General features: G+C 39.3%; 46 protein-coding genes, 2 tRNA genes and 3 rRNA genes (1 of these 51 cut by a window edge). 47 read left to right on the forward strand and 4 right to left on the reverse strand.

The window, feature by feature from the left end:
* From ACNTMY_RS01305 to ACNTMY_RS01330, 6 genes are all read left to right on the forward strand, one after another.
* Positions 1-446, forward strand: the 3' portion of a protein-coding gene (locus tag ACNTMY_RS01305; RefSeq protein ID WP_423216380.1) for an aldose 1-epimerase family protein. The gene continues 451 nt to the left of window position 1, outside the view; only the last 446 of its 897 coding nucleotides appear in the window; its start codon lies off the left edge, out of view; its stop codon occupies positions 444-446.
* Between the two features lie 205 nt (positions 447-651).
* Positions 652-1488: a PRD domain-containing protein gene (locus ACNTMY_RS01310; protein ID WP_423216381.1), complete on the forward strand. Its 837-nt coding sequence runs from the start codon at positions 652-654 to the stop codon at positions 1486-1488.
* A gap of 10 nt (positions 1489-1498) precedes the next feature.
* Positions 1499-2899, forward strand: a complete 1401-nt coding sequence (lacG, locus tag ACNTMY_RS01315) for a 6-phospho-beta-galactosidase (RefSeq protein WP_423216382.1) — start codon at positions 1499-1501, stop codon at positions 2897-2899.
* Between the two features lie 12 nt (positions 2900-2911).
* Complete coding sequence (locus tag ACNTMY_RS01320; protein ID WP_021141568.1) at positions 2912-3223, forward strand: PTS lactose/cellobiose transporter subunit IIA; 312 nt, start codon at positions 2912-2914, stop codon at positions 3221-3223.
* 90 nt (positions 3224-3313) lie between these two features.
* Positions 3314-4987: a lactose/cellobiose PTS transporter subunit IIB gene (locus ACNTMY_RS01325; RefSeq protein WP_423216383.1), complete on the forward strand. Its 1674-nt coding sequence runs from the start codon at positions 3314-3316 to the stop codon at positions 4985-4987.
* Positions 4988-5015: 28 nt separating this feature from the next.
* On the forward strand, positions 5016-6626 hold the full coding sequence (locus ACNTMY_RS01330; protein WP_423216384.1) for a glycoside hydrolase family 53 protein: 1611 nt from the start codon (positions 5016-5018) through the stop codon (positions 6624-6626).
* A gap of 39 nt (positions 6627-6665) precedes the next feature.
* Here the strand turns inward: ACNTMY_RS01330 and ACNTMY_RS01335 are convergent, their stop codons facing one another.
* Positions 6666-7496, reverse strand: coding sequence for an AraC family transcriptional regulator (locus tag ACNTMY_RS01335; protein WP_423216385.1), 831 nt, complete (start codon positions 7494-7496; stop codon positions 6666-6668).
* Positions 7497-7605: 109 nt separating this feature from the next.
* Here ACNTMY_RS01335 and ACNTMY_RS01340 point away from each other — a divergent pair, with 109 nt between their 5' ends.
* The 6 genes from ACNTMY_RS01340 (at position 7606) to dexB (ending at position 16032) form a co-directional block, all read left to right on the forward strand.
* Positions 7606-9768 carry an alpha-galactosidase gene (locus ACNTMY_RS01340; RefSeq protein ID WP_423216386.1) on the forward strand — a complete coding sequence of 721 codons (2163 nt, stop codon included), beginning with the start codon at positions 7606-7608 and terminating at the stop codon, positions 9766-9768.
* Positions 9769-9779: 11 nt separating this feature from the next.
* A complete protein-coding gene (locus ACNTMY_RS01345; RefSeq protein WP_423216387.1) occupies positions 9780-11051 on the forward strand; it encodes an extracellular solute-binding protein in 1272 nt (423 codons plus the stop codon).
* Positions 11052-11063: 12 nt separating this feature from the next.
* A complete protein-coding gene (locus ACNTMY_RS01350) occupies positions 11064-11930 on the forward strand; it encodes a carbohydrate ABC transporter permease (RefSeq protein ID WP_423216388.1) in 867 nt (288 codons plus the stop codon).
* Positions 11931-11943: 13 nt separating this feature from the next.
* On the forward strand, positions 11944-12777 hold the full coding sequence (locus ACNTMY_RS01355; RefSeq protein ID WP_423216389.1) for a carbohydrate ABC transporter permease: 834 nt from the start codon (positions 11944-11946) through the stop codon (positions 12775-12777).
* A 71-nt stretch (positions 12778-12848) separates the two neighbouring features.
* Positions 12849-14291, forward strand: a complete 1443-nt coding sequence (gtfA, locus tag ACNTMY_RS01360) for a sucrose phosphorylase (protein ID WP_423216390.1) — start codon at positions 12849-12851, stop codon at positions 14289-14291.
* 130 nt (positions 14292-14421) lie between these two features.
* On the forward strand, positions 14422-16032 hold the full coding sequence (gene dexB, locus ACNTMY_RS01365; protein ID WP_423216391.1) for a glucan 1,6-alpha-glucosidase DexB: 1611 nt from the start codon (positions 14422-14424) through the stop codon (positions 16030-16032).
* A 37-nt stretch (positions 16033-16069) separates the two neighbouring features.
* On the opposite strand, the gene ACNTMY_RS01370 is transcribed toward dexB, so the two are convergent.
* Positions 16070-17068 carry a LacI family DNA-binding transcriptional regulator gene (locus tag ACNTMY_RS01370; RefSeq protein WP_423216392.1) on the reverse strand — a complete coding sequence of 333 codons (999 nt, stop codon included), beginning with the start codon at positions 17066-17068 and terminating at the stop codon, positions 16070-16072.
* Positions 17069-17219: 151 nt separating this feature from the next.
* On the opposite strand from ACNTMY_RS01370, the gene ACNTMY_RS01375 reads away from it, so the two are divergent.
* The 13 genes from ACNTMY_RS01375 (at position 17220) to ACNTMY_RS01435 (ending at position 33590) form a co-directional block, all read left to right on the forward strand.
* The gene (locus tag ACNTMY_RS01375) at positions 17220-18392 is read left to right on the forward strand and encodes a galactokinase (protein ID WP_423216393.1); all 1173 of its coding nucleotides are present in this window, start codon (positions 17220-17222) and stop codon (positions 18390-18392) included.
* Positions 18393-18411: 19 nt separating this feature from the next.
* Positions 18412-19881 (forward strand): UDP-glucose--hexose-1-phosphate uridylyltransferase, encoded by a 1470-nt coding sequence (gene galT / locus ACNTMY_RS01380; protein ID WP_423216394.1) that lies wholly within the window; start codon positions 18412-18414, stop codon positions 19879-19881.
* A 9-nt stretch (positions 19882-19890) separates the two neighbouring features.
* Entirely contained in the window at positions 19891-20889 is a 999-nt protein-coding gene (galE, locus tag ACNTMY_RS01385) for a UDP-glucose 4-epimerase GalE (protein ID WP_027968094.1), read from the forward strand.
* A gap of 79 nt (positions 20890-20968) precedes the next feature.
* Positions 20969-21820 carry a GNAT family N-acetyltransferase gene (locus tag ACNTMY_RS01390; RefSeq protein ID WP_423216395.1) on the forward strand — a complete coding sequence of 284 codons (852 nt, stop codon included), beginning with the start codon at positions 20969-20971 and terminating at the stop codon, positions 21818-21820.
* Between the two features lie 100 nt (positions 21821-21920).
* Positions 21921-22265, forward strand: a complete 345-nt coding sequence (yajC, locus tag ACNTMY_RS01395; protein ID WP_024344794.1) for a preprotein translocase subunit YajC — start codon at positions 21921-21923, stop codon at positions 22263-22265.
* Positions 22266-22399: 134 nt separating this feature from the next.
* The gene (locus ACNTMY_RS01400) at positions 22400-23155 is read left to right on the forward strand and encodes an isoprenyl transferase (RefSeq protein WP_003067715.1); all 756 of its coding nucleotides are present in this window, start codon (positions 22400-22402) and stop codon (positions 23153-23155) included.
* Between the two features lie 12 nt (positions 23156-23167).
* Positions 23168-23962: a phosphatidate cytidylyltransferase gene (locus ACNTMY_RS01405; protein ID WP_274641498.1), complete on the forward strand. Its 795-nt coding sequence runs from the start codon at positions 23168-23170 to the stop codon at positions 23960-23962.
* 83 nt (positions 23963-24045) lie between these two features.
* Positions 24046-25308 (forward strand): RIP metalloprotease RseP, encoded by a 1263-nt coding sequence (gene rseP, locus ACNTMY_RS01410; RefSeq protein ID WP_423216396.1) that lies wholly within the window; start codon positions 24046-24048, stop codon positions 25306-25308.
* A 152-nt stretch (positions 25309-25460) separates the two neighbouring features.
* Positions 25461-27317, forward strand: a complete 1857-nt coding sequence (locus ACNTMY_RS01415; RefSeq protein WP_423216397.1) for a proline--tRNA ligase — start codon at positions 25461-25463, stop codon at positions 27315-27317.
* 153 nt (positions 27318-27470) lie between these two features.
* The gene (locus ACNTMY_RS01420; protein ID WP_039697728.1) at positions 27471-31865 is read left to right on the forward strand and encodes a PolC-type DNA polymerase III; all 4395 of its coding nucleotides are present in this window, start codon (positions 27471-27473) and stop codon (positions 31863-31865) included.
* A gap of 178 nt (positions 31866-32043) precedes the next feature.
* Complete coding sequence (locus tag ACNTMY_RS01425; RefSeq protein ID WP_423216398.1) at positions 32044-32388, forward strand: hypothetical protein; 345 nt, start codon at positions 32044-32046, stop codon at positions 32386-32388.
* A gap of 103 nt (positions 32389-32491) precedes the next feature.
* On the forward strand, positions 32492-32944 hold the full coding sequence (locus ACNTMY_RS01430; protein ID WP_423216399.1) for a MarR family winged helix-turn-helix transcriptional regulator: 453 nt from the start codon (positions 32492-32494) through the stop codon (positions 32942-32944).
* Positions 32945-33044: 100 nt separating this feature from the next.
* Positions 33045-33590 (forward strand): NADPH-dependent FMN reductase, encoded by a 546-nt coding sequence (locus ACNTMY_RS01435; protein WP_423216400.1) that lies wholly within the window; start codon positions 33045-33047, stop codon positions 33588-33590.
* Between the two features lie 104 nt (positions 33591-33694).
* Here ACNTMY_RS01435 and def read toward each other — a convergent pair whose 3' ends face one another.
* Positions 33695-34309: a peptide deformylase gene (gene def / locus ACNTMY_RS01440; RefSeq protein ID WP_134775880.1), complete on the reverse strand. Its 615-nt coding sequence runs from the start codon at positions 34307-34309 to the stop codon at positions 33695-33697.
* Between the two features lie 66 nt (positions 34310-34375).
* Positions 34376-35020 carry a cyclic nucleotide-binding domain-containing protein gene (locus tag ACNTMY_RS01445; RefSeq protein ID WP_021141612.1) on the reverse strand — a complete coding sequence of 215 codons (645 nt, stop codon included), beginning with the start codon at positions 35018-35020 and terminating at the stop codon, positions 34376-34378.
* A 91-nt stretch (positions 35021-35111) separates the two neighbouring features.
* On the opposite strand from ACNTMY_RS01445, the gene ACNTMY_RS01450 reads away from it, so the two are divergent.
* The 22 genes from ACNTMY_RS01450 to ACNTMY_RS01555 all read left to right on the forward strand — a co-directional run bounded on the left by ACNTMY_RS01450 (position 35112) and on the right by ACNTMY_RS01555 (position 57565).
* The gene (locus ACNTMY_RS01450; protein ID WP_423216401.1) at positions 35112-36275 is read left to right on the forward strand and encodes an MFS transporter; all 1164 of its coding nucleotides are present in this window, start codon (positions 35112-35114) and stop codon (positions 36273-36275) included.
* A gap of 157 nt (positions 36276-36432) precedes the next feature.
* Complete coding sequence (rpsO, locus tag ACNTMY_RS01455; protein WP_003063161.1) at positions 36433-36702, forward strand: 30S ribosomal protein S15; 270 nt, start codon at positions 36433-36435, stop codon at positions 36700-36702.
* Between the two features lie 448 nt (positions 36703-37150).
* Positions 37151-39832 (forward strand): bifunctional acetaldehyde-CoA/alcohol dehydrogenase, encoded by a 2682-nt coding sequence (gene adhE / locus ACNTMY_RS01460; RefSeq protein ID WP_423216402.1) that lies wholly within the window; start codon positions 37151-37153, stop codon positions 39830-39832.
* A 293-nt stretch (positions 39833-40125) separates the two neighbouring features.
* Positions 40126-40356, forward strand: a complete 231-nt coding sequence (locus tag ACNTMY_RS01465) for a GlsB/YeaQ/YmgE family stress response membrane protein (RefSeq protein ID WP_020916090.1) — start codon at positions 40126-40128, stop codon at positions 40354-40356.
* 216 nt (positions 40357-40572) lie between these two features.
* Positions 40573-42744 carry a polyribonucleotide nucleotidyltransferase gene (gene pnp / locus ACNTMY_RS01470; RefSeq protein ID WP_423216403.1) on the forward strand — a complete coding sequence of 724 codons (2172 nt, stop codon included), beginning with the start codon at positions 40573-40575 and terminating at the stop codon, positions 42742-42744.
* A 36-nt stretch (positions 42745-42780) separates the two neighbouring features.
* The gene (locus tag ACNTMY_RS01475) at positions 42781-43530 is read left to right on the forward strand and encodes an SseB family protein (RefSeq protein ID WP_423216849.1); all 750 of its coding nucleotides are present in this window, start codon (positions 42781-42783) and stop codon (positions 43528-43530) included.
* A 14-nt stretch (positions 43531-43544) separates the two neighbouring features.
* Positions 43545-44162 carry a serine O-acetyltransferase gene (gene cysE / locus ACNTMY_RS01480; RefSeq protein WP_033151773.1) on the forward strand — a complete coding sequence of 206 codons (618 nt, stop codon included), beginning with the start codon at positions 43545-43547 and terminating at the stop codon, positions 44160-44162.
* A gap of 29 nt (positions 44163-44191) precedes the next feature.
* Positions 44192-45538 (forward strand): cysteine--tRNA ligase, encoded by a 1347-nt coding sequence (gene cysS / locus ACNTMY_RS01485; RefSeq protein ID WP_423216404.1) that lies wholly within the window; start codon positions 44192-44194, stop codon positions 45536-45538.
* Positions 45531-45932, forward strand: a complete 402-nt coding sequence (locus ACNTMY_RS01490; protein ID WP_003067681.1) for a Mini-ribonuclease 3 — start codon at positions 45531-45533, stop codon at positions 45930-45932. The genes cysS and ACNTMY_RS01490 overlap by 8 nt, the downstream gene beginning before the upstream one ends.
* Before the next feature lie 61 nt (positions 45933-45993).
* Positions 45994-46743: a 23S rRNA (guanosine(2251)-2'-O)-methyltransferase RlmB gene (gene rlmB, locus ACNTMY_RS01495; protein WP_024344805.1), complete on the forward strand. Its 750-nt coding sequence runs from the start codon at positions 45994-45996 to the stop codon at positions 46741-46743.
* A 46-nt stretch (positions 46744-46789) separates the two neighbouring features.
* A complete protein-coding gene (locus tag ACNTMY_RS01500) occupies positions 46790-47302 on the forward strand; it encodes an NYN domain-containing protein (protein WP_021141627.1) in 513 nt (170 codons plus the stop codon).
* A gap of 159 nt (positions 47303-47461) precedes the next feature.
* A complete protein-coding gene (locus tag ACNTMY_RS01505; RefSeq protein ID WP_423216405.1) occupies positions 47462-48322 on the forward strand; it encodes a DegV family protein in 861 nt (286 codons plus the stop codon).
* A gap of 369 nt (positions 48323-48691) precedes the next feature.
* Positions 48692-49138 carry a 50S ribosomal protein L13 gene (gene rplM, locus ACNTMY_RS01510; protein WP_133018136.1) on the forward strand — a complete coding sequence of 149 codons (447 nt, stop codon included), beginning with the start codon at positions 48692-48694 and terminating at the stop codon, positions 49136-49138.
* Positions 49139-49160: 22 nt separating this feature from the next.
* Complete coding sequence (gene rpsI / locus ACNTMY_RS01515) at positions 49161-49553, forward strand: 30S ribosomal protein S9 (protein WP_003067667.1); 393 nt, start codon at positions 49161-49163, stop codon at positions 49551-49553.
* A gap of 559 nt (positions 49554-50112) precedes the next feature.
* Positions 50113-51660 (forward strand): 16S ribosomal RNA (locus ACNTMY_RS01520).
* 54 nt (positions 51661-51714) lie between these two features.
* Positions 51715-51787 (forward strand) — tRNA-Ala (locus tag ACNTMY_RS01525).
* 146 nt (positions 51788-51933) lie between these two features.
* Positions 51934-54833: ribosomal RNA gene (locus ACNTMY_RS01530) — 23S ribosomal RNA — on the forward strand.
* Positions 54834-54918: 85 nt separating this feature from the next.
* Positions 54919-55034: ribosomal RNA gene (gene rrf / locus ACNTMY_RS01535) — 5S ribosomal RNA — on the forward strand.
* Together the 16S, 23S and 5S rRNA genes with 2 tRNA genes alongside form the textbook arrangement of a ribosomal RNA operon.
* A gap of 5 nt (positions 55035-55039) precedes the next feature.
* Positions 55040-55113, forward strand: a tRNA-Asn gene (locus ACNTMY_RS01540).
* A 147-nt stretch (positions 55114-55260) separates the two neighbouring features.
* Positions 55261-55737 (forward strand): sigma-70 family RNA polymerase sigma factor, encoded by a 477-nt coding sequence (locus ACNTMY_RS01545; protein ID WP_423216406.1) that lies wholly within the window; start codon positions 55261-55263, stop codon positions 55735-55737.
* A gap of 212 nt (positions 55738-55949) precedes the next feature.
* Entirely contained in the window at positions 55950-56216 is a 267-nt protein-coding gene (locus ACNTMY_RS01550) for an ACT domain-containing protein (RefSeq protein WP_021141631.1), read from the forward strand.
* An 11-nt stretch (positions 56217-56227) separates the two neighbouring features.
* On the forward strand, positions 56228-57565 hold the full coding sequence (locus tag ACNTMY_RS01555) for a PFL family protein (RefSeq protein WP_423216407.1): 1338 nt from the start codon (positions 56228-56230) through the stop codon (positions 57563-57565).
* Positions 57566-57671 lie beyond the last annotated feature (106 nt).

Here is a 57671-nt window from a genome sequence, read left to right on the forward strand (position 1 = left end):
TTAATTGTCCTTTACTTTTTGATGAGCGTTATGAAGATTATTATCTCGAGTTCGAAAAAGAGGAGACTTGTACTGTACCAGAAACCTTTCCTGAAACAGGGCTTCTTGATGTTAATAAGCGCACGCCATTTTTGCAAAATCAAAAAATTCTAGAATTGGATTATGCTTTATTTGCTAAAGATGCGATTACTTTAGATCAATTGGCTTCGCGTAGCATCTCTCTCAAATCTCATAAACACGATAAAGGATTGCGCTTGGATTTTGCAGATTTTCCAAATCTGATTTTATGGTCAACAACGACTAAAGGTCCCTTTATTGCCTTGGAACCATGGAGTGGTTTGTCAACATCGCTTGATGAGAGTGATGTTTTAGAAGATAAACGTCAGGTTGCTTTTGTGCCTTCTGAAGGAACTGATGAGAAATCTTTTTCTATCACTATTTTTTGAAAATGTTTAAAAATAAACAAAAAAACTCAAAAAATAAACAAGAAAGGGTTTACAAAATAAAATTTGTGTGCTATATTATAACCATAGAAATTAAATAGAGTGGATTGTAACTAAGACATTAGGCAAGACCGCAAATGATCTAGACGGGGGAGGGCTAGCTTGTTTGTGGTTTTTTATTGTCTAAAAACCACTGGGGAGGGGTCAAATGTTTCGGATTGTACAAGCGCTCAACAATAATGTTGCCTTAGTTAAGGATGAACAAGGGCAACAAGCTGTCGTTATGGGATTAGGGATTGTTTTTCACAAGAAAAAAGGTGACTTAATCGTACCGAGTAAAGTTGAAAAGATTTTTTCTTTAAGAACAGAAGAATCAAAAGAAAACTTTTTAACGCTTTTGAAAAATATTCCACTTGATATCTTAACAGTCACTTACAATATGATTGATCAATTGGTTGATAAATATCATTTTCCTGTTCAAGAGTATTTATACGTGACGCTGACAGACCATGTTTATTCGGTTTATCAAAAGCTGTTAAAAGGAAATTATCAGGAAAGTCATTTGCCAGATATTTCTGATGCTTATGAGACAGAATTTGCAATGGCAAAAGAAGCAGTTGAGATTTTAAGTCAAAAACTATCAGTTGTTTTTCCTAGCGACGAAGTTGGACGCATGGCTTTGCATTTTATCAATGCAAAAGGTGATTACGAGGTTTCAGAAAATAAGCAAGAAAACGCAAGAAAGCGTGTCTTGGAATTGGTTGAAGAAGAATTATCAAGTAGCGGCATTAAACGTAGCGCAGAAAATGGCAATTTATATGACCGCTTAATGATTCATCTTACCTATTTGATTAATCGATTGCAGACAAATCAACAAGATGAAACGTCGTTAATCAATATGGAGGAATTTGTTAAATCAGATTATCCACAAGCTTACCAAATTGGACAAGCTATTTACGATGTGATTGAAAAAGAATTAGACATAGATTTATCACGCAGTGAACGTGTTTATCTAGTTATACATATTCAACGTTTATTGAAATAAGGAGAGAAAAATGTACAAATTACCAGAAGATTTTATTTTTGGTGGCGCAACAGCAGCCTACCAAGTTGAAGGTTCAACAAAAGAAGGTGGTAAAGGAGCAGTTGCTTGGGATGATTTTCTAGCTGAACAAGGTCGTTTTAGTCCAGATCCTGCCAGTGATTTTTATCACCAATACCCACAAGATATCGAGCTTTGTGAAAAATTTGGTGTCAATGGACTTCGCTTATCAATTGCTTGGAGTCGCATTTTCCCAAATGGAACTGGTGAAGTCAATCAAGAAGGTGTGGATTTCTATCACAAGGTTTTTGCTGAGTGTGAAAAACGTGGCATCACAGCATTTGTAACTCTTCATCACTTTGATACGCCAAAAGTGTTGTTTGATAACGGCGATTTCTTAAACCGTGACACGATTGAAGCTTTTGTTGATTATGCAAAATTCTGTTTTGAAGAATTTACAGAAGTTCGTCACTGGAGTACTTTCAATGAAATCTATCCAGTCGCAACTAACCAATATCTACTTGGAATTTTCCCACCAGGTATCAAATATGACCTTTCAAAAGTTATCCAATGTCTTCATAATATGATGTACGCACATGCGCGCGTGGTTAATTTGTTTAAAGATGGTGGCTACAAAGGTGAAATTGGTGTGGTTCACTCTCTTGAAACAAAATACCCTGCAACTGATAGTAAAGAAGATAAACACGCCGCTTTCTTAGATGATGCTCTTTCAATTCGTTTCTTACTTGATGCAACTTATCTAGGTTATTATTCAAACGAAACAATGGAAGCGCTTAACGAAATCTGTGCAGCTAATAATGCTAGCTATGAATTCCTCGACAGCGACTTTGAAGAAATGAAAAAAGCTAGTCACCGCAACGATTATCTTGGTATTAACCATTATCAATGTCACTTTGTCAAAGCCTACAATGGTGAAAATGCTATTCATCACAACGGTACAGGTGACAAAGGAACATCTGTTTACAAAGTTAAAGGTATCGGCGAACGCATTTACAAAGAAGGCATTCCACGAACTGATTGGGATTGGCTCATTTACCCAGAAGGTTTGTATGATTTGCTTCTTCGCATCAAAGCAGATTACCCGCACTATAACAAGATTTACATCACAGAAAATGGTATGGGCTATAAAGATGAATTTGATGATGGCATCGTTATGGACACAGCTCGTATTGATTATTTGAAAGTTTACCTTCAATCTCTTGCTAAGGCAATTGAGGCTGGGGTTAATGTTAAAGGATACTTCCTATGGTCATTGATGGATTGTTTCTCATGGTCAAATGGATATAATAAGCGTTATGGTTTGTTCTATGTGGATTTTGAAACACAAAAACGTTATCCAAAAGCATCAGCTTACTGGTACAAACACATCAGCGATACAAAAATTGTAGAATAGGAGATTTTGAATATGGATAAAAAAGAATTACAAATGTTGGGATTTGAAATTGTAGCTTACTCAGGTGATGCTAGAAGTACACTGTTACAATTGCTCAAGGAAGTTCGTTCTGGCAACTTTGATAATGTTGACAAAGCCATTAAAGATGCTGATGAAAACTTAGCAAAAGCGCATAATGCTCAAACAGCCTTGCTAGCACAAGAAGCAGGTGGTGAAGATTTGGAACTTGGTTTTATCTTCGTTCACGGTCAAGACCACTTGATGACAACTTTGTTGCTACGTGACCTTATTACGGATTTTATTGAATTATATAAAAATCGCTAATTTTTGAAAAAAGAAAGGAAGTGAACCAAGGCTTGGCAAATGCCTAATCTCCTCTCGTTTGCTAAGCTCAGGTTCTTGGGGAGTTTTATCATGAACAAACTCATTCAACAAATTGAAAAGGGTAAACCTTTTTTTGAAAAAGTTTCTCGTAACATTTATCTAGGTGCCATTCGTGATGGTTTCCTAGCAGCAATGCCAGCTATTCTCTTTTCTAGTATTTTCATCTTGATTGCATCCATTCCGGATGTCCTTGGTATTAAATTACCAGAAGACTTCTCAAGTTGGCTTTGGAAAATTTACAATTATTCAATGGGTGTAGTTGCCCTTCTTGTTTCAGCGACAACAGCACGTTGTTTGGCAGAATCTGTTAACCGTAAAATGCCAGGTAACAAAAAAATCAATGCGGTTTCTGTCATGCTTGCCTCAATTGTCAGCTTCTTGATGTTGAGTGCTGATGAAATCAAAGATGGACTTGCTATTGGTTACATGGGTACAAAAGGTATCCTAGCAGCTTTCGTCGCAGCATTTATTACTGTTAATGTTTACAAATTCTGTGTACTTCGTGACATTACAATCAAGATGCCAAAAGAAGTACCTGGTACTATTTCTCAAACATTCCGCGATATTTTCCCATTCTCATTTGCAGTTTTTGCAGCAGTTATTATTGATACAATTATTCGTCATTTCTTTGGAACATCATTTGCTGAAGCAGTTATCACTTTGTTACAACCATTGTTTACAGCAGCAGACGGCTACCTTGGAATTGCAATTATCTGGGGTGCAATGGCACTCTTCTGGTTCGTTGGTGTGCATGGTCCATCAATCGTAGAACCAGCTATCGCAGCGATTATCTATGCGAATGTCGAAACTAACCTTCAATTGTTTAAAGCTGGTGAACATGCTTCAAACGTATTGACTGTCGGTCTTGGTAACTTCGTTGGTACTATGGGTGGTACTGGTGCCACACTTGTTGTTCCATATCTTTTCTTGCTATTTGCTAAATCAAAACAATTGAAAGCCGTTGGTAAAGCTTCATTTATCCCAGTTAGCTTTGCCGTTAACGAACCTTTGCTTTTTGCAACACCAATCATTCTAAACCCTTACTTCTTTATTCCATTCCTTTTGGCGCCAATTGCCAACGTTTGGATTTTCAAATTCTTTGTTGATGTGCTTCAAATGAACAGCTTTATGTATGTTCTTCCTTGGGCAACACCAGCTCCAATCGGACTTATTCTTGGTACAGGCGTCAGCCTTCTAGCCGTTGTTCTTGTCTTTGTTCTTATTGCTGTTGATGCTATTATCTACTTCCCATTCATCAAAGCTTATGACGCTTCACTTCTTGAAGAAGAAGCTGAAAATGCTGCAATAGAAGAACTTGAAAGTATTACTCCAGTAAAAGCTGCTGAAAAAGTTGTTGAAGCAAAACCTGCTGTTAAAGTGACAACTGATAAACCAATCAACGTCTTAGTTCTTTGTGCCGGTGCTGGTACAAGTGCTATGCTTGCTAATGCTCTTGCTGAAGGAGCTGCTGCAACAGGTGCTAATATTACAGCATCAGCTGGCGCTTACGGTTCACATTATGAAATCATGAAAAACTTTGATATGATTGTCCTTGCTCCACAAGTGAATTCATTCTACGAAGATATCAAGAAAGATACAGATGCTCTTGGTATCAAGTTAGCAGCTACAAAAGGTGCTGAATACATTAAATTAACCCGTGATCCAGAAGGTGCAGTAGCCTTTGTAATGTCATACTTTGACTAACTGATGTATTAAAAGCTAGGAAAAAATTATGAAAAAGCTAAAGAAGATTGTCATGGCAAGTGCAGCAGTATTTAGTCTAGCTTTTGCTGGAACTACCATGACTAAAGCCGATAACTTCATCAATGGAGCTGATATTTCAATTCTTGATGAGATGGAACAAAGCGGAGCTATTTACAAAATCAATGGTAAACAACAAGATCCGCTGACAATTTTAAAAGATAATGGTGTTAACTATGTTCGCTTGCGACTTTGGGTCAATCCTTATGATGCAAATGGTAATGCCTACGGCGCAGGAACTAATGATTTAAACAGAACGTTAAAATTAGCCAGACGTGCTAAAAATAAAGGGTTGAAAGTCTTACTCGATTTCCATTACAGTGATTTCTGGGTTGACCCTGGAAAACAAAATCTTCCCAAAGCTTGGCAGAATCAATCCTTTGAACAATTAAATTCAAGTGTCTATTCTTACACAGCTGATGTCCTTAATCAGATGAAGTCACAAGGCATTTACCCTGATATGGTGCAAATCGGAAACGAACTTAATAGTGGTATGCTTTGGCCTTACGGAAAAAGCTGGGGCGGTGATGGTCAAGAATTCACTCGCCTGGCGACTTTCCTAAAATCTGGTGTTCAAGCCGTGAAAGACACACAGCAAAGCAACACCCCAATCATGCTTCATTTGGCAGACGGTGGTGACAAGTCAGCTTTTCAATGGTGGTTAGACGAAATCACTAATCAATCCGTTGATTTTGATATTGTCGGTATTTCTTATTACCCATATTGGCACGGTACATTAGCAGAACTCTCTGAAAATATGGATAATATCAGCGAACGCTACAATAAAAAAGTTGTTGTGGTTGAAACAGCTTATGCTAATACTCTTGACAATCTTGACCAAAAGACAAATGCTGTCACAGCAACAGAAGAAGCAGCAGCTGGTTACAAAGCTAGCCAAGATGGTCAGTATGAATTTTTGACAGACTTGGTTGATAAGATTAAAGATGTCAAAAATAACAATGGACTTGGTTTCTTCTATTGGGAACCACTCTGGTATAACGGTAACGTCTCATGGGCTACGCAAGCAGGTATGTCATATCTTGGCGTTTCAGATATGACAGGTAACGAATGGGAAAATCAAGCTGTCTTTGATTTTCAAGGAAATGCTTTGCGTGGTATCAAAGCCTTTAATTACTCTAATCTAACGAATCTCCTTCAAAACAATAGCTTTGAATGGGACGGTTATACCGAAAGTCCATCATCTTGGAATGTTTGGAAAAATGGCCAAATTTCTGGAATCAAGACAGAAATTTACGATAATACGCGTTATAAACTCAGCTTCTGGTCAGACAAAGCATACGAAAGTTCTATCTATCAAACAGTAGGAAATCTCAGCTCAGGTACTTACAAATTAAGCATCGATGCTATGGGTGATACAAGTCTTGAAAATGCAGAACTTTATATTAAAAATTATGGTGGCAGTGAACAAAAAATCTCTCTCAAAGACTCAAATACTTGGAAAACTTACACCATTGATAATATTAAAATCACAAACGGACAATGTGAAGTTGGCGTTTACGTCAAATCATCTGCCAACAAATGGTTAAACATTGATAACGTCCGACTTGTTAAAGTTGATTAAGAAAAACTCCCTCAAGAACTTAGTTCTGGGGGAGTTTTTTTATCTTTGTGTCTTACGGTAATTGCTTGGGCTTTGTCCGAAATGTTTTTTGAAAGCCTTGCTGAAGGCGAGAGCGTCTGGAAAGCCTACAGCATTTGCGATTTCTGAGATGTGAAAAGTCGTGCTGGTAAGCAAATCAGCACTTTTTTCCATGCGGATTTGGATGAGATAATCCTTGAGAGAATAACCTGTTTCTTCTTTGAAAATCTTGTACAAGTAGGAGCGATTTAGATTGAGCTTTTTGGCAATCTCACTGATTTTTAATGGATTTCCATATTGTGTGTGAATGATTTTTTTAGCTTGCTTGATGTAATTTTGAATCAAAATACTGCTATCAGACATTGCTTTGCTTGGAAATTCTTCCATTAAAAATGCTAGTAGTTTGTAAAGCTCAGCAATCAGCTGAAGTTCTGTAATGTCATCGAGTTTTTGGTTACGAAATTTAGTTAATTTGACTAGCTGATCGAGGATTTTAGAGTTGAGTGTTGAATGACAAAAGTAGTGTTCAAGGAGCTGCGTCTTATTTAAGATGCTTTCAGCTTTTGAACCACTAAATCCCACCCAAAGATAAGTCCAAGGGTGCTTGCTATCTGCTTGGTAGAAGGTCACTTTTCCTTTCGGCAAAATGAATATATCACCTGTTTTGAGTTCGGTCGTTGTGCCATCAATTTTGAAAGTTCCCTTGCCATCAACAATGAAATGAAGGACGTAGTTATCCCTAACAGTAGGTCCAAAAGAGTAGTTTTTATCACAAATCTCAGCACCATAATGGTCGACGTTCAGGTCAAAATTATTCGTGTCAAATTCGTTGTAGGTATTTAGAACATTCAAAGTATCAACTCCTTTATAAACAACATTTTACCATATTTGCCCAACATGATACCATTCAAGAGGTAAATAAATGATGGTAAAATTTTAGTAAACAAAGGGAGGAATTATCATGGGAATTCGCATCGAAGGGAATCTTTTTTACATTCAAAGTAAAGAGATGTCAATGATTATCGAAAATAAAGAAGGGGATTTGCTTCTTCGTCATATTGGAGGCAAAATTGCTAAGTACCACGGTTCAAATGCTGTTTTTGAGAAGGACCACGCTTTTTCAGGAAATCCAACTCCAGACGACCGCACTTTTAGTTATGATACACAACGCCAAGTTTTTGGCGTTCATGGGTTCGGAGATTTCCGACAACCATCTCTAAAAATAGCACACGCTAACAACGAATTGACACAATTTAAGTTAACATCTAGTGAGATTTTACACGGTGCAAAAGAAGCAACAGGATTACCTAATCCACATACGACAGAAGATGCCGAAACTTTGGTTTTGACACTTGAAGATAAAGTCGCTGCGCTAGAATTAAAACTTTACTATACTGCTTATGCTGATTGCAACACCATTTCAACTTATGCTGAGGTCCGAAATTTATCAGATAAAGCAGTTGTTATCAATCGTGCTTTGTCAACCATGCTTGATGTGCCAGCTTCTGACTATGATGTGGTGACATTGCAAGGTGCCTATGCGCGTGAAAAAACTGTTCGCCGTCAAAACGTTGAACAAGGTATTTTCACAGTTGCTTCAAATCGCGGCGCTTCAGGTCATTCCCATACACCTGCCATGATTTTATGTGACCACACAGCAACAGAAGGTGCTGGTCAGGCTTTAGCTCTTCAACTGCTTTACAGCGGTAATTTTCAAGCTTTTGTCCAAAAAAATCAATTGAACGAAGTTCGCTTAGGTATCGGAATCAATGATGATAATTTTGCTTGGCAATTGTCAGCTGGCGATAGTTTTGAAACGCCAGTGGCTTTGATGACCTTTTCAAATCAAGGTCTTGGAAAACTCACTCAAGAAAGTCAATTATTCATTCAAGACCACATCATGCCAAAACAATTTGCACACGCTGAACGTCCAATTCTCATTAACAACTGGGAAGCGACTTATTTTGATTTCAAAAAAGAAAAATTGCTTGATTTAGCTGATGAAGCAAGCAAACTTGGTATCGAGCTTTTTGTTCTTGATGACGGTTGGTTTGGTAATCGATTTGATGATAATCGTGCGCTTGGTGACTGGGTTGTCAACGAAGAAAAACTCGGTGGACCTTTGAATGACTTGATTACTGAAGTGCATGCTAAAGGTTTGAAATTTGGTTTGTGGTTTGAACCAGAAATGATTTCTGTTGATAGTGATCTTTATCGTGCGCATCCAGATTGGGCGATTCAGGCAGAAGGCCGTGGTCATACTTATTCTCGTAATCAATTGGTGCTCAATCTTGCAAATCCTGATGTCGTAGCTTATATCAAGGCAGCTATTGATAAGATTTTGACAGAAAATGCTATTGATTATGTCAAATGGGACTTTAACCGTAACATCACAAACAACGGAAATGGTGACACTTACCTTGCGACCCAAATGCAATCACATGCTTACATGCTAGGTTTGTATGATTTGGTGTCTTATTTGACAGAAAAACACAGCGATATTCTCTTTGAATCTTGTTCAGGTGGTGGTGGTCGAAATGACCTTGGTATGATGCGCTATTTCCCACAAGTTTGGGCTAGTGATAATACTGATGCCATTTCACGTTTGCCAATCCAATACGGTTCAACTTACCTTCACCCAACCATTTCAATGGGCTCTCACGTATCAGCAAGTCCTAATCACCAAATGGGACGCACAACACCGATTGAAACTCGTGGTAATGTTGCTATGATGGGAAATCTTGGCTACGAACTTGATTTGACAAGCTTGCCAGAAAGTGACAAAGAAGTGATTGCTGCTCAAGTCGCACACTACAAAGACATTCGACCAGTTATCCAATTTGGGAAACAATATCGCCTCATCAATCCAGAAAGTGATTCAAATGAAACGGCAGTTGAATTTGTTTACGGTGACAAAGTTGTGATGACATATGTTAGAATTTTATCAACCGTTGAAACCATCGAAACAACTGTTAAATTAAAAGGTCTGCAAGAAGATGCTCTTTATCGTCTTGAAGAGACAGGACAAGTGTACTCAGGAGCTGAACTTATGTATGCTGGCTTAACGATGGTTCTTGCACAAGGTGATTTTCTAAGCAAACAATACTATTTCGTGAAACAATAAGGAGGTTTCCCATGAAATGGAGTAAATTATTGACGGCAACTGGTGCAGTAGTCTTAGCTACTGTAGCTAGTTTGACATTAAGTGCTTGTTCAAAGCAATCTAACTCATCAAGCGATGGTAAAGTGACCATTGAGTACTTTAATCAGAAGACAGAAATGGTGGGCACTTTAAAAGAAATCATTAAAGATTTTGAGAAAGAAAATCCAAATATCGATGTCAAAATGACTAGTGTGCCAAGTGCTGGAACTGTTTTGAAAACACGCATGCTGGCAGGTGACGCTCCAGATGTCATCAATATTTACCCACAAAATGTTGATTTTAAAGAATGGGCCAAGGCAGGCTATTTCTTGAACATGACTGGTAAATCTTATTTGAAAAATATCAAAAATCATTATGCTGATAAATACGCAGTTAAAGGAAAAATCTACAGTGTGCCTTTATCAGCGAATGCTTATGGCTTTTACTTCAATAAAACAAAATTTGATGAATTAGGTCTTAAAGTTCCTGAGACTTGGGACGAATTCCAAACGTTGGTAAAACAAATTAAAGCGGCTGGAGAAACACCTTTTGCTCTTGCTGGAAGTGAAGGTTGGACATTAAATGGCTATCACCAATTGGCTTATATCAGTGTGGCAGGAAGTGGCGCTAAAGCAAATGATTATCTTCGTTTTTCACCTGTGAATGCTATTTCAGCAAAAGATAAAGAAGTAAAAAGTGTTTTGGAACGTCTTGACTTATTAGCTGACAAAGGTAATCAACAGGTTAACTGGGAAGGTGCTTCTTACAATGATTCTGTTGTTGCATTTGCGACTGAAAAAGCTTTGATATTACCAGGGGGGTCATGGGTTTTAGCAGCTATTAAGCAACAAGATCCTGACTTTGAAGTTTCAACTTTTGCTTTCCCAGGCGAAAAGGCTGGTCAAGAAGTGACAGTAGGAGCAGGGGATTTGGCTTTATCTGTTTCATCAACTACTAAGCATAAAAAAGAGTGTGAACAGTTTATTTCTTATATGACATCTGCTAAGGCAATGCAAAAATATTATGACGTGGATGGTTCACCGGTAGCTGTTAAAGGAGTAGTTGAAGATACACAATCACCACTTGCTTCTCTTTATAACCTAGCTTTTACAGACAAACACTATGTTTGGCTTGGTGAAAATTGGTCAAGTGAAGAAGATTTCTTCAACTTAACAGCTAACTATGTCATGACTAAAGATGCTAAACAATATGCCGATGAAATGAATGCCTTCTTCAATCCGATGAAAGCTGACGTGAAAAAGTAGGAGGAAAATGGAATGAGAAAATTTTTGAATAAATATTGGGGATGGACGTTTTTGATTGTTCCCTTGATTTTACAAGCAATCTTCTTCTATTTTCCAATGTTTCAAGGAGCGTTTTACAGTTTTACAAACTGGACTGGCTTGACTTATAATTTCGATTTTGTGGGGATTAACAACTACAAGATTTTGATGACAGATACAAAGTTTTTTAAAGCCCTTGGTTTTACTTTGATTTTGACACTTTCTTTGATTGTTGGCGAAATCGTGATTGGGATTTTGGTAGCACGAGCTTTGAATACTAAAATGAAAGGTCAGACATTTTTTAGAGCTTGGTTCTTCTTCCCGGCAGTTTTGTCAGGATTGACAGTATCATTGATTTTTAAACAAGTTTTCAACTACGGTCTTCCAGCAATTGGAGAGGCACTTCACATAGAATTTTTGAAAACAAGCCTCCTAGGAACTAGTAGCGGTGCAGTTGTTGCAGCAATCTTTGTTATGCTTTGGCAGGGTGTGGCTATGCCGATTATCCTATTTTTATCAGGACTTCAAACGATTCCAAGTGAAATTACAGAATCAGCTGCTATTGATGGTGCCAATAATAAACAAATTTTTTGGAATATTGAATTGCCATATTTGTTGCCAAGTATTTCAATGGTATTTATCATGGCACTTAAAGCTGGATTGACAGCCTTTGACCAAATCTTTGCTTTGACAAGTGGTGGACCAAGTAATTCAACAACAACGATCGGATTGTTGGTATATAACTATGCCTTTTCAAGTAACCAGTATGGCTATGCTAATGCGATTGCTTTGATTCTATTTGCTATTATTGTGGTTGTATCAATGTTGCAACTGAAATTATCAAGTCGATTTGAAGTATAGGACGGGGGAAGATATGAAAAAAGAAGAACGTTACAACACTTTTTGGAAATATGTGCTCTTACTTGCAGGGTCAGTTCTGATTTTGATTCCTTTGTTAGCAACACTTTTTAGTTCGTTTAAGACGACTAAGGATATCATGCAGCATTTCTTTGCTTTTCCAAATCCTGTGACATTTAGCAACTATACACGTTTATTGGCTGATGGTATTGGACATTATTTCTGGAATTCAACGATTATCACAGTTGTGTCAGTGATTTTGGTGACTCTATTTATTCCAGTAGCAGCTTATTCAATTGCCCGTAATATGAGCAAAAAGCGTGCTTATGGTATTATGTACAGCCTGTTGATTTTGGGAATTTTTGTGCCATTTCAAGTTATCATGATTCCAATTACAGTTATGATGAGTCGACTTGGTTTGACAAATATTGCTGGTTTGATTATCTTGTACCTTACTTATGCGGTGCCACAGACATTGTTCCTTTACGTTGGCTACATTAAGTTGAGTGTCCCAGATAGTCTTGATGAAGCAGCGGAAATTGATGGTGCTGATAAATTTACAACTTATCGTAAAATTATCTTCCCAATGCTTAAGCCAATGCATGCAACTACCTTAATTATCAATGCACTATGGTTTTGGAATGATTTTATGTTACCGTTGTTGATGCTGAATAAATCATCTGAATCATGGTCATTGCCACTTTTCCAATATAACTATACAGGACAATATTTCAGTGATTACGGTCCAAGTTTTGCCTCTTATGTAGTTGGTATTATTACGATTACAATTGTCTACCTTATTTTCCAAAAACATATTATTTCAGGTATGAGCAATGGTGCAGTAAAATAAGGATGTAGAGGACGTAGCTCGAGTTCAATTGTTTGGTGGTTGCTAAAATAAAAAAGGGTAAAGGAGTAACTATGACAATACAAAATAAAACGATGCTTATTACTTACTCAGATAGTCTGGGAAAGAATTTGAAAGAATTAAATGAAAATCTTGGCAAGTATTTTGGAGAAGCTGTCGGCGGTGTCCATCTTTTGCCATTTTTCCCATCAACGGGTGACCGAGGTTTTGCACCTGTTGACTACGATGAAGTAGATCCAGCATTTGGAAATTGGGATGACGTGAAAGCCTTGGGTGAGAAGTATTATCTCATGTTTGATTTCATGATTAACCACATTTCTCGTCAGTCAAAATATTACAAAGATTACCAAGAAAAACATGAAAACAGTGCTTATAAAGATTTGTTTTTAAATTGGGATAAATTTTGGCCTGAAAATCGTCCGACACAAGCTGATGTGGATTTGATTTACAAGCGTAAAGACCGCGCACCAAAACAAGAAATTCACTTTGCGGACGGTTCGGTTGAGCATCTCTGGAACACATTTGGTGAAGAGCAGATTGATCTTGATGTGACAAAAGATGTGACCATGGATTTCATTCGAAAGACTATCGAGCATTTGGCTGAAAATGGCTGTGATCTCATTCGTCTGGATGCTTTTGCTTATGCTGTCAAAAAATTAGATACCAATGATTTCTTTGTTGAGCCAGAAATTTGGGAACTACTTGATAAAGTCCGCCGAATTGCTGCAGAATCAGGTACAGAGTTACTTCCAGAAATTCACGAGCATTATTCAATTCAGTTCAAAATCGCTGAGCATGATTACTACGTCTATGATTTTGCGCTTCCGATGGTGGTTCTTTATGGCCTTTACAGCGGAAATGTTAATCGTTTGGCGAAATGGCTAAAAATGTCACCAATGAAACAATTTACGACACTTGATACGCACGATGGTATAGGTGTTGTTGATGTCAAAGATATTTTGACAGACGATGAGATTGAATACACTTCAAATGAACTTTATAAAGTAGGTGCCAACGTCAACCGAAAATATTCGACAGCAGAATATAACAATCTCGATATTTACCAGATTAACACCACATATTATTCAGCGCTTGGTGATGATGATCGTAAGTACTTCTTAGCCCGTCTTATTCAGGCATTTGCACCAGGTATTCCACAAGTTTATTACGTTGGATTTTTGGCCGGTAAAAATGATCTTGAGTTGCTTGAAAGTACAAAAGAAGGGCGTAATATCAATCGTCACTACTATACAAGCGATGAAATTGCAAAAGAAGTTCAACGTCCAGTTGTTAAGGCATTGCTACATTTGTTTACTTTCCGTAATCAATCAGCTGCTTTTGACCTTGATGGTAGTATTAATGTTGATGTCAAAGATGAAAATACTTTGGTCATTACGCGTCGCAATCAAGGAAGTAGTGTCGTGGCAGAAGCTACAATCAATTTAAAAGAGTTGACTTACAGTGTTAAGGAAAATGGAAAAGTAATTGACTTTTGATAAAAAAATAGGATTCTCAATTTTGAGAATTCTTTTTTGTCTAAAGTTATAATGGTTTAATGCAAACGATTGCGTGAAATAAAAGAAAAAGCTAAAATAGTGACAAAGAATTCTAAAAATGAGGTGCATTATGGAAAAACATTGGTGGCACAAAGCAACGATTTATCAAATTTATCCAAAATCTTTTAAGGACTCAAACGGTGACGGTGTTGGTGATTTAAAAGGAATTATCAGTAAGCTTGATTACCTGCAAAAGCTTGGAATTACAGCGATTTGGCTATCTCCAGTTTACCAGTCTCCGATGGATGATAATGGTTATGATATTTCGGATTATGAGGCGATTGCTGATATTTTTGGTGATATGTCTGACATGGAAGAATTACTAAAAGAGGCAAAAGCGCGAGATATTCGTATTATCATGGACTTAGTGGTTAATCACACGTCAGATGAGCACGCTTGGTTTATTGAAGCGCATGAAAGTCCTGACAGCAAGTATCGAGATTTTTACATTTGGCGTAATAAACCTAATGAACTTAATTCGATTTTTGGTGGCTCTGCTTGGGAATATGATGGCAAAACTGGTCAATATTATTTGCACTTTTTTAGCAAGAAACAACCTGATTTGAATTGGGAAAATCCGCTGTTGCGCCAATCTGTCTATGACATGATGAATCGCTGGATTGACAAAGGAATTTCTGGTTTTCGTATGGACGTGATTGATATGATTGGGAAAATTCCTGACCGATTAATCTCAAATAATGGTCCAAAATTGCACGACTATCTCAAAGAGATGCATCAAAAAACTTTAGCTGGGAAAGATTTGCTAACGGTTGGTGAAACTTGGGGAGCGACTCCAGAAATTGCTAAGAAGTATTCATCGCCAGATGAAAAAGAATTATCAATGGTTTTCCAATTTGAACATATCGGTCTTCAACACAAGCCAAACGCTTCAAAATGGGAATACGAAAAAGAACTAAATGTTCCTGCTCTCAAAGCCATTTTTAACAAATGGCAGACAGAGCTTGAGCTTGGACAGGGCTGGAATTCCCTTTTCTGGGACAATCATGATTTGCCGCGCGTGCTTTCTATCTGGGGTAACACAGACACTTACCGTGAAAAATCAGCCAAAGCGCTAGCTATTTCCCTACACTTGATGCGAGGAACGCCTTACATCTACCAAGGAGAAGAAATCGGCATGACTAACTATCCTTTCAAAGATTTGGGAGAAATTGATGATATCGAGTCACTAAATTTTGCTAAAGAAGCCCTTGAAAATGGTAAGACGCCAGAAGAAATCATGGATAGCATTCGCATGATTGGACGAGACAATGCCAGAACCCCAATGCAATGGGATGATAGTAAAAATGCTGGTTTTTCAACTGCTGATAAAACTTGGTTGCCAGTTAATCCAAATTACACAGAAATTAATGTGCAAGCAGCCCTAGACAATCCAGATTCTATTTTCTACACTTACCAAAAACTCATCAAGCTTCGCAAAGAAAACGATTGGTTGATTGACGCGGATTTTGAACTTTTAGAGACAGCTGATAAAGTGTTTGCTTACCTCAGAAAAACAGCTGACGCAACCTACCTCATAGTTGCTAATTTATCAGATCAAGTTCAAGCATTCGAAAGCAATTTTGCTTACCAAGAAACCATCATCAGCAACACCTCAGAATTAACAGACTTTGAAAACCACAAACTCCAACCTTGGGATGCTTTCTGCGTAAAAGTTGGGTAATAAAAAACAGCTCCTAATTAGGAGCTGTTTTTTAGGTTTATTTTGTGCTGTCACGAAGTGTCAAGCTTGTAGCTAGTCTTGTCATCGTAGGGACGGTGTGGCGTTTGATAAGTTGGCGATTTAAGATATCAACAGCTGTGCGTCCCATTTCTTCAGTATAGACGGTGATACTGGATAGAGCAGGAAAGACTTGCTTCGTTAGAGGTGTGTCATTGAAAGAAATGAGGCTGACGCGGTCAGGGACAGCGATGTTAGCTTCTTGAAGCGCACGAAGGGCACCTATGGCTAGAGTGTCGTTTGCAACAAAGAAAGCTTGTGGAAGGTCATCGCCCAATTTTTCGATAGCTTCTTTCATTAAAGCATATCCTGATGGGGCAGAAAAATCGCCTACAAAGACATAGTCAGGGTTAAAGAGGTTATTTTCATAAGCGTAGTTTTTAAAAGTACGGAAGCGTTGGTCGACGATGAGTTCTTTTTGGTCAGTTGTACGTTCTTCCCCAGCAATCATCCCAATTTTAGTAAATCCTTTTTTCATGAAATAATCGAGTACTTTGACAACAGCATTATCAAAATCTGTAGTGACGCAAGGGTGACCAGCGTTCAAAGTATCACTATCAACGAAAACTAGATTTTTTGAATGGCTTTCTAGACTGTGAATTTGTTGGTCTGAGAATTTACCAATAGCGATAATCCCGCTAACACTTTCTGAAATAGTCAAAATGTCATTGTTAAAATAGCGTACGACGTCATAACCCAATTCTTGGGCGCGTTTTTCAAGACCGATACGAATGCTGTAGTAGTAAAGGTCGTTTAATTCTTCTTGTTCACTGTACCATTGGACAATGGCAATCTTTTGACGTTCTTGTGTGATGTTTGTGTTGCGTTTGTGTTTTTCGTAACCTAATTCTTCAGCAACTGTCAAAATACGGTGACGTGTTTCTTCACCAACTGAGAGGGTTTTATCTTTATTAAGGACACGTGAGACGGTCGCTGACGAAACATTTGCTAACTTTGCAATATCTTTTAATGTAGCCATAGGTCATCCCTTCTTTCTTGATAGTATTATATCACAAGATTTTTAAAAATAAAAATTTTAAGTAAAACTTTAGTAAACATTATTGACTTATGTTAACTAGGGTTGTAAAATGAAAGCGTAAACAAAAAAAGAGACAAAAAAGGAGACCCTCATGACTATTACAGAACTTAAAGAAGCCTTTGCTAAAGTATTTGGAACAGAAGCAGATGCAACATTTTTCTCACCTGGACGTATCAATTTAATTGGTGAACACACTGACTACAACGGTGGTCACGTATTCCCTGCAGCTATCACTCTTGGAACATATGGTGCAGCTCGTAAACGTGATGATAATTTACTACGTTTTTACTCAGCTAATTTTGATGAACTTGGTATTATTGAAGTACCACTTGAAAACCTTACTTTTGATAAGAAAGATAGCTGGACAAATTATCCAAAAGGTGTCATTAAATTTTTGCAAGAAGCTGGTCACAAAATTGACAGTGGTTTTGAGCTTTACGTTAACGGTAATATTCCAAATGGTTCTGGCTTGTCATCATCAGCCTCACTTGAACTTTTAGTCGGTATTGTAGCTGAAGAATTATTTGACCTTAAACTAGATCGTTTAGACTTAGTAAAAATTGGTAAACAAACTGAAAATGAATTTATCGGAGTTAATTCAGGTATTATGGACCAATTTGCTATCGGTATGGGTGCTGATAAACAAGCTATCTACCTTGATACAAATACACTAGAATACGAATTAGTTCCACTTGATCTTGGTGACAATGTTATTGTTATCATGAATACTAACAAACGTCGTGAGTTGGCTGATTCAAAATATAACGAACGTCGTGCAGAATGTGAAAAAGCAGTAGAAGAACTTAACCAAGTGCTTGATATCAAGACATTGGGTGAACTTGATTTGCAAAGTTTTGACGAATATAGCTATCTTATTAAAGATGAAAATCGTCTCAAACGTGCCCGCCATGCTGTTTGGGAAAATCAACGTACCCTTCAAGCCAAAGAAGCTTTGATGGCTGGTGAACTTGAAAAATTTGGTCGTTTGGTGAATGCCTCACATGTCTCACTTGAACATGATTATGAAGTAACAGGTATTGAACTTGACACCCTAGCTCACACTGCTTGGCAACAAGAAGGAGTTCTCGGAGCTCGTATGACAGGAGCGGGATTCGGTGGCTGCGGTATTGCCATTGTTGCTAAAGATAAAGTTGATGAATTTACTAAAAATGTTGGGCAAGTTTACACTGAAACAATCGGTTATGCGCCAGCTTTCTACATTGCTGAAATCGCTGGTGGTTCACGTGTCTTGTCTAGAAAATAATTAAGATTAGAGAGATAAAATGAAACTTTTAGATACTTTTGTCGCTAAGGTAATTGAAGCAAGCGACTACACAGAAGATGATATGTGTTACTTGCGTAACCGTGTCCTTGCCCTTGTGGGTGAGGATGGGGCAGAGCAAGAAACACAAGAAACAGATTTAATTGCTCTCAAAGAAGAGTTGGTTGATTTGGCTGTAAAAAATGGCAAAGTCGGCGAATTGATGGCTGAAAAAGATTGCTTGGGTGCTGAATTGATGAACTTCATCACACCAATCCCAAGTCAGGTGAATCGTCGCTTCTGGGACACTTATGCTAAATCTCCTCAACAAGCTGTCGCAGATTTTTATGACCTAAGCAAACGTAATGACTACATTAAAGTTGCTGCAATCGCCAAAAACATTGCTTTTACGACACCATCACAATACGGTGATATTCAGATTACGATTAATTTATCAAAACCTGAAAAAGACCCTAAAGCAATCGCTGCTGCTAAGTTAACCAAGGCATCTTCTTATCCAAAATGTCAGTTATGTATGGAAAATGAAGGCTATCAAGGTCGCATTAATCACCCAGCGCGTGCTAATCACCGCATCATTCGCTTGAATCTTGGCGATGAAAAATGGGGCTTCCAATACTCACCATATGCCTACTTTAATGAACATTGTATTATCTTGAATACTGAGCACGTACCGATGGTTATCAGTAAAAATACCTTTGAGCAGTTGCTTGATATTGTTGATATTTTCCCAGGTTACTTTGCTGGGTCAAATTCAGACTTGCCAATCGTCGGTGGGTCAATCTTGACACATAATCACTATCAAGGGGGGCGTCATGTCTTTCCAATGGAAATAGCTGAGCTGGACAATGAATTCCACTTTAAAGGTTATTCAGATGTGACAGCAGGTATTGTCAAATGGCCAATGTCAGTGCTTCGTTTACGCAGTCAAAACAAAGCACGCTTGGTTGAGTTGGCTGAAAAAATTCGTTTGGCATGGCGCGATTATTCTGACGAAAGTGTTGATGTTTTAGCTTACACAGGTGACACACCGCACCATACAGTTACTCCGATTGCTCGCAAACGTGGTGGTCAATTTGAACTGGATATTGTTCTTCGTGACAATCACACAACAGCTGAATTTCCGGACGGTGTTTATCATCCACATGCTGATGTGCAACACATTAAAAAAGAAAATATCGGACTTATCGAAGTTATGGGCTTAGCTATTTTACCGCCGCGTCTGAAAGATGAACTTCTAGAAGTTGAAAAATATCTTTTGAACGAGTATAATGAAATCGCTGCCTATCATAAAGATTGGGCAGATGAGATTAAAAAACGTACGGATATTACGGCTGATACGGTGCATGATATTGTACAAGAAGAAGTTGGACACGTTTTTGTTCGTGTTCTAGAAGATGCCGGTGTTTACAAACGTGATGAAAAAGGTCAAAAAGCCTTCATGCGTTTTGTAAATAGCATTGGGTTAGAATAGGAGAAATAAATGTCAATTTTAGTGCTTGGTGGGGCTGGCTACATCGGCTCTCACATGGTTGATCGTTTAATTGAAAAAGGTGAGGAAAAGGTAGTTGTTGTCGATAGTTTGGTGACAGGACACCGTGCAGCGGTTCATCCTGATGCAAAATTCTATCAAGGAGATCTTGCTGACCAAGATTTCATGCGTAAAGTTTTCACAGAAAACCCTGATGTGGACGCAGTTATTCACTTTGCGGCTTACTCATTGGTAGCAGAATCAATGGAAAAACCATTGAAATACTTTGATAACAACACTGCTGGTATGATTAAATTGCTTGAAGTGATGAATGAATTTGGTGTTAAATACATCGTCTTCTCATCAACAGCAGCAACTTATGGTATCCCAGATGAACTTCCAATCAAAGAAACAACACCACAACGCCCAATCAATCCATACGGTGAAAGTAAACTCATGATGGAAACTATTATGAGATGGGCGGACCAAGCTTATGGCATTAAGTTTGTCCCACTTCGTTATTTCAATGTTGCTGGTGCTAAACCAGATGGTTCTATCGGTGAAGACCATGGACCAGAAACACACTTGTTGCCAATCATTTTGCAAGTAGCACAAGGTGTTCGTGAAAAAATCATGATTTTTGGTAATGATTACAACACGCCAGATGGTACAAATGTGCGTGACTATGTTCACCCATTTGACTTAGCGGATGCGCATTTACTTGCTGTTAAATATCTTCGCGAAGGTAATCCATCTACAGCGTTCAACCTTGGTTCTTCAACAGGATTCTCAAATCTTCAAATCCTTGAAGCAGCTCGTAAAGTAACTGGTAAAGAAATTCCAGCTGAACTTGCTGACCGTCGTCCTGGTGACCCAGATACGCTTATCGCATCATCAGATAAAGCACGTGAAATCCTTGGTTGGAAACCTCAATTTGACGATATTGAAAAAATCATTGCATCCGCTTGGGCATGGCACTCAAGCCATCCAAATGGATACAACGACCGTTAATATGACATAAATCCAGTCTGAGACATTTGTCTCAGGCTTTTTGTGCATTGTAGAGAATGGTATGAAAAAGGATGAGATTATGAAAGTGATTAGTACAAATTGTTTGGATGACAAGCAGAAGCTGGCTGCTGAAAAATTGATTAGAGAGGTTCAAGATTTTGATGAAACACACCGAACGCCTTACCTTTCTAATAATTTGAATTTTGATGAGAAAATGCCAGCTTTCTTTTTGGGGTATGAAGATGGGCGCTTAGTGGCTTTGTTGACGGTTTACGCAGATAGTCCAGCGGAAGCTGAAGTAGCTATTATGGTTCACCCAGATTTTCGTCGAAAGGGCTATGCAAGACAACTATTTCATGTTTTTCGTGAAACCTTGCAGGATTATCATTTAGAATTTGTCGTGATGTCAGAACGTGCATTTCTAGCGAAAAATCCTGATTTACTGCCAAATCTTGGCATGAAATTAGACGATGAATTTGAATATTGGCTGGCGCGTGGACGTGAACAGTATCATGTTGATAATCGTGCGGATTTATTAATGACACCAGCTTGTAAAGAACATCTTGAGGCTATTGCTGAGTTTCAATCTCAGGCATTCGGAGAGACTTATGAAGTTGCTCTTCATTATGCAAAAGCTGCGCTAGCAGATAAGACGGGAAAACTTTACATTGTCATGAAAGACCAAAAAGTATTGGCATCTTGTACAGTTGATTTTAGTACGGAATACAATTATTTTTATGGACTCGCAGTAGCTGAAAGTTATCGTGGTCAAGGCATTGGAACTTATTTTATGAAAGTTCTTGTCAATGCTTTGGTGGCTGAAAATGAAAAGTCTTTTCAAATTGCGGTTGAGTCAGAAAACCTTGCAGCAAAACGTCTTTATGAAAAACTCGGATTTGAAGAACAAACTCAAGTCGTCTATGCTAAATGACTAGAAAAATTAGGCTTTTAGTCATTTAATGGTCAATTCTTGCGTTGTGAAATGGAATTTGGTATAGTTGTCAGTAAGCTTATATTTTTGGAGGATACTTATGCCAACACTTATTATGTTGATTGTTATGGTTGCCTTGATTTGGTTTATGCAACGTTCTCAAAAGAAACAAGCACAAAACCGTCAAGAACAATTGAAGGCACTACAAAAGGGTGATGAAATTGTAACAATCGGTGGCCTTTATGGTATTATCGATGAAGTTGATGTTGATAACCAAAAAATGGTTTTGGACATCGATGGGGTTTACTTAACATTTGAACTAGGTGCTGTAAAACGCGTCGTTAACAAAGCTCAACAAGAAGTAGTTGAAACTGCGGTTGTTGAAGAAGCTGCTGAAGAACAAGCAGAAACTACTGAAGATACTGCTGTTGAAAGCGAAGATTAATACATGAAAAGTCAGATGAAAACACATCTGGCTTTTTTTGTGCCATTATTCCCTAAAAACCTCTCAATTAAGTAGAGAAAAAATAGCCATTTTATGGTAAAATAATACGATGAGTATGCTTTTAAGGAATTGATATGTTTAAATTTAAATTTAGAAAAAAAGAAGAGGCAGTTAGTCTCGATAAAATTCCAAATCATATTGGGATTATTATGGATGGTAATGGTCGTTGGGCCAAAAAACGCATGCAACCACGTGTCATGGGACACAAGGCTGGTATGGATGCTTTGCAAGATGTGACGATTGCTGCATCAGAGCTTGGTGTTAAAGTTCTGACGGTTTATGCATTCTCAACTGAAAATTGGTCACGACCCGAAGACGAAGTCAAATTCATTATGAACTTGCCAGTCGAGTTCTTCGATAAATACGTCCCGCAATTGGACGAAAATAACGTTAGAGTTCAAGTTATTGGTGAAACAAACCGTTTACCAAAAGATACTTACGATGCTATGAAACGTGCTTGTGACCAAACAAAGCACAATTCTGGTCTTATTTTGAACTTTGCGCTTAACTACGGTGGTCGTTCAGAAATTACAGAAGCAGTAAAAAATATTGCTCAAGAAGTTCTTGAGGCAAAAATTAGTCCAGATGATATTACAGAAGATGTGATTTCAAATCACTTGATGACTAATCATTTGCCGTATCTTTACCGCGACCCGGATTTGATTATCCGAACAAGTGGTGAACTTCGTCTTAGTAATTTTCTACCGTGGCAATCAGCCTACAGTGAGTTCTATTTCACACCAGTTTTATGGCCTGATTTCAAAAAAGACGAATTGATTAAAGCGATTGCTGAATACAATCAGCGTCATCGCCGTTTTGGTGGAATCTAGAAAGGAAATATCATGAAACAACGTGTGATTTGGGGAGCTATTGCCCTATTGATTATGCTGCCGTTCTTGTTGCATGGGGGTCTTGCTTTCCAAGTTTTTGTAGGCCTTTTAGCAATGATTGGTGTAGCAGAAATGTTACGCATGAAACATCTTGAGTTCTTCTCAATTGAAGGTGTTTTATCAATGTTAGGTGCTTTTGTTTTGACAGTGCCTTTGGATAATTACTTTACATCACTACCGATTGACTCTAACTTTTCAGTCTACGGTTTACTTGTTTTCTTGCTATTAGCTGGAACAGTGATGAACAGTGATGATTATTCATTTGACGACGTGTCTTATCCGATTGCTGCAAGTCTTTATGTGGGAATTGGTTTCCAAAACCTAGTCAATGCCCGCATGGGTGGTTTGGATAAAGTCTTGTTTGCCTTGTTTATCGTATGGGCAACGGATATCGGTGCTTACATGATTGGTCGTCGTTTTGGTCAACGTAAGTTAATGCCGAAAGTTTCTCCGAACAAAACAATCGAAGGAAGCTTAGGCGGAATTGCTTGTGCAGTTGTCGTTTCACTAATCTTCATGCTAATCGATAAAGCAGTTTATGCACCGCACAATCTATTTGCTATGTTGATTTACGTTATCTTGTTTAGTATTTTTGGCCAATTCGGTGATTTGGTCGAAAGTGCAATTAAACGTCATTTTGGCGTAAAAGATTCTGGAAAATTGATTCCTGGTCATGGTGGTATTCTTGACCGCTTTGATTCAATGATTTTTGTTTTCCCGATTATGCATCTATTTGGTCTTTTCTAATAAGTTGAGTGGTAAATTTCCATCAACTTCTGAAAGTTACTTACTGGTAAGGTGATAATGTTACTGGTATAGAGAGGAGCAAAATGCTCGGAATATTAACGTTTATTATTGTTTTTGGAATTTTAGTTATTGTCCATGAATTTGGTCACCTGTATTTTGCCAAAAAAGCAGGAATCTTGGTGAGAGAATTTTCTATCGGCATGGGCCCGAAAATCTTTTCTCATTTTGATAAAGAAGGTACAGCTTATACGTTTCGTATCTTGCCACTTGGTGGATATGTTCGTATGGCTGGCTGGGGTGATGATACTACTGAAATTAAAACTGGTACACCTGCTAGCCTTACGATGAATAAAGATGGCTTGGTAACACGTATTAATTTATCAAACAAACACTTGGACAACACAGCGCTTCCGATGAATGTGACGTCTTATGATTTGGAAGATAAATTAGAAATTACTGGTCTTGTTCTAGATGAACAAAAGACCTTTGCTGTTCACCATGATGCAACCATCGTTGAAGAAGATGGTACAGAAATTCGCATCGCACCGCTTGATGTGCAGTACCAAAATGCGACGGTTCTTGGTCGCTTGATGACAAACTTTGCTGGTCCGATGAATAACTTTATTCTTGGAATCTTGGCATTTATCCTTCTTGTTTTCATGCAAGGTGGTGTGCCAAACACTGCAACTAATGCCGTTCGAGTGGCTGATGGTGGTGCCATGCAAGCAGCAGGCGTCAAAAATGGTGATAGAGTTTTAGCTATCGGTGATTATAAAGTCACAAACTGGTCTGATTTGACTGAAGCTGTAGCTAAGTCGACTAAGAATATCTCAAAAGGCGACACTATCTCAGTCAAAGTCAAAGATAAATCAGGAAAGGTTAAAACACTTGCTGTAAAACCAGTTGAAAATCACGGAAGTTACCTTATTGGTGTTTCTTCAGCTTTGAAAACAGGCTTCTGGGATAAAATCACTGGCGGTTTCCAAATGGCATGGCAAGGTGCTACAGCCATTCTCAATGCACTAAAAGGTCTTGTGTCAAACTTTAGTTTGAACAAGCTAGGTGGTCCAGTTGCCATGTACCAAGCTTCAAGCCAAGCAGCATCTTATGGATTGACTTCAGTTGTTAATCTTTTAGCGCTGTTATCAATCAACCTTGGAATTGTTAATTTAATTCCGATTCCAGCTTTGGACGGCGGAAAAATCTTAATGAATTTGATTGAGATTGTTCGTCGCAAACCACTTAAACAAGAAACTGAAACCTATATCACTCTGGTCGGTGTCGTCATTATGATTATTTTAATGATTGCTGTGACATGGAATGATATCATGCGCGTCTTTTTCTAAATTTTATTAAACTCATAATCTAGTATATAATTTTAAAAATACACATTTTTTAGAAAGGAATTGATACGGTCTTTTCTAATATACGAGTAAGTAAGCTACTTTTTAACAAAGCAGCTTGCTTATTTTCATGATTTGGCCGCAATATTTTTATTATGAAACAATCACAAATGCTTATCCCAACGCTTCGCGAAATGCCAAGCGATGCCCAAGTTATCAGCCACGCTCTTATGGTTCGTGCTGGTTATGTTCGTCAAGTCTCAGCAGGTATTTATGCTTACCTACCACTTGCTAACCGCACAATCGAAAAATTCAAAAAAATCATGCGTGAAGAATTCGAAAAAATCGGTGCCGTTGAAATGCTTGCACCAGCACTTTTGAATGCTGACCTTTGGCGCGAATCAGGTCGTTACGAAACTTATGGTGAAGACCTTTATAAACTAAAAAACCGTGATAAATCAGACTTTATCCTTGGCCCAACTCACGAAGAAACATTTACAAGCCTTGTTCGTGATGCGGTTAAATCATACAAACAATTGCCACTTAACCTTTATCAAATCCAATCTAAATACCGTGATGAAAAACGTCCACGTAACGGACTTCTTCGTACACGTGAATTTATCATGAAAGACGGTTACAGTTTCCACGCTGATTACGAAGGTTTGGATGAAACTTACGAAGAATACCGTAAAGCATACGAAGCTATCTTCACACGTGCTGGTCTTGATTTCAAAGGTATCATCGGTGACGGTGGTGCTATGGGTGGTAAAGATTCTCAAGAATTTATGGCTATCACTCCAGACCGTACAGACCTTGATCGTTGGGTTGTTCTTGATAAATCAATCACTTCATTCGATGAAATTCCAGAAGATGTATTAGAAGACATCAAAAAAGAATTGGCATCATGGTTGGTATCAGGTGAAGATACAGTTGCTTACTCTACTGAATCAAGTTACGCTGCTAACCTTGAAATGGCAAGCAACGAATACAAACCAACAACTAAAGTTGTTGCTCAAGAAGAGCTTAAACGTGTTGAAACACCTAATTGCAAATCAATCGATGAAGTTGCAGCATTCTTGAACGTTGATGAAGAACAAACAATCAAAACTCTTCTATTCATCGCTGACAACGAACCAGTTGTAGCACTTCTTGTTGGTAATGACCAAGTTAACGATGTTAAATTGAAAAACTATCTTGGTGCTGACTTCCTTGATCCAGCTACTGAAGAAGATGCTGTTAAAGTCTTTGGTGCAAACTTTGGTTCACTTGGCCCAGTTAATCTTCCAGAAAACGTTCGTATCGTTGCTGACCGTAAAGTTCAAGACGTTGCTAACGCTGTAGCTGGTGCAAACGAAAATGGTTACCACTTGACTGGTGTCAACCCAGGACGTGACTTCGAAGCAGAATATGTTGATATTCGTGAAGTTAAAGAAGGTGAAATCTCACCAGACGGTAAAGGTGTTCTTAAATTCGCTCGTGGTATCGAAATCGGACACATCTTCAAACTTGGTACTCGTTACTCAGAAAGCATGGGAGCAACAATTCTTGACCAAAATGGTCGTGCTGTTCCAATCATCATGGGTTGCTACGGTATCGGTGTTAGCCGTATCTTGTCAGCTGTTATCGAACAACACGCTCGCCTCTTTGTTTCTAAAACTCCAAAAGGTGCATACCGCTTTGCATGGGGTATCAATTTCCCTAAAGAATTGGCACCATTTGATGTGCACGTTATCACTGTAAACGTGAAAGACGAAGAAGCACAAGCATTGACAGCTAAAGTAGAAGCTGAATTGGTTGAAAAAGGTTACGAAGTCTTGGTTGACGACCGTAACGAACGTGTTGGTTCTAAATTCTCAGATAGCGACCTTATCGGTCTTCCAATCCGTGTGACTGTAGGTAAAAAAGCTGCTGATGGTATCGTTGAAGTTAAAATCAAAGCAACTGGTGATACAATCGAAGTTAACGCTGAAAACCTTATTGAAACACTTGAAATTTTGACAAAAGAACACTAATTAGTGAGAGGTCAGGTATTTAGCCCTGGCCTTTTTTGTGTCGAAAAAAGCTGCCATTTGTGGTAGAATTAGAAGATAACATCCCTAGAAAAAAGGCAATATTTTGCTTAATAAGAATAGTTTAATTTATGGAATTGAGGTAATTTACGTTTTATGTCAGAGTTATTTAAAAAATTGATGGAGCAAATCGATATGCCGCTTGAAATGCGACAATCAAGTGCTTTTTCATCTGCAGATATCCGTGAAGTTAAGGTGCACTCGGTATCTCGCCTCTGGGAATTCCATTTTTCATTTGCAGAGATTTTGCCAATTGAGATATACCGTGAGCTGGCATACCGTCTGGTCAATACTTTCAAACAAGCAGACATCACAGCGACTTTTGATATCAAAGCAGAAAACATCGATTTTTCACAGCCGCTATTGCAGGCTTATTATGAAGAAGCCTTTGAGCACGCTCCTTGCAATAGCGCTAGCTTTAAAGCCTCTTTTAGCAAACTGAAAGTCTCTTACGATGGCACAAAATTATTAATTGAAGCACCAGCTTTTGTTAATAATGACCATTTTCGTAAAAATCATTTGCCTAATCTAGCACGTCAATTTGAAGCCTTTGGTTTTGGAAAATTAGCGATTGATATGGTATCAGATGAAGCCATGACGCAAGCTCTTCAAGAAGATTTTACGTCAAATCGTGAAGCTATGGTAGAAAAGGCTGTGCAAGAAAATCGCGAAGCTGTCAAATCATTAGAAGCTTCAATGCCACCAGTTGAAGAGGCGCCAAAACCTAAATTTGATTTCAAAGAACGTGCTAAACAACGTCGCGCAGGATTTGAAAATGCTGAAATCACTCCGATGGTTGAAATCACAACCGAAGAAAACCGCATTGTTTTTGAAGGAATGGTTTTTGACGTTGAAAAGAAAACAACACGTACTGGCCGACACATCATCAATTTCAAGATGACCGACTATACGTCAAGTTTTGCCATGCAAAAATGGGCAAAAGATGATGAAGAATTGAAAAAATATGACATGATTGCCAAGGGCTCATGGCTTCGTGTTCGTGGTAATATCGAGAATAATAATTTCACTCATGCCCTTACCATGAATGTGCAAGATGTCAAAGAAATTGTCCACCATGACCGTAAGGACTTGATGCCAGAAGGTGAAAAACGTGTGGAATTTCATGCTCACACAAACATGTCGACAATGGATGCTCTCCCAACAGTAGAAGAGTTGATTGATACGGCTGCAAAATGGGGCCACAAGGCTGTTGCTATTACTGACCATGGAAATGTTCAAAGTTTCCCTCACGGCTATCACAGAGCTCGTAAGAACGGTATTAAAGCTATCTTTGGTTTGGAAGCCAATATCGTTGAAGATAAAGTTCCGATTGCATACAATCCTGTTGATTTAGAGTTGAATGAAGCTACTTATGTCGTATTTGACGTGGAAACGACTGGACTTTCTGCGGTGCACAATGATTTGATTCAGATTGCGGCTTCAAAAATGTACAAAGGAAATATTGTTGAGCAGTTTGATGAATTTATCAACCCAGGGCACCATCTATCAGCCTTTACAACAGAATTGACTGGTATTACAGATAATCATGTCAGAAATGCTAAACCAATTGAGCAAGTGTTGCAAATGTTCCAAGATTTCTGTAAAGATACTGTGCTCGTTGCCCACAATGCAACCTTTGACGTTGGCTTTATGAATGCTAACTACAAACGTCATGGTATGCCAACGATTACGCAGCCAGTTATTGATACGCTTGAATTAGCACGAAATCTTTATCCAGAATACAAACGTCATGGTTTGGGACCTTTGACAAAACGTTTCCAAGTATCTCTTGAGCACCACCACATGGCCAACTACGATGCCGAAGCTACTGGTCGCTTGCTCTTTATTTTCTTGAAAGAGGCGCGTGAAAATCATAATCTTACGAATATGATGGACCTTAATACCAAACTTGTAGCTGAGGATTCTTACAAGAAAGCTCGCGTCAAACATGCAACAATCTATGTTCAAAACCAAGTCGGTTTGAAAAATATCTTTAAGCTTGTCAGTCTTTCAAATGTTAAATATTTCGAAGGAGTGGCACGTATTCCAAGAACTGTTCTTGATGCACACCGTGAAGGGCTTTTGCTTGGAACAGCTTGCTCAGAAGGTGAAGTTTTTGATGCAGTTTTGACATCAGGTGTGGATAAAGCTGTTGAAGTGGCTAAATACTATGATTTCATCGAGGTCATGCCACCGGCTATTTACGCACCACTTTTGGCGCAAGGAACAATCAAGGACGAAGAAGGTATTCGCCAAGTTATTCGTGATTTGATTGAAGTTGGTCGTCGTTTGAACAAGCCTGTTCTTGCGACTGGGAATGTTCACTATATCGAGCCAGAAGATGAAATTTACCGCGAAATTATCGTGCGTAGTTTAGGGCAAGGGGCACCGATTAACCGTCCGATTGGTCGTGGTGAGGATGCACAACCTGCACCGCTACCAAAAGCACATTTCCGTACAACCAATGAAATGCTAGATGAATTTGCTTTCCTTGGTGAAGATGTTGCCTACGAGATTGTTGTTAAAAATACCAATGATTTTGCCGAACGCTTTGAAGAAATTGAAGTCGTTAAAAAAGATTTGTACACGCCTTTCCTTGAAAAATCAGAAGAACGTGTTGCAGAGATGACTTATCAAAAAGCCTTTGAAATTTATGGAAATCCGCTTCCTGATATTGTCGATCGACGTATCGAAAAAGAATTGACATCTATTTTGGGTAATGGATTTGCCGTGATTTATCTAGCTTCACAAATGCTTGTTATCCGCTCAAATAAGCGTGGTTACTTGGTTGGTTCACGTGGATCTGTTGGGTCAAGTTTTGTTGCGACAATGATTGGTATCACTGAAGTTAACCCGATGCCACCACATTATGTTTGCCCAAATTGCCAACACTCAGAATTCATCACCGATGGTTCAGTTGGTTCGGGTTACGATTTGCCTAACAAAGACTGTCCAAAATGTGGAACACGTTACAAGAAAGATGGACACGATATTCCGTTTGAAACCTTCCTTGGATTTGATGGGGATAAGGTTCCCGATATCGATTTGAACTTCTCTGGTGATGACCAACCGTCAGCGCACTTGGATGTTCGTGATATTTTTGGTGAACAATACGCTTTCCGTGCAGGAACCGTTGGTACTGTTGCTGACCGTACAGCTTATGGTTTCGTTAAGGGGTATGAACGTGATTATGGCAAGATGTATCCAGAAGCAGAAGTTGAACGTTTGGCGCAGGGTGCTGCAGGTGTGAAACGTACAACTGGACAACACCCAGGTGGTATCGTTGTTATTCCAAACTATATGGACGTTTATGATTTCACACCAGTGCAATATCCAGCTGATGATTTATCTGCTGAATGGCAAACCACTCACTTTAACTTCCACGATATCGATGAAAACGTCTTGAAACTTGATATCCTCGGACATGATGATCCGACGATGATTCGTAAGCTACAAGACTTGTCAGGTATTGATCCAAAAGATATTCCTGCTGATGATCCAGATGTTATGGCGCTCTTCTCAGGTACTGAAGTGCTTGGTGTAACGCCTGAACAAATCGGAACACCGACAGGAATGCTTGGTATTCCAGAATTCGGTACAAACTTCGTTCGTGGGATGGTTGAAGAAACTCACCCAACGACATTTGCCGAATTGCTACAGTTGTCTGGTCTATCACACGGTACCGATGTTTGGTTGGGAAATGCCCAAGATTTGATTAAAGAAGGTATTGCCACACTAAAAACTGTTATCGGTTGTCGTGACGACATCATGGTTTATCTTATGCACGCAGGTCTTGATCCAAAAATGGCCTTTACAATCATGGAACGTGTGCGTAAGGGACGTTGGTTGAAGATTTCCGATGAAGAACGTAATGGCTACATCCAAGCTATGCGAGACAATAATGTGCCTGATTGGTACATCGAATCTTGTGGTAAAATCAAGTACATGTTCCCGAAAGCTCACGCGGCAGCCTATGTTTTGATGGCCTTACGTGTGGCATACTTCAAGGTTCACTACCCACTTTATTATTACTGTGCTTATTTCTCAATTCGTGCCAAAGCATTTGATATCAAGACAATGAGTGCAGGTCTTGATGCGGTTAAAGAACGCATGGCAGAAATTTCAACAAAACGTAAAAATAACGAAGCTTCAAACGTTGAAATTGACCTTTACACAACACTTGAGCTTGTTAATGAAATGCTAGAACGTGGCTTTAAATTTGGTCAGCTTGACCTTTACCGTAGTGATGCGACAGAATTTATCATCGATGGTGATACACTTATTCCACCATTTGTAGCCATGGATGGTCTTGGTGAGAACGTTGCAAAACAAATCGTTAAAGCGCGTGAAGAAGGTGAATTCCTATCTAAAATGGAACTTCGCAAACGCGGTGGTGTTTCAGCAACATTGGTCGACAAAATGGATGAAATGGGAATCCTTGGAAACATGCCAGAAGATAACCAATTAAGTCTTTTTGACGATTTCTTCTAATGAATAAATTAAAGCAGTTCTGATTTTCAGAACTGCTTTTTGGTGTTAAATCTAGTAAATTTATCTCTCTAAAAAATGTCAAAAAAACTGTAAAATATAGGCCGAAAATGGTTGACAAATTATATATATATATATATATAATAGGTTTGCAAAAATCCGAGAAAATGGAGGAGAAAAAATGGATGAAATTGTCAAAAAATTTGCTGGTTTAGGAGTTCCAGGATTATTTTTATTAGTAGCGATGAGCGCAGCGAGTGCAAGTGGTTTAGTTGGTGCGGCGGTAATTACATCAGCGTTAGCCGCATTGGGTCCGTTTGGTATACTTGGAGGAGTAGCAACTTTAGGAGTTATAGGCCTATCAGCAGATAAGATTGCAGAATTTGGCTATGAAAAAGTTACTGTACTTGTTGTCAAAGAACAACTAAAAACTACTTCTAAACAAGATATGATTAAAAAAGTTAAAAAATACCCTGTTTCAAGTGGTATGAAATTAAAAATTATCGATTTTATTGAAAAAGCATAAAAACGTAAAGTCAGAAGTTCTCGTAAGAGGACTTCTTTTTTAGGCTCTGCTATTTGTCAAAAATCCTAGTGAATGATATGATGTAAAAAAGAAAGGAGCAGCGATGAGTGACTTTAAAAATCCTTCAGTTAAAGCTATGGTTGTCATGCGAAAAGCTTTTCGGACCATTGATGCCAAGGTGTCAGAGACTTTTAGAGAAGATGATTTAACACCAACTCAATTTAGTGTTTTAGATGTTCTTTACAGCAAAGGACCGATGAAAATTGCTGAGCTGATTGACAGTATTTTAGCTACTTCTGGAAATATGACGGTAGTCATTCGAAATATGGAGAAAAAAGGGTGGATTGTGCGACATACTTGTCCAAGTGATAAACGAGCTTATCTGGTGAGCTTAACAGATACTGGTCGTCAAGTGATTGAACACGCTTTGCCGCTTCATATCGAAAAAATCGAGGAAACCTTTTCAGTCCTGACAGAAGAGGAGCAAGAAGAGTTAATTCGACTTCTGAAAAAATTCAAACCGCGTGAGCAAAATAATTTACAAAATGATAAATAAATCATAAAATGATATTATAGATAAATCACTACATAGTGATAAATATCAATCCTATCAATTAATATCATTACTATAGATAATCTTTAAAAGGAGAATTATCATGAAAAAAATTCTATTTATCGTAGGGTCATTGCGTCAAGGTTCATTTGACCAACAATTTGCTCAAAATGCAGAAAAAGCTCTTGAAGGTAAAGCAGAAGTATCTTACCTTGATTGGGCACAAGTTCCTGTCTTTTCACAAGATTTGGAAGCTGATATTCCAGCTTCTGTTCAAGCTGCGCGTGAAGCAGTTCTTGCAGCAGACGCTATCTGGGTCTTCTCACCAGTTTACAACTTTGCAATTCCAGGTTCAGTGAAAAACCTTCTTGACTGGTTGAGCCGTGCTCTTGACCTTTCAGATACAACAGGTGTTTCAGCGCTTAATGACAAAGTCACAACTGTTTCTATCCTTGCAAACGGTGGACACGAACCAGTAGCAGAAGCTTACCGTACCTTGTTCCCATTCATTCGTACAAAATTTGTTGATGAAATCACAACAACACGTGTGAATGACTCTGCTTGGGCAGATGGCAAATTCATCGCAACTGATGAAGTCATTGCTAACCTTGAAAAGCAAGCAGACGCAGTTCTAGCTGCAATTGATTAATTCTTAATTTTAGTTAGTCTTTAACAGAAAAAAGCACACCTTTTTACAGTGTGCTTTTATTATGCATAGTCGTAAAAAAAGAGGTTTTTAACCTCTTTTTTAGTTTATTCAACAATTAGCATGCCATCTTTAACGGCGAATGGATTTTTTTCATCGATGCGGTCGTAGAACATGATACCGTTTGTGTGGTCGATTTCGTGTTGGACAACGATTGAGTTGTAACCTTTAAGTTTGATGCGGTGTTTTTCACCGTTTTTGTCGAAGTATTCAACGGTAACACGAGAATGACGAACAACATATCCTTCAACGACACGGTCAACAGATAAGCAACCTTCACCATCAGCAAGAGCAGCGTCTTGAACTGAGTGTGCGACAACTTTTGGATTGTACATTACTTCTTGCAAGCTGTAAGCTTCTTTTGGTGGGTTACCATCTTTGTCTTCCATATTTGGAACAAGAACGGCAATGATTCGTTTTGAAACGTTCAATTGAGGTGCTGCAAGTCCAACACCGCCGCGCAAGCCCATTTTTTCAGCAGTCACAGGATCTTGTGAATTTTTCAAGAACTGCATCATTTTTTCACCCAAAATGATTTCTTCATCAGATAAAGGGAATGTGACGTCGTCACAAACTTGACGCAAAGTTGGGTGACCTTCGCGAATAATATCATTCATATTGATCAAATGACTTGGTTTTGCTAGTTTTTCAATAACTGACATAGTTTCTCCTCTAATTATTCTATATAACACTATAGCATAAAAATGCCTAACGAGAAAGTTATTGGCTTAGTTAGTAATCTTCAAGTCGATAAGTTTCTTCATATCTTTGATATAATAATAGGGGCGACGTTTTTCGATGATTCCTGAATCGATGAATTCGTGAATCACGCGAAGCAAGTGGCGATAGCTGACGCTAAATGAATCAGCAAGACTAGTTAATTCTAGTCTGAAGACTCCTTTATCTTCGACAGCTAGGATGTGTGTTGCTAGACGCTCTTTAAGCGTGTAGTTCAGATTTGTTGAGGCACGGATATTTTGCTCATATAGTGATTGTGCGAGCCCTTTGCTGAGGTTTAAAAGCAAGTCATTATCAGCTAACAATTCGTCGCGGATTCCTGTTAGAGGAAGTTGGATAACCAAGGTATCTTCAAGTGCAACGACTGAAGATACGATAGGTTGATCTGTTAGTAATTCAATATCTCCGATTAAAGTTGGTTTTTCTTTAATGTCTAAAATGTGTTCTTTGCCGTTAAATAAACGTCGAACGATTTTTAGTTTTCCTTTAGCAAAATAAGAGAGAGCTGTTAAAGCTTCTCCTTGGTGACAAATCGCATCTCCAGCAGCTAGCTCACGGATTTGTAATTTGTCAAAGTAGTGTTTAGGAAAGATTCTTTCAAGTTGATATTCTTGAATATATTTTTCTAAAGTCACACAGACCTCCTTTGTTGTGACATAAGTCCTATTTTTATACGCTAACTTTGATTATACTGGATTTGATGAAAAAAACAAGTAAGGAGTTTCTATGAAAACACTTTTGGAGAAATTTAGTCTCCTATCTTTATCTTTAATGCTGATTTCGACGTTATCTCCGTCGACAGCTTTACCGCAAATGATTACAACTTTTGCTAAGCAAGGTTATGCTGCAAGTCAAGTTGAATTTCTATTTTCAATGTCATCATTTGTTATTTTAGCAATGCTTTTGCTTAATCCGATTATTGACCGATTCCTTTCTGAGAGAGCAAGTATTATTCTTGGTTTACTTTTGGTCGCATTTGGTGGAAGTATGCCAGTTCTTTTGCACAGTTATTCTTTAGTAGTTGTCTCACGTATTTTACTTGGTATTGGTATTGGTTTAATCAATTCTCGTGCGATTAGTATCATTAGTGAAACTTACGTCGGCAATGAACGTGCTCAAATGTTGGGGCTTCGTGGCTCATTTGAAATCATTGGTAATGCTCTTTTAACAGTGATTGTAGGTTTCATTGTAGCCCTAGGTTGGACATGGACATTTAGCGTTTATCTATTTGCCTTGCCAATTCTTGCGTTTTATCTTATTTTTGCGCCAAAACCTAACGTTGAAGTAGAAGAAGTTCAGCACAGTGAGACTCGTGCTAAATTTAGCAAAGAAGATATTTTATATATTGTTGGACTATCATTATTGGCTGGATTTGTTATTAACATTAACAGTGCAAATAGCCTACGTATCCCAGTAATTGTTGACCAATTACATCTTGGAAGCCCTCGTCAAGCTAGCTTAATCTTGAGTGGTATGATGCTTATGGGAATTCTTTCAGGAATTTGTTTTGAGGGATTACTTGGACGCTTTAGCAAAAACTTGATTACCATTTCAATGCTCCCATTTGCTCTTGGACTATTTATGGTAGGCTTTGCTAATAATCTTTGGATTATGCTACTTGGGGCAATGTTATCAGGTTTCTGGTATAGTATTGTGGTAACATGTGTCTTCAGTGACGTTTCAAATAACATCTCACCTCAATTGATTGGAAATGCGACAACACTTATTTTGATTTTCTGTAACCTTGGTGGTGCTAGCTCAGCTATTGTCTTGAATCTCTTCTCACAATTTAGCCCACAACCAGGATTTGCCTTTGTCATTTACGCTGTTATTAGTTTGATTATTTGCTTAGGTTTAATTGTAAAAACACGTTTTTCAAAGAAAAACTAATTTGTGTTAAAGTCTTGTTAAATTAAGGGAAAACCTTTGACAAAACTAGATTTAATCTGCTACAATAAGGACTGTCGTAAGACAAGTAACTTCTTCTTGGTCGTAGGATCCGCCAAAAACCTACCACTCGGATGAAGCAATATAAAGGAGAAAAATTATGGCAATCTCAAAAGAGAAAAAAAATGAAATCATCGCTCAATACGCACGTCACGAAGGTGACACAGGTTCAGTTGAAGTTCAAGTAGCTGTTCTTACTTGGGAAATCAACCACCTTAACGAACACATCAAACAACACAAAAAAGACCACGCAACTTACCGTGGTTTGATGAAAAAAATCGGTCACCGTCGTAACTTGTTGGCATACCTTCGCCGCACAGACGTTAACCGTTACCGCGAATTGATCGCATCACTTGGTCTTCGTCGTTAATCTGACGCAAAACCAAAGAAAAACTTCTTGGAATTCCCAAGAAGTTTTTTTGTTTTCTTTGAAAATAATTTTTAATGAAAATGAGTTTTTGAATAATGTGAAAATATAAAAGTGATAAAAACATTAGTTTAAAAGGAAATAACCACTTTTGTTTGTATCCCCTTACATTGCTTTTGTAACAAAAATGAAAAAGCTTACAAAAAATACTTGACTTTTTTTGAAAAAGGTTTAATATAGTTGGTGAAGAATATCACAATGATATGATGATTAAAGAATTTAACTTTTGATTTTGTGTAGTTTATGTAAGGAAGAAGACCTCAAATAATGACGTTGAGTTTTGGAATTTCAGACTATACAGTCGTGTTTTTATTTAAGTATCAATCATTAATATAGTTCTTCTTAAAAAATGAGGCACTTATTTAAGGGTACTTATAAGGAGGTTTTCTTAATGGCTAAAGCAACAAATGCAGATGTAAAGAATAACGAGTTGAGCGCAGAAGAATTGGCTCAACAGTACACAGGAGCGCTTGTCGAAAAAGCTCTTGAAGCTGAACGTGTTTATGCAACTTATTCACAAGAACAAGTTGATAACATTGTCGCAGCTATGGCTCTTGCAGGTTCAGAAGCTTCACTTGAATTGGCAAAAGAAGCTCATGCAGAAACAGGTCGTGGTGTCGTTGAGGATAAGGATATTAAAAACCACTTTGCTACTGAGTACGTTTACGAACGTATTAAAAACGAAAAAACAGTAGGTATTATTGGGGAAGATAAAGTTTCAGGAAGCATCCAAATTGCAGCACCACTTGGTGTCTTGGCTGGTATTGTTCCAACAACTAACCCAACTTCAACAACAATGTTCAAGATTTTGGTTGCGTTGAAGACACGTAATGCAATTGTTTTTGCCTTCCACCCACAAGCGCAAAAATGTTCAGCACACGCAGCACAAATTCTTTACGACGCTGCTGTTAAAGCTGGTGCACCAGAAAACATTGTTCAATGGATTGAAACACCATCTCTTGCAAACACTTCAGCACTTATTCAAAATCCGAAAATTGCTTCTATCTTGGCAACTGGTGGACCTGGTATGGTAAATGCCGCTCTTAAATCAGGCAACCCGTCAATGGGGGTTGGTGCTGGTAACGGTGCTATCTACGTTGATGCAACAGCTCACGTTGACCGTGCAGTAGAAGATTTGTTGTTATCAAAACGTTTTGATAATGGTATGATTTGTGCCACAGAAAACTCTGCAGTTGTTGAAGCTCCTATTTACGAAGAATGGCTTCAAAAAATGCAAGACAAAGGTGCTTACCTTGTGCCTAAGAAGGACTATAAAAAAATCGAAGACTTTGTCTTCAATGATCGCCACGGTGTTAACGGACCAGTGGCTGGTATGCCAGCAACTTGGATTTGTGAACAAGCAGGCGTGAAACTACCAGAAGGAAAAGATGTTCTCTTGTTTGAACTTGACAAGAAAAACATTGGTGAAAAACTTTCTTCTGAAAAACTTTCTCCACTCCTTTCAGTTTATAAAGCTAAAGATCGTGCTGAAGGTGTTGAAATTGTTGAAGCACTTCTTGACTACCAAGGTGCAGGACACAATGCTGGTATCCAAATTGGTTCTCAAGCAGATCCATTTGTTGCTGAATATGGAGATGCTGTAAAAGCATCACGTGTCTTGGTTAACCAACCAGATTCAGTCGGAGGTATCGGTGATGTCTACACAGACGCACTTAAAGCTAGCTTAACACTTGGAACAGGATCATGGGGGAAAAATTCATTGTCACACAATCTTTCAACTGGCGATCTCTTAAATGTTAAGACAGTTGCTAAACGCCGCAACCGTCCTCAATGGATTCGCCTACCAGAAAAAACATACTATGAAAAAAATGCTATCTCTTACTTGCAAGATGAATACGAACCAATGCAACGTGCTTTGATTGTTGCTGACCCAGGAATGGTTCAATTTGGTTTTGTTGATACTGTTCTTGCTCAATTAGCATTGCGTGATGAAAAAGTTGCAACATCAATTTACGGTACTATCAAACCAGACCCAACACTTGGTCAAACAATTGAAATTGCAAAACAAATGCGTGACTTCAAACCTGATACAGTTATTGCAGTCGGTGGTGGTTCAGCACTTGATGCGGCTAAAATTGCACGTTACATCTATGAATACTCACTTGACCAAGAAGCTGATTTCCTTGACAGCTATGAAAATGTCAGCGAACTCTTCCTACGTTTGCAACAAAAATTCATTGATATCCGTAAACGTATCGTGAAATTCAAACATCAAACAGCAACACGTCTCTTCTGTATTCCAACAACATCTGGTACTGGTTCAGAAGTAACACCATACGCTGTTATTACAGATGACCACACTCACGTTAAATATCCTTTGACTGATTATGAATTGACTCCACAAGTTGCTATCGTAGACCCAGAATTTGTTATGACAGTGCCAAAACGCACAGTTGCTCTATCTGGTCTTGATACTTTGTCACATGCCCTTGAAGCTTATGTTTCAGTTATGGCATCTGATTTGACTCGTCCATGGTCACTTGAAGCTATCAAGTTGGTTATCGAAAACTTGGAAGATTCATATAACTATGATCCAAAACACCCAACACTTCGTGGTGAACAAGCGCGTGAAAATATGCACTACGCAGCAACACTTGCTGGTATGGCCTTCTCAAATGCCTTCCTAGGTATTAATCACTCAATCGCACACAAAACTGGTGGTGAATTTGGTCTTCCACACGGTCTAGCTATCTCAATCGCTATGCAACACGTTATTCGCTACAATGGTGTGGCTGGAAATGTAAAACGTTCAGTCTTCCCACGTTATGAAGAATATCGTGCACAACGTGACTACGCTGATATCGCTCGTAGCCTTGGTCTTAAAGGTAAAGATGATGCGGCACTAGTTGAAGCACTTTGCGAACGTATTGATGCTTTGATGAAAGCAGTTGATGTTGATCCTCGTCTTTCTGCAAATGGTGTTACAAAAGAAGCCTTTGACGCAGCTGTGGATAAATTGGCATCACTTGCTTACGATGACCAATGTACACCTGCTAACCCACGTCAACCATACATTGCAGAATTGAAACAATTGTTGATTGATATGTTCTAAGAAAAACTGAAAAATTATTGTTGATATATTTAGCAGTCAATTATCATAGCTCATTAATTTTCAGACTCAAAAAACATATTTAGCCTTTGAATTTTCAGGCTCGAGAAAAAACAGTCCCCCGGACACGACTCGCCTTTGAATTTTCAGGCTCGAGAAAAAACAGTCCCCCGGACATAACTCGCCTTCGAATTTTCAGGCTCATGAAAAAACAGTCCCCCGGACTGTTTTTTTATGCTACAATGTGGGTGTAAGAAATTAACGGATATGTCAGACGTTTTTTAAAGGAGACTGTTATGATTGGATCATTAATTGTTGGTGCGCTTATTGGGATGATGGCAGGCGCTATCACGAAAAAAGGTGAGTCAATGGGCTGTGTTTATAATATTTTTGCAGGTCTTGTTGGTTCATTCGTTGGGCAAAGTTTATTTGGATATTGGGGACCGACTTTAGCAGATATGGCAATTTTACCTTCTGTTTTGGGAGCTATTATTGTCATTGCTGTAGTTGATTTATTTTTTGGATAATAGTCTGGTAAATCGTTGTAAAGTGAAGCAGTTACTGAGTGGTAGCTGCTTTTTAATGATTCTTAAAAAACTATGCTACAAGCTCTGCTATTTCCTATAAAATGTGATAAAATAATGGAGATACGTGGTTTTATGCAAAGACGAGTTTATAAGTCTTTTACAGACTGGTTTTTGTAGAAAACAGACGTATCAAAATAAAATATTAGAGGAATAAAAATGTCAAAACAAACTTTTGAAACAACTTTTGCCGGCAGACCACTTGTTGTTGAAATTGGTCAAGTTGCTAAACAAGCTAACGGTGCAGCTGTTATTCGTTATGGTGAATCAACTGTCCTTAGTGCAGCTGTTATGTCTAAGAAGATGTCTACAGGTGATTTCTTCCCACTTCAAGTTAACTATGAAGAAAAAATGTATGCCGCAGGGAAATTCCCTGGTGGTTTTAACAAACGTGAAGGTCGTCCAACAACTGATGCAACATTGACAGCACGCTTGATTGACCGTCCAATCCGCCCAATGTTCGCTGAAGGTTTCCGCAACGAAGTTCAAGTTATCAACACTGTCCTTTCATATGACGAAGATGCTAGCGCACCAATGGCAGCGATGTTTGGTAGTTCACTTGCTTTGTCTATTTCAGATATTCCATTTAATGGACCAATTGCTGGTGTTCAAGTTGCTTACATCGATGGCGAATTTATTATCAACCCATCAGAAGAACAAAAAGAAAAATCTCTTCTTGAATTGACTGTTGCTGGTACAAAAGAAGCTATCAACATGGTTGAATCTGGTGCCAAAGAATTATCAGAAGACATTATGCTTGAAGCCCTTCTTAAAGGTCATGAAGCAGTTCAAGAATTGATTGCTTTCCAAGAAGAAATCGTAGCAGCTGTCGGTAAAGAAAAAGCAGAAGTTGAGTTGCTTCAAGTTGATCCAGAATTGCAAGCTGAAATCATCGAAGCTTACAATGCAGATCTTCAAAAAGCTGTCCAAGTTGAAGAGAAAAAAGCGCGTGAAGCAGCGACAGAAGCTGTCAAAGAAGAAGTGACTGCTGTTTATGAAGAACGCTACGCTGACGATGAAAACTACGAAACAATCATGCGTGACGTGGCTGAAATCCTTGAACAAATGGAACATGCTGAAGTGCGTCGCTTAATTACAGAAGATAAAATCCGTCCTGATGGTCGTCGTGTTGACGAAATTCGTCCATTGGATGCTGAAATTGATTTCTTGCCAAAAGTTCACGGCTCAGGTCTATTCACACGCGGACAAACTCAAGCTTTGTCTGTCTTGACTCTTGCCCCAATGGGTGAAACTCAAATCGTTGATGGTCTTGGTGCTGAGTACAAAAAACGCTTCTTGCACCACTACAATTTCCCACAATTCTCTGTTGGTGAAACAGGACGTTATGGTGCGCCAGGTCGTCGTGAAATTGGTCACGGAGCTCTTGGTGAACGTGCTCTTGCTCAAGTTCTTCCAAGTCTTGAAGAGTTCCCATATGCTATCCGCCTAGTTGCTGAAGTTTTGGAATCAAACGGTTCATCATCACAAGCATCAATCTGTGCTGGTACACTTGCACTTATGGCTGGTGGTGTGCCAATCAAAGCACCGGTTGCTGGTATTGCCATGGGGTTGATTTCAGACGGTAGCAACTACACAATCTTGACAGATATTCAAGGTCTTGAAGACCACTTCGGTGATATGGACTTCAAAGTAGCTGGTACTCGTGAAGGTATTACAGCTCTTCAAATGGATATCAAGATTGAAGGTATCACACCACAAATCTTGAAAGAAGCTCTAGCTCAAGCTAAGAAAGCTCGTTTTGAAATTCTTGATTTGATTGAAGCAACTATCCCAGCTCCTCGTACACACCTTGCTCCAACAGCACCAAAAATTGATACTATCAAGATTGACGTTGATAAAATCAAAGTGGTTATTGGTAAAGGTGGCGAAACTATCGATAAAATCATTGAAGAAACTGGTGTTAAAATCGATATCGACGAAGAAGGAAATGTGTCTATCTACTCATCTGACCAAACTGCTATCGATCGTGCCAAAGAAATCATTGCTGGTTTAGTTCGTGAAGCTAAAGTTGGTGAAGTTTACCACGCTAAAGTTGTTCGTATCGAAAAATTCGGTGCATTCGTAAACCTATTTGACAAAACAGATGCTCTTGTTCACATTTCAGAAATTGCTTGGACACGCACAGCAAATGTTTCAGATGTACTTGAAGTTGGTGATGAAGTAGATGTCAAAGTTATCAAAGTTGACGATAAAGGTCGTGTTGATGCTTCGATGAAAGCTTTGCTACCACGTCCGCAAAGAGTTGAAAAAAATCACGAACATAAACATAATTCACCATTTGGTGGACACCTACGTGATCACAAAGAATAAACATTTTGATTGCAATTTATAGTTTTGGAGTTTATGATGACAAATATAAATGGACTTGATATTCGTTTGCGCGCATTTATTAATGCACCAGACAATTTTTTAGATAGTATCGCTCTTGTTAATGCTTTACATAACATTCCAGTTTTGGCGAGTGACCAACCTTACGCTCTTGATATTGAAGGGCAAAAGGTTACACCTGTCTTTTCTAACAAAGAAGATCTTGAAAATTTCAAAGAAGAACAAGACAGTGCTAAAACTCAAAATTGGGTTGAACGTCCAACTTTAGATGTTTTGAAAGAAGTCATTGAAAAAGGATTGACTGGAATTGTCTTTAACCTTAAAAAATCAGGGGATTTTGGCAATTCAACTATTTTTAAAAGCAGTGAATTAATCCAATTTTTAAATGCTTACACAACTATTTTAAATAAACTCATGGGTGAGGAAAATCTTGCTGCTGACACTTTAGATAAATATTATCTTGTCCCAGCCTTTGTTCACCCACGTGATGATAAAAGCTTTGACCGTATGTTCCCAACGATGTCTACACCTGAAGGAAAAAGCTATGTCCCAGCCTTTTCAAATCTTCAAAGTTTTGCCAAATGGTATAATCACAAAGATTTTGGAACACCATTCCGCAAAGCACAAGGAAGTATTTTGACATGGCGTTTGGCTGATATTTATCAACCAGGACATGGCGAAAATGACATCGATGAAACGGTCGGAGTTGCCATTAATCCGTTTGACGATCAACAAATTTTAGTTGATTGGTCAGAAATTGATGAATAAAGAAAGGAGAACATATGGGTTGGTGGAAAGAAAGTATTGATATTGTTAAGAAAAACGATCCAGCGGCTCGTAGCTCTCTGGAAATTGTATTAACCTATCCTGGTATCAAAGCCTTAGCTGCGCATCGCATTTCACATTTCTTGTGGAAACATGGCTTTAAATTACTAGCTCGCATGCACAGTCAGTTTTGGCGTTTTTGGACACAAATTGAAATTCACCCAGGTGCTGAAATTGCTGAAGGTGTCTTTATTGACCATGGTTCAGGTCTTGTTATTGGTGAAACAGCCATTGTTGAAAAGGGCGTTATGCTTTATCATGGTGTAACCCTTGGTGGAACAGGAAAAGATGTTGGAAAACGTCACCCGACTGTTCGAGAAGGTGCGCTTGTTTCAGCACATGCTCAAGTTATTGGACCAATTGAAATCGGTAAAAATTCTAAAGTTGGTGCGGCTGCTGTCGTTGTTTCAGATGTTCCAGCAGATGTTACGGTAGTTGGAGTTCCAGCAAAAGTTGTCCGTGTCCATGGTAAAAAAGATGAAGAAGCGATTCATGATCTTGAAGAACATCGTGAATACTACACTTCAAAACTTGAAGCGGCTTGCTATGAAAGCTTACATTCTTCAAAACTTTAATAATAATACGAAAGATAGGAGGATAGCAGATGACGATTAAAATTTACGATACAATGACGAGAAGTCTTCGTGAATTTGTCCCAATTACAGAAAATACGGTAAACATGTATGTTTGTGGACCAACGGTTTATAACTATATCCATATTGGTAATGCTCGCAGTGTTGTTGCATTTGACACAATTCGACGTTATTTTGAATATCGTGGTTACAAAGTTAATTACATTTCTAACTTTACCGACGTTGACGACAAGATTATCAAAGGTGCTGCCGAAGCTGGCATGGACACCAAAGCATTTTCAGATAAATTTATCGCGGCATTTATGGAAGATGTCAAGGAGCTTGGCGTAGAACCAGCTACTAAAAATCCACGTGTTATTGAATACATGGACGAGATTATTGCTTTTGTCAAAGACCTTGTGGATAAAGAATTTGCTTATGAAGCAAATGGCGACGTTTATTTCCGTGTGGCTAAAAGTAAAAACTATGCTAAATTAGCTAATAAAACCCTAGAAGACCTTGAAGTAGGTGCTAGTGGTCGTGTGGATGGTGAATGTGATATCAAAGAAAATCCATTAGACTTTGCACTTTGGAAGTCTGCTAAACCAGGCGAAGTTTCTTGGCAAAGCCCATGGGGACAAGGTCGTCCAGGTTGGCACATTGAATGTTCAGTTATGGCGACAAGTATCTTGGGTGATACCATTGATATCCACGGTGGTGGTGCCGACTTAGAATTTCCTCACCACACTAATGAAATTGCTCAATCTGAAGCTAAAACAGGAAAGACCTTTGCAAACTACTGGATGCACAATGGCTTTGTCAATGTTGACAATGAAAAAATGTCAAAATCTCTCGGCAACTTTGTGACAGTTCACGACATGTTAAAAACAGTTGATGGTCAAGTACTTCGCTTTTTCCTTGCAACGCAACAATACCGTAAACCAGTCAATTTTACAGAAAAAGCAGTTCACGATGCTTCTGTTAATCTTAAGTATTTGAAAAATACTTTTACCTTGCCACTTGGCGAAGCGGCAGATGCAGCTGAACTTGCAAAATTCAAAGCTGACTTTGAAACAGCGATGGATGATGATTTTAATACTGCAAATGGTATTACTGTTATCTTTGATATGGCAAAATGGATTAATTCAGGAAATTATGACCAAGCAGTCAAAGATACTTTTGCTAAAATGCTTGCAGTATTTGGTATCGTTTTTGAGGAAGAAGTTTTGGATGCTGACATCGAAGCTTTGATTGCAAAACGTCAAGAAGCACGTGCAAACCGTGATTTTGCAACAGCCGACGCTATCCGTGACCAATTAGCAGCGCAAGGTATTAAATTGTTAGATACCAAAGATGGTGTGAGGTGGACACGTGACTAAGGTAGATGTCAATCTTATCAATGGTATCGCGCTTGCCTTTGAAGGTGATGCAATTTACTCAACTTATATTCGTAAACACTTGATTTTTCAAGGAATGACGAAACCAAATCAATTGCATCGCAAAGCAACTATGTATGTTTCAGCAAAAGCTCAAGCTATGTTGATTAACATGATGCTAGAAGCGCAGCTATTGACTGAAAAAGAAGAAGAAATTTACAAACGCGGTCGTAATACAAATAGTCACACCAAAGCAAAAAACGCAGACGTTGTGACTTACCGCATGTCAACAGGGTTTGAAGCGGTGATGGGATATCTTCATATGACAGAACAAATTGATCGTCTTGAAGAACTCATCGACTGGTGTATTCAAGCTGTTGAAAAAATCGAAGATTAAACTAAAAAATAAAAATAGCCAGTTCTCGCATGAGAGCTGGTTTTCATGTTATAATAACACTATGAAGAACAAAGATTTTAATGAAGCAAATGACATCGTATATGGTGTTCATGCAGTAACAGAAAGTTTAACGGCTAATACAGGAAATAAACTCTACATCCAAGATGATTTACGTGGAAAAAATGTTGATAAGATTAAAGACTTAGCAGCAGAGAAAAAAGTGTCAATCTCTTGGACACCTAAAAAAACACTTAATGACATGACAAATGGTGCAGTTCACCAAGGGTTTGTATTACGTGTATCAGAGTTTGCTTATGCAGAATTAGATACTATTTTAGATAAAGCGGCGCAAGAAGAAAATCCACTGATTTTGATTTTGGATGGTCTTAACGACCCACACAATTTTGGGTCAATCTTGCGTACGGCTGACGCGACAAATGTAACTGGTGTGATTATTCCAAAACACCGCGCAGTTGGTGTAACACCAGTTGTTTCAAAAACTTCAACAGGTGCAGTAGAGCACGTACCAATTGCTCGTGTGACAAATCTCAGCCAAACCCTTGATAAATTAAAAGAACAAGGTTTCTGGGTATTCGGTACAGATATGAACGGAACACCATCACACAAATGGAATACTTCTGGAAAACTTGCCCTTATCATTGGAAATGAAGGAAAAGGTATTTCACCAAACATTAAAAAACAAGTTGATGAAATGATTACTATTCCGATGAATGGTCACGTACAAAGTTTGAATGCCAGCGTTGCAGCTGCAGTTTTAATGTACGAAGTTTTCCGTCATAAAGTAGACTAAGATTCTTGTAAAGCCAAAAACTAGCCATCTGTGAAAGGACTAGAAAATGAAGAAAAAAATCCTCTTAGTTGATGGTTACAATATGATTGCCTTTTGGCAGGAAACACGTCAACTTTTTAAGACAAATCGCCTAGACGAAGCAAGAAATATTTTGCTGCGTAAGCTCAATAACTACGCTCACTTTGAAAATCTTGATATTATTTGTGTTTTTGATGCGCAGTATGTACCTGGTGTCCGTCAGCGCTATGACCAATATAAGATTCAAGTCATTTTCACTGAGGAAGATGAGACAGCTGATTCTTACATTGAACGCACAGCTGCTGAGTTGAATACACCACGTCACCTTGTGGAGGTTGCAACCAGTGATTTAAATGAGCAGTGGACCATTTTTTCACAAGGAGCACTGCGAGTTTCAGCGCGTGAGTTGGAACAACGTGTGAACACTGTTAAGTCTGATTTGGATAAAATGTCAAAGCATATTGATTTAACTACGCCAAAACTTCGTCCATGGAATGACGGTCAATTGGATAAATTAAAACAACTACTTGATGACATGTAACTGGAAAAAACATGCAAATTTTCATGAAAGCTCGCTAAATGCGGGCTTTTTTGTTATAATAAATAAAAATCATTTGATTATCAAAGTATTTTTAAAAATGATTTTACTGATTAAGCAAAATCTTGTCGAAATCAGGTTTATGTATAAAAAGGGAGAGTTATGACTTTTAAAATAATAACAGATTCAACAGCCGATTTAGATGAAAATTGGGCAAATGAACATGATGTTGAAATTCTTGGGTTGACAATTCAATTAGATGGAAAAATTTATGAAACAGTAGGACCAGACCGCCTAACAAGTGAAACATTACTTGAAAGCATGAAAAATGGTGGTAAACCAACAACGAGTCAAGTAAATGTGGGACAGTTTGAAGAAAGTTTCCGTCACCATGCCGCAAATGGTGATGAAGTGCTTTATTTAGCATTTTCTTCAGTACTTTCAGGAACTTACCAGAGTTCAATGATTGCACGTGATTTGGTGCTAGAAGACTATCCGGATGCAACGATTGAAATCGTTGATACTTTGGCTGCTGCTGGTGGAGAAGGGTATCTGTCAGTGTTAGCGGCTGCAGCGCGTGATGAAGGTAAGACACTTGAAGAAACTAAAGCAATGATTATTGATATCTTACCTCGTTTGCGTACTTATTTCTTGGTTGATGACCTTTATCATTTGATGCGCGGTGGTCGTTTGTCAAAAACATCAGCTATTATGGGAAGTTTAGCCAACATTAAACCTCTTTTGTGGTTGGATAAAACAGGAAAATTAGTTCCTCTAGCTAAAATTCGTGGCCGTAAAAAAGCACTAAAAGAAGTAGTCTCTCAAGCGACCCAATCCATCGCTCATCGAACAGCTGTTGTTGCCTATGCTAATGATTTAGAGGGTGCTGAAACATTAAAAGAGTCCCTTCTAGAGCACGAAGAAATTGATGATGTTCTCATTATGCCACTAGGCCCAGTTATCTCTGCCCACGTAGGCCCAGGTACGTTAGCAGCATTTACGATTGGAAAAGAAGCAAGATAATTTACTTTAACAAAGATAAGACTTCCAGTCAAAGTGTCGTTAGTCAAAAAATACTTCAAAAAAGGTTCTTACAAAGTTCGTGTTATAGCTGATATTACCATGAAAAAAGTTGTTAGTTTGGATTATGAAATGACATTAAACAATTAAACTGGTAAAAAAGAGCCAAACGCTTTCGCCAGACAAAGAGAATAAAAAAAGCAAAAAAATTATAAAAGATGGTACGTAACTGTTGACTTACTACCACTTTTTTTGGTATTATAATAAACGGTATTGTTTACCCCATTTGTAAGGCCCCGGAACCTTTCAAATAACTCGTGGACCGGAACATCCACACTTTGTAAACAAAAACGAATTCGTATAGGAGAACTCATGAACAAAACAACATTCATGGCTAAACCAGGCCAAGTTGAACGTAAATGGTACGTTGTTGACGCAACAGATGTACCTCTTGGACGTCTTTCTGCAGTAGTTGCTAGCGTACTTCGCGGAAAAAACAAACCAACATTCACACCACACACTGATACAGGTGACTTCGTTATCGTTATCAATGCTGAAAAAGTTAAATTAACTGGTAAAAAAGCAACTGATAAAATCTACTACACTCACTCAATGTATCCAGGTGGATTGAAACAAATCACAGCAGGTGAACTTCGTTCTAAAAACGCTGTTCGCTTGATTGAAAAATCAGTTAAAGGCATGCTTCCACACAACACTCTTGGACGTGCACAAGGTATGAAATTGAAAGTCTTCGTAGGTAGCGAACACACACACGCTGCTCAACAACCAGAAGTACTTGATATCAAAGGACTTATCTAAGAGAGAAAGGAGCATCAATTAAATGGCACAAGCACAATACACAGGTACTGGTCGTCGTAAAAACGCTGTTGCACGCGTACGTTTGGTTCCAGGTACTGGTAAAATCACTGTTAACAAAAAAGATGTAGAAGAATACATCCCACATGCTGACCTTCGTCTTGTTATCAACCAACCATTCGCAGTTACTTCAACTGTTGGTTCATACGACGTTTTCGTTAACGTTGTAGGTGGTGGTTACGCAGGTCAATCAGGAGCTATCCGTCACGGTATCGCTCGCGCATTGCTTCAAGTAGACCCAGACTTCCGTGATTCATTGAAACGCGCTGGTCTTCTTACACGTGATGCACGTATGGTTGAACGTAAAAAACCAGGTCTTAAAAAAGCTCGTAAAGCTTCACAATTCTCAAAACGTTAATCAATACGATTATATCAACGTTTCAAGACATTCAAGATTTTTATCTTGGATGTCTTTTTTGTCTCTGTTCATCAGTGAATTAAGCTGAGAAGGAAGTATTGCGAAGATATATGACAGATGTTCAAAACCTTATAATAGGTGAAATATAACCAAAATTTAACGCTTGAAAACAAAATGTAAATAAGTTGAAAAAGATTTCAAAAAAGTGTTGACAGTGTAAGTTAAGTTTAGTATACTAATATAGCTGTCGCATGAGACAGCAAGAGTTTCTAAGAGGTTTTGAAAAAAACTTGAAAAAAAGTTCTTGACAAATCCGTTTAGAAATGTTAAACTAATATAGCTGTTGTTTGAGAGAGAACGATGGCAATCAGATTTGAAACTTGTTTGAAAAAACTTTGAAAAAAGTGTTGACAACGAGAATTAAATTTGATAGAATATAGAAGTTGTCTCGAGTGAGACAAAGACCTTTGAAAACTGAACAATACGAACCAAACGTGCGGGTTACGAAAGTAACCTGTCAAAAAACGATAAATCTGTCAGTGACAGAATGAGAACAAGATTAAATGAGAGTTTGATCCTGGCTCAGGACGAACGCTGGCGGCGTGCCTAATACATGCAAGTAGAACGCTGAAGACTTTAGCTTGCTAAAGTTGGAAGAGTTGCGAACGGGTGAGTAACGCGTAGGTAACCTGCCTACTAGCGGGGGATAACTATTGGAAACGATAGCTAATACCGCATAACAGCATTTAACACATGTTAGATGCTTGAAAGGAGCAATTGCTTCACTAGTAGATGGACCTGCGTTGTATTAGCTAGTTGGTGAGGTAACGGCTCACCAAGGCGACGATACATAGCCGACCTGAGAGGGTGATCGGCCACACTGGGACTGAGACACGGCCCAGACTCCTACGGGAGGCAGCAGTAGGGAATCTTCGGCAATGGGGGCAACCCTGACCGAGCAACGCCGCGTGAGTGAAGAAGGTTTTCGGATCGTAAAGCTCTGTTGTAAGAGAAGAACGTGTGTGAGAGTGGAAAGTTCACACAGTGACGGTAACTTACCAGAAAGGGACGGCTAACTACGTGCCAGCAGCCGCGGTAATACGTAGGTCCCGAGCGTTGTCCGGATTTATTGGGCGTAAAGCGAGCGCAGGCGGTTTAATAAGTCTGAAGTTAAAGGCAGTGGCTTAACCATTGTTCGCTTTGGAAACTGTTAGACTTGAGTGCAGAAGGGGAGAGTGGAATTCCATGTGTAGCGGTGAAATGCGTAGATATATGGAGGAACACCGGTGGCGAAAGCGGCTCTCTGGTCTGTAACTGACGCTGAGGCTCGAAAGCGTGGGGAGCAAACAGGATTAGATACCCTGGTAGTCCACGCCGTAAACGATGAGTGCTAGGTGTTAGGCCCTTTCCGGGGCTTAGTGCCGCAGCTAACGCATTAAGCACTCCGCCTGGGGAGTACGACCGCAAGGTTGAAACTCAAAGGAATTGACGGGGGCCCGCACAAGCGGTGGAGCATGTGGTTTAATTCGAAGCAACGCGAAGAACCTTACCAGGTCTTGACATCCCGATGCTATTCCTAGAGATAGGAAGTTTCTTCGGAACATCGGTGACAGGTGGTGCATGGTTGTCGTCAGCTCGTGTCGTGAGATGTTGGGTTAAGTCCCGCAACGAGCGCAACCCCTATTGTTAGTTGCCATCATTAAGTTGGGCACTCTAGCGAGACTGCCGGTAATAAACCGGAGGAAGGTGGGGATGACGTCAAATCATCATGCCCCTTATGACCTGGGCTACACACGTGCTACAATGGTTGGTACAACGAGTCGCGAGTCGGTGACGGCAAGCAAATCTCTTAAAGCCAATCTCAGTTCGGATTGTAGGCTGCAACTCGCCTACATGAAGTCGGAATCGCTAGTAATCGCGGATCAGCACGCCGCGGTGAATACGTTCCCGGGCCTTGTACACACCGCCCGTCACACCACGAGAGTTTGTAACACCCGAAGTCGGTGAGGTAACCTTTTGGAGCCAGCCGCCTAAGGTGGGATAGATGATTGGGGTGAAGTCGTAACAAGGTAGCCGTATCGGAAGGTGCGGCTGGATCACCTCCTTTCTAAGGATAAACGGAAGCACGTTTGGAGTATTGTTTAGTTTTGAGAGGTCTTGTGGGGCCTTAGCTCAGCTGGGAGAGCGCCTGCTTTGCACGCAGGAGGTCAGCGGTTCGATCCCGCTAGGCTCCATTGAATCGAAAGATTCAAAGATTGTCCATTGAAAATTGAATATCTATATCAAATTCCACGATTCAAGAAATTGAATTGTAGATAGTAACAAGAAATAAACCGAAACGCTGTGATTTAATGAGTTTAAGGTCAACAGACCAAAATAAGGTTAAGTTAATAAGGGCGCACGGTGGATGCCTTGGCACTAGAAGCCGATGAAGGACGTGACTAACGACGAAATGCTTTGGGGAGTTGTAAGTAAACATTGATCCAGAGATGTCCGAATGGGGGAACCCGGCATGTAATGCATGTCACTCATTACTGTTAAGGTAATGTAGAGGAAGACGCAGTGAACTGAAACATCTAAGTAGCTGCAGGAAGAGAAAGCAAACGCGATTGCCTTAGTAGCGGCGAGCGAAAAGGTAAGAGGGCAAACCGATGTGTTTACACATCGGGGTTGTAGGACTGCGTTGTGGGACGACAAGATTATAGAAGAATTACCTGGGAAGGTAAGCCAAAGAGAGTAACAGCCTCGTATTCGAAATAGTCTTTAACCCTAGCAGTATCCTGAGTACGGCGAGACACGAGAAATCTCGTCGGAATCTGGGAGGACCATCTCCTAACCCTAAATACTCTCTAGTGACCGATAGTGAACCAGTACCGTGAGGGAAAGGTGAAAAGCACCCCGGGAGGGGAGTGAAATAGAACCTGAAACCGTGTGCCTACAACAAGTTCGAGCCCGTTAATGGGTGAGAGCGTGCCTTTTGTAGAATGAACCGGCGAGTTACGATATGATGCGAGGTTAAGTTGAAGAGACGGAGCCGTAGGGAAACCGAGTCTTAATAGGGCGACTTAGTATCATGTCGTAGACCCGAAACCATGTGACCTACCCATGAGCAGGGTGAAGGTGAGGTAAAACTCACTGGAGGCCCGAACCAGGGCACGTTGAAAAGTGCTTGGATGACTTGTGGGTAGCGGAGAAATTCCAAACGAACTTGGAGATAGCTGGTTCTCTCCGAAATAGCTTTAGGGCTAGCGTCGATGTTAAGTCTCTTGGAGGTAGAGCACTGTTTGATTGAGGGGTCCATCCCGGATTACCAATATCAGATAAACTCCGAATGCCAACGAGATATAATCGGCAGTCAGACTGCGAGTGCTAAGATCCGTAGTCGAAAGGGAAACAGCCCAGACCACCAGCTAAGGTCCCAAAATATATGTTAAGTGGAAAAGGATGTGGGGTTGCACAGACAACTAGGATGTTAGCTTAGAAGCAGCTATTCATTCAAAGAGTGCGTAATAGCTCACTAGTCGAGTGACCCTGCGCCGAAAATGTACCGGGGCTAAAACATATTACCGAAGCTGTGGATACCTTTTAGGTATGGTAGGAGAGCGTTCTATGTGTGATGAAGGTGTACCGTGAGGAGCGCTGGAACGCATAGAAGTGAGAATGCCGGTATGAGTAGCGAAAGACAGGTGAGAATCCTGTCCACCGTATGACTAAGGTTTCCAGGGGAAGGCTCGTCCTCCCTGGGTTAGTCGGGACCTAAGGAGAGACCGAAAGGTGTATCCGATGGACAACAGGTTGATATTCCTGTACTAGAGTATATAGTGATGGAGGGACGCAGTAGGCTAACTAAAGCGTGCGATTGGAAGTGCACGTCTAAGCAGTGAGGTGTGATATGAGTCAAATGCTTATATCTATAACATTGAGCTGTGATGGGGAGCGAAGTTAAGTAGCGAAGTTAGTGATGTCACACTGCCAAGAAAAGCTTCTAGCGTTAATTATACTCTACCCGTACCGCAAACCGACACAGGTAGTCGAGGCGAGTAGCCTCAGGTGAGCGAGAGAACTCTCGTTAAGGAACTCGGCAAAATGGCCCCGTAACTTCGGGAGAAGGGGCGCTGGCTTTAAGTCAGCCGCAGTGAATAGGCCCAAGCAACTGTTTATCAAAAACACAGCTCTCTGCTAAATCGTAAGATGATGTATAGGGGGTGACGCCTGCCCGGTGCTGGAAGGTTAAGAGGAGCGCTTAGCATTAGCGAAGGTGTGAATTGAAGCCCCAGTAAACGGCGGCCGTAACTATAACGGTCCTAAGGTAGCGAAATTCCTTGTCGGGTAAGTTCCGACCCGCACGAAAGGCGTAATGATTTGGGCACTGTCTCAACGAGAGACTCGGTGAAATTTTAGTACCTGTGAAGATGCAGGTTACCCGCGACAGGACGGAAAGACCCCATGGAGCTTTACTGCAGTTTGATATTGAGTATCTGTACCACATGTACAGGATAGGTAGGAGCCTATGAAATCGGGACGCTAGTTTCGGTGGAGGCGTTGTTGGGATACTACCCTTGTGTTATGGCTACTCTAACCCAGATAGGTTATCCCTATCGGAGACAGTGTCTGACGGGCAGTTTGACTGGGGCGGTCGCCTCCTAAAAGGTAACGGAGGCGCCCAAAGGTTCCCTCAGAATGGTTGGAAATCATTCGCAGAGTGTAAAGGTATAAGGGAGCTTGACTGCGAGAGCTACAACTCGAGCAGGGACGAAAGTCGGGCTTAGTGATCCGGTGGTTCCGCATGGAAGGGCCATCGCTCAACGGATAAAAGCTACCCTGGGGATAACAGGCTTATCTCCCCCAAGAGTTCACATCGACGGGGAGGTTTGGCACCTCGATGTCGGCTCGTCGCATCCTGGGGCTGTAGTCGGTCCCAAGGGTTGGGCTGTTCGCCCATTAAAGCGGCACGCGAGCTGGGTTCAGAACGTCGTGAGACAGTTCGGTCCCTATCCGTCGCGGGCGTAGGAAATTTGAGAGGATCTGCTCCTAGTACGAGAGGACCAGAGTGGACTTACCGCTGGTGTACCAGTTGTCTTGCCAAAGGCATCGCTGGGTAGCTATGTAGGGAAGGGATAAACGCTGAAAGCATCTAAGTGTGAAGCCCACCTCAAGATGAGATTTCCCATGATTTTATATCAGTAAGAGCCCTGAGAGATGATCAGGTAGATAGGTTAGAAGTGTAAGTGTGGTGACACATGTAGCGGACTAATACTAATAGCTCGAGGACTTATCCAAAAAAGAAACGAGTCAATATTGACAGCGAGTCGGTTTCTTGTTAGAATATATAGGTATTCAATTTTGATTGGATAATCAATCATAGTTAAGTGACGATAGCCTAGGAGATACACCTGTTCCCATGCCGAACACAGAAGTTAAGCCCTAGCACGCCTGATGTAGTTGGGGGTTGCCCCCTGTTAGATATGGTAGTCGCTTAGCATTTATCCGCCATAGCTCAGTTGGTAGTAGCGCATGACTGTTAATCATGATGTCGTAGGTTCGAGTCCTACTGGCGGAGTCGTAAAGCGGTAGAGAAAGCAGCCTTCGGGTTGCTTTTTTTGTGCTTCTAAATCGTTCATTTGGACATTTTTGTCATGTTCCTTTTTCGCTTTCACTTTTATAATAAAATTACTTTCAATAAAAAGAGAAGAAGGAGTTTTATTAGATGAACTTTGAAAGCTATTTTGAAACGGTAAAACCAATTATTTTAAAATTAAGACGTCATTACTTTGTGAAATTATGGGATTATGATGACTGGATTCAGGAAGGGCGTATTGTCTTTTTCAAACTACTACAAGAGCGTCCTGAGATTATCATCAATGAGGCGAGACGATATGCCTACTTTAAAACAAAGTTTTCTAATCATGTGAAAGATGTTATTCGACATCAGGAATCCTTTAAACGTAAATTTAATCGTATGCCTTATGAAGAAATAGGTGAGATTAGTCATTGTGTCCCTCAGGTTTGTTTCCTTGAGGTGGCTGATTTTATTGCCTATCGAGATAGTTTATCTCAATTAAAAACCACTTTAAGCTCAGAAGAGCAAGAAAAGCTAGCAAAAGTGGTCAGAGGGGAACGATTTGAAGGAAAGAAAGCTTTCTTACGCCAAATTGAACCCTACTTTTCAGACTTTAAGCACTGAGAATTTGGTATTAAAAAAGAATCAGATATAACTCTGATTCTTTTTGTTTATTGCCAAATATAGTTTTATTGTTCGGAATAAATATTTAAATGTGAAAGAAATCCATAAATAATCTAAAATAATTCGTTAAAAACGAATTATTTTGCTGATAAAATGGAATTTTTCAGAAAATTGTGGTAAAATTGAACAAATATTAGTTTTGGAGGCTTCTCATGAAAGCAATTATTACTGTAGTCGGAAAAGATAAAGCAGGTATTGTAGCAGGTGTTTCAGCTAAAATTGCTGAGTTTGGTTTGAACATTGATGATATTTCTCAAACTGTTTTGGATGATTTCTTCACAATGATGGCTGTTGTTTCATCAGACGAAAAGCAAGATTTTACAAAGCTTCGTTCTGAATTTGAAGCGTATGGTGAAACTCTAAACGTCAAAATTAACATTCAAAGTGCGGCAATCTTCGATGCCATGTACAATATTTAAGGAGGCAACCTGTGGATATTAGACAAGTTACTGAAACGATTGCTATGATTGAAGAGCAAAATTTCGATGTACGTACGATTACTATGGGAATTTCTCTTTTAGATTGTATTGATCCTGACATCAATAAGGCAGCTGATAAGATTTACAGAAAAGTCGTTGAAAAAGCTGGTTCTCTTGTTGAAGTTGGAGATGAAATTGCTGCTGAGTTGGGAATTCCGATTGTTAATAAGCGTGTGTCTGTCACTCCTATTTCAATCATTGGTGCTGCAACTGACGCAACAGACTATTTGCCTTTGGCACATGCCCTAGATAAAGCTGCTCATGAGATTGGTATTGATTTTATCGGTGGATTTTCTGCCTTGGTTCAAAAAGGCTATCAAAAGGGTGATGAGATTCTGATCAATTCTATTCCTCGTGCTCTTGCAGAAACAGAAAAAGTTTGTTCATCTGTGAATATTGGTTCGACAAAATCTGGTATTAACATGACTGCGGTTGCTGACATGGGACGTATCATTAAAGAGACGGCTGAATTATCCGATCTTGGTGCAGCAAAATTAGTTGTCTTTGCTAATGCGGTTGAAGATAATCCTTTCATGGCTGGTGCTTTCCATGGTGTTGGTGAAGCTGATGTTGTCATTAACGTTGGTGTTTCTGGTCCTGGTGTTGTTAAACGTGCTCTTGAAAAAGTTCGTGGTGAAAGTTTTGACGTCGTTGCGGAAACTGTTAAGAAAACGGCCTTCAAGATTACCCGTATCGGACAACTAGTTGGTCAAATGGCAAGTGAACGTTTAGGGGTTAAATTTGGTATTGTTGACCTTTCTCTTGCGCCTACGCCAGCTGTGGGGGATTCTGTTGCTCGAGTTCTTGAAGAAATGGGACTTGAAGCTGTTGGTACTCATGGTACAACTGCAGCGTTAGCACTGTTGAATGACCAAGTTAAAAAAGGTGGTATCATGGCTTGTAACCAAGTTGGTGGTTTATCTGGTGCTTTTATTCCTGTTTCTGAAGATGAAGGTATGATTGCTGCTGTTCAAAATGGTTCACTCAATCTTGAAAAGTTGGAAGCTATGACAGCTATCTGCTCAGTTGGTCTTGATATGATTGCAATTCCTGAAGACACACCTCATGAAACAATTGCTGCTATGATTGCTGATGAAGCTGCTATTGGTGTTATTAACCAAAAAACGACTGCAGTTCGTATTATTCCGAAAGGAAAAGAAGGTGACATGATTGAGTTTGGTGGATTACTTGGTGCTGCACCTGTTATGCGTGTTAATCACAATTCATCTGCTGATTTTATTCACCGCGGTGGTCAAATTCCGGCACCTGTTCACAGTTTTAAAAACTAGTTAAGACGATATTTGATGATAATGGCCTAGAATAGATTTTAAAAACTATTCTAGGTTTTTTCTCTGTAAGTCAATATTTTGAGTGAAGGGGTTTCAAAAAAATATG

Origin of the sequence: Streptococcus equinus, from assembly GCF_049393735.1 — a bacterium.
GTDB lineage: Bacteria > Bacillota > Bacilli > Lactobacillales > Streptococcaceae > Streptococcus > Streptococcus equinus_G.

Excerpts from the sequence above, each read along its gene's own strand:
- ACNTMY_RS01310 (WP_423216381.1), top strand. The coding sequence starts at position 652 with ATGTTTCGGATTGTACAAGCGCTCAACAATAATGTTGCCTTAGTTAAG.
- lacG (WP_423216382.1), top strand. The coding sequence starts at position 1,499 with ATGTACAAATTACCAGAAGATTTTATTTTTGGTGGCGCAACAGCAGCC.
- ACNTMY_RS01320 (WP_021141568.1), top strand. The coding sequence starts at position 2,912 with ATGGATAAAAAAGAATTACAAATGTTGGGATTTGAAATTGTAGCTTAC.
- ACNTMY_RS01325 (WP_423216383.1), top strand. The coding sequence starts at position 3,314 with ATGAACAAACTCATTCAACAAATTGAAAAGGGTAAACCTTTTTTTGAA.
- ACNTMY_RS01330 (WP_423216384.1), top strand. The coding sequence starts at position 5,016 with ATGAAAAAGCTAAAGAAGATTGTCATGGCAAGTGCAGCAGTATTTAGT.
- ACNTMY_RS01340 (WP_423216386.1), top strand. The coding sequence starts at position 7,606 with ATGGGAATTCGCATCGAAGGGAATCTTTTTTACATTCAAAGTAAAGAG.
- ACNTMY_RS01345 (WP_423216387.1), top strand. The coding sequence starts at position 9,780 with ATGAAATGGAGTAAATTATTGACGGCAACTGGTGCAGTAGTCTTAGCT.
- ACNTMY_RS01350 (WP_423216388.1), top strand. The coding sequence starts at position 11,064 with ATGAGAAAATTTTTGAATAAATATTGGGGATGGACGTTTTTGATTGTT.
- ACNTMY_RS01355 (WP_423216389.1), top strand. The coding sequence starts at position 11,944 with ATGAAAAAAGAAGAACGTTACAACACTTTTTGGAAATATGTGCTCTTA.
- gtfA (WP_423216390.1), top strand. The coding sequence starts at position 12,849 with ATGACAATACAAAATAAAACGATGCTTATTACTTACTCAGATAGTCTG.
- dexB (WP_423216391.1), top strand. The coding sequence starts at position 14,422 with ATGGAAAAACATTGGTGGCACAAAGCAACGATTTATCAAATTTATCCA.
- ACNTMY_RS01370 (WP_423216392.1), bottom strand. The coding sequence starts at position 17,068 with ATGGCTACATTAAAAGATATTGCAAAGTTAGCAAATGTTTCGTCAGCG.
- ACNTMY_RS01375 (WP_423216393.1), top strand. The coding sequence starts at position 17,220 with ATGACTATTACAGAACTTAAAGAAGCCTTTGCTAAAGTATTTGGAACA.
- galT (WP_423216394.1), top strand. The coding sequence starts at position 18,412 with ATGAAACTTTTAGATACTTTTGTCGCTAAGGTAATTGAAGCAAGCGAC.
- galE (WP_027968094.1), top strand. The coding sequence starts at position 19,891 with ATGTCAATTTTAGTGCTTGGTGGGGCTGGCTACATCGGCTCTCACATG.
- ACNTMY_RS01390 (WP_423216395.1), top strand. The coding sequence starts at position 20,969 with ATGAAAGTGATTAGTACAAATTGTTTGGATGACAAGCAGAAGCTGGCT.
- yajC (WP_024344794.1), top strand. The coding sequence starts at position 21,921 with ATGCCAACACTTATTATGTTGATTGTTATGGTTGCCTTGATTTGGTTT.
- ACNTMY_RS01400 (WP_003067715.1), top strand. The coding sequence starts at position 22,400 with ATGTTTAAATTTAAATTTAGAAAAAAAGAAGAGGCAGTTAGTCTCGAT.
- ACNTMY_RS01405 (WP_274641498.1), top strand. The coding sequence starts at position 23,168 with ATGAAACAACGTGTGATTTGGGGAGCTATTGCCCTATTGATTATGCTG.
- rseP (WP_423216396.1), top strand. The coding sequence starts at position 24,046 with ATGCTCGGAATATTAACGTTTATTATTGTTTTTGGAATTTTAGTTATT.
- ACNTMY_RS01415 (WP_423216397.1), top strand. The coding sequence starts at position 25,461 with ATGAAACAATCACAAATGCTTATCCCAACGCTTCGCGAAATGCCAAGC.
- ACNTMY_RS01420 (WP_039697728.1), top strand. The coding sequence starts at position 27,471 with ATGTCAGAGTTATTTAAAAAATTGATGGAGCAAATCGATATGCCGCTT.
- ACNTMY_RS01425 (WP_423216398.1), top strand. The coding sequence starts at position 32,044 with ATGGATGAAATTGTCAAAAAATTTGCTGGTTTAGGAGTTCCAGGATTA.
- ACNTMY_RS01430 (WP_423216399.1), top strand. The coding sequence starts at position 32,492 with ATGAGTGACTTTAAAAATCCTTCAGTTAAAGCTATGGTTGTCATGCGA.
- ACNTMY_RS01435 (WP_423216400.1), top strand. The coding sequence starts at position 33,045 with ATGAAAAAAATTCTATTTATCGTAGGGTCATTGCGTCAAGGTTCATTT.
- def (WP_134775880.1), bottom strand. The coding sequence starts at position 34,309 with ATGTCAGTTATTGAAAAACTAGCAAAACCAAGTCATTTGATCAATATG.
- ACNTMY_RS01450 (WP_423216401.1), top strand. The coding sequence starts at position 35,112 with ATGAAAACACTTTTGGAGAAATTTAGTCTCCTATCTTTATCTTTAATG.
- rpsO (WP_003063161.1), top strand. The coding sequence starts at position 36,433 with ATGGCAATCTCAAAAGAGAAAAAAAATGAAATCATCGCTCAATACGCA.
- adhE (WP_423216402.1), top strand. The coding sequence starts at position 37,151 with ATGGCTAAAGCAACAAATGCAGATGTAAAGAATAACGAGTTGAGCGCA.
- ACNTMY_RS01465 (WP_020916090.1), top strand. The coding sequence starts at position 40,126 with ATGATTGGATCATTAATTGTTGGTGCGCTTATTGGGATGATGGCAGGC.
- pnp (WP_423216403.1), top strand. The coding sequence starts at position 40,573 with ATGTCAAAACAAACTTTTGAAACAACTTTTGCCGGCAGACCACTTGTT.
- ACNTMY_RS01475 (WP_423216849.1), top strand. The coding sequence starts at position 42,781 with ATGACAAATATAAATGGACTTGATATTCGTTTGCGCGCATTTATTAAT.
- cysE (WP_033151773.1), top strand. The coding sequence starts at position 43,545 with ATGGGTTGGTGGAAAGAAAGTATTGATATTGTTAAGAAAAACGATCCA.
- cysS (WP_423216404.1), top strand. The coding sequence starts at position 44,192 with ATGACGATTAAAATTTACGATACAATGACGAGAAGTCTTCGTGAATTT.
- rlmB (WP_024344805.1), top strand. The coding sequence starts at position 45,994 with ATGAAGAACAAAGATTTTAATGAAGCAAATGACATCGTATATGGTGTT.
- ACNTMY_RS01500 (WP_021141627.1), top strand. The coding sequence starts at position 46,790 with ATGAAGAAAAAAATCCTCTTAGTTGATGGTTACAATATGATTGCCTTT.
- ACNTMY_RS01505 (WP_423216405.1), top strand. The coding sequence starts at position 47,462 with ATGACTTTTAAAATAATAACAGATTCAACAGCCGATTTAGATGAAAAT.
- rplM (WP_133018136.1), top strand. The coding sequence starts at position 48,692 with ATGAACAAAACAACATTCATGGCTAAACCAGGCCAAGTTGAACGTAAA.
- rpsI (WP_003067667.1), top strand. The coding sequence starts at position 49,161 with ATGGCACAAGCACAATACACAGGTACTGGTCGTCGTAAAAACGCTGTT.
- ACNTMY_RS01545 (WP_423216406.1), top strand. The coding sequence starts at position 55,261 with ATGAACTTTGAAAGCTATTTTGAAACGGTAAAACCAATTATTTTAAAA.
- ACNTMY_RS01550 (WP_021141631.1), top strand. The coding sequence starts at position 55,950 with ATGAAAGCAATTATTACTGTAGTCGGAAAAGATAAAGCAGGTATTGTA.